The following is a 55,815-nucleotide window of genomic DNA, read 5'->3' on the forward strand; positions in this document are numbered from 1 at the left end:
GGGCGAGCTGGACGGCGAGCCAGCCCACGACGACGTGCACGACGCCGAGCGCGATCAGCCCGGCCGCGGCCAGCCAGTCGAGCGCCTCGCTGTTCTCGGCCCGGCCCGCGGCGTTCTGGGCCTGGTTCTTCGCCTGTCGGCCGGTCTGACTCATGCGAGCTCCCCCAGTGCGGTCTCGATCGCTCGGTGGAACGTCGGGTAGGCAAAGATCATCGTGCGCAGGGTGTCGACCGGTACACCCGCATGGACGGCCACGGCGAGGAAGCCGAGGATCTCGCCGCCGGCCGGCCCGACGACGCTGGCCCCGACCAGGACGCCGCGGTCGGCGTCCTCGACGAGCTTGACGAGGCCGCGGGCGCCCGGTCCGTGGGTGAAGCCGCGCGAGGACTGCTCCAGCGGCGTCGACCCGACCCGGACGGCGAGGCCCGCGTCGCGGGCCTGCTGCTCGGTGAGCCCGACGCCGGCGACCTCGGGATCGGTGAAGGTGACGTGCGGGACCGCGTGGTACGACGCCGGGGCGCCGTCCTGGCCGAGCAGGGCGCGCAGCGCGACCCCGGACTGGTACATCGAGACGTGGGTGAAGGCACCCCGTCCGGTGATGTCGCCGATCGCCCAGAGCCCGGGGACGACGCCGTCGGGGCCGAGGACGTGGAGCCGGTCGTCGACGTCGAGGACCCGGGCGGCCGGGTCGAGCCCGACGCTCTCGAGCCCCAGGTCGTCGAGGTTGGGCGTGCGGCCGGCGGCGACGAGGAGCTTGTCGGCGACGACGTCCTCGCCGTCGACGGTGACGGTGAAGGCGCCGTCGGCGTAGGCGACGGCCGTGGTCTCGGCCGAGGTCAGCACCCGCAGGCCCTCGCCGACGAGCACGTCGGCCAGCAGCTCCGAGGCCTCCGGCTCACCGGCCGGGGCGAGCCGCGGCCCGCGCTGCACGATCGTGACCCGGACGCCGAAGCGCGCGAAGACCTGCGCGAGCTCGCAGCCGATCGGGCCGCCGCCGAGGACGACCAGCGAGCCGGGCAGCCCGGTGGCGCGGACGGCGTCGCGGTTGGTCCAGTACGGCGTGCCCTCGAGCCCCGGGACCGGCGGCGCGGCCGGGCGGGTGCCGGTGTTCACGACGACGTCGGTCGCCGCGACCGCGGTGGTGGACCCGTCGGGGAGCTCGATCTCGACCCGCCCGGGACCGGCCAGGCGGGCCACGCCGTGCAGCACGGTGGCGCCGGCGTCCTGGAGCCGGTCGACGGCGACGGTGTCGTCCCAGCCGGCGGTGGCCTGCTCGCTCACCCGGGTGGCGACCGGCGTCCAGCTGGGGGTCACGGTGACGTCGCCGGCCAGCGTCGCGGCGCGGCCGGCCTCGGCCAGCGTGTCGGCGGCCCGCACCATCATCTTGGTGGGGATGCACCCGTAGTAGGGGCACTCCCCGCCGACCAGGTGCCGGTCGACGGCCACGACGGTGCGGCCGGCGCGGGCCGCTCCGGTGGCGAGGGCCTCGCCCCCGGGGCCGAGTCCGATGACGACGAGGTCGGCTGTGCGATCGGGTTCAGGAGACGTCATGGCCCCAGTCTGTCGGTTCCCCCGGGTTCGCGCTGCCCCGCCCGGTCCCACGACGGGAATGACCCCGTCGCGGAGCCGGCCGTGGCCGCGCGGCGCGTCAGGAGTCGGCGACGACGCCGGAGCGCTGGATCGCGCCGAGGACGCCGTTGACGAACGTCGGCGACTCGTCGGTGGAGAGCTCCTGCACCAGGGCGATCGCCTCGGTGATGGCGACGGTGCCGGGCACGTCGTCGGCGTGCAGCATCTCCCAGAGCCCGATCCGCAGGACGTTGCGGTCCACGGCCGGCATCCGGTCGAGGGTCCAGTCGCGGGAGTAGGAGGAGAGCAGCTCGTCGATCCGGTCGGTCTCGGCGACGACACCACGCACGAGGACGCCGGTGTAGGGGTTGGTCGGCCCCTCGCCGGCCTCGATCGCGCGCTCCAGCGCCTCGACGGCCGACTCCCGGCGCATCTCGGCGGCGTAGAGGATGTCGAGGGCCCGGCGTCGGGCCTTGGAACGGGCCGTCATGACAGCAGGCTCACGACTTGACGCGACCCATGTAGGAGGAGTCGCGGGTGTCGACCTTGACCTTCTCGCCCTGGTTGATGAAGAGCGGGACCTGGATCTCGTGGCCGGTCTCCAGGGTGGCCGGCTTGGTGCGACCGGTGGCCGAGTCGCCGGCGAGGCCGGGCTCGGTGAAGGTGACGACGAGCTCGACCGAGGCCGGCAGCTCGATGAAGAGCACCCGGCCCTCGTTGGTGGCCACCACGGCCTCCTGGTTCTCCAGGAGGAAGTTGGCGGCACCCCCGACGATGGTCGGGTCGATCTCGAGCTGCTCGTAGGACGAGATGTCCATGAAGACGTAGGAGGAGCCGTCGTTGTAGAGGTACTGCATCGTGCGGCGGTCGACGGTCGCGGTCTCGACCTTGGTGCCGGCGTTGAAGGTCTTGTCGACGGTCTTGTTGGACTCGACGTTCTTGAGCTTGGTGCGCACGAACGCGGGGCCCTTGCCCGGCTTGACGTGCTGGAACTCGACGACGGCCCAGAGCTGCCCGTCGATGTTGAGAACCATGCCGTTCTTCAGGTCGTTCGTGGTGGCCATGCGCAGACGACACCTTCACTGTTCGGGTACTGCCGGGAGTGGTCGGACAACAGCGCAGGAGTCTACTGGTCCCCGCGCGGCTCGCCCGATTCGGGCGGTCCGGGTCAGCCGCGCGCGGCGAGCGCGGCGAGGGCGGCCCGGTACCCGGCGACGCCCTGCCCCGCGATCACCTCGACGGCGTGCGGGGTCACCACCGAGGTGTGGCGGAACTCCTCCGGGCGCTGCAGCGGCTCGGAGATGTGCACCTCCACCAGCGGCGCGGTGAGCTGGGCGCAGGCGTCGAAGAGGGCGTAGGAGTAGTGCGTCCACGCCGCGGCGTTGAGGACGACGGGCGTGGCGTCGTCGGCGGCGGTGTTGAGCCAGTCGAGGAGCTCGCCCTCGTGGTTGGTCTGGCGGACCTCGACGTCGAGGCCGAGGTCGGCGCCCCAGCCGACGCACAGGTCGGCCAGCTCGGCGTGGGTGGTGGCGCCGTAGATCTCGGGCTGGCGCCGGCCGAGCCGGCCGAGGTTCGGCCCGTTCAGGACCAGCACCCGGGGCCGGCCGGTGGGCTCGCTCACGCCAGGGCCTCGTAGGCGGCGCGCAGGTGCTCCTCCGACGGGCCGGCCAGCACGCGCGGGCGGGCGACGTCGTCGAGGACGACGAAGCGCAGCACCGAGCCGCGCGCCTTCTTGTCGACGCGCATCGCGGCCACCAGGTCCTCGAACGGTGCGGCGGCGTACGTCGTGGGCAGGCCGACCCGCCCGAAGGCGGTGCGGTGGCGCTCCACGACGTCGGCGGACAGGTCGCCGGCGCGGTGGGCGAGCTCGGCGACGAAGACGCACCCGATCGCGACCGCCTCGCCGTGCCGGATGCCGTAGGACTCGAACCGCTCGATGGCGTGGGCGAGCGTGTGGCCGTAGTTGAGCGCCTCGCGGCCGGGGTGGCCCCCGGAGACCTCCGAGCCGCCGGCCTCCTTGAGGTCGGCGACGACGACGTCGATCTTGACCGCGATGGCGCGCTCGACCAGCTCGCGCAGCACCGGGGAGGAGGCCACCAGGTCGTCGGGGTCGGTGGTCTCGACGAGGCGGAGGATCTCGGGGTCGGCGATGAAGCCGCACTTGACGACCTCCCCGAGGCCGGCGACCAGCTCGGCCCGCGGCAGGCTCTCGAGCAGCGACAGGTCGCACAGCACGCCCGAGGGCTCGTGGAACGCGCCGACGAGGTTCTTGCCGGCGGCGGTGTTGATGCCGGTCTTGCCGCCCACGGCGGCGTCGACCATCGCGAGCAGCGTGGTAGGCACGTGCACCACGCGGACCCCGCGCAGCCAGGACGCCGCCACGAAGCCGCCGAGGTCGGTGGTCGCTCCCCCGCCGAGCGTCACGACGACGTCGGAGCGGGTGAAGCCCTCCTCGCCCAGCGCCTCCCAGCAGTCGTTGGCGACCTCGGCGGTCTTGGCCTCCTCGCCGTCGGGGACGACCAGGACGGTGACCTCGAGCTCCTCGCGCGACTCGACGAGCGGCGTGGCCACCTCCTCGGCGAGGTCCTGCAGCGCCTCGGGACAGATCACCGCGACGCGCCGCGCGTCGCCGACCAGGTCCTCGAGGCGGTCGGCGAGGTGGTGGCCGACCACGACGTCGTACGGCGCGGCGCCGCCGACGTGGAGGACGGTGTCGGGTCCGTGCTCGTGCTCGTCGTGCTCGTCGTGATCGCTCATGGGGTGAGGGCTTCCTGGATGCGCCGGGCGACGTCGTCGGGAGACGTCTCGTCGGTGTCGACGACCACCGTGGCCACCGACTCGTAGATGGGGGCGCGCTCCTCGAGCGTCGCCTTGATCCGGGCCCGGACGTTGCCGAAGAGCAGCGGGCGCCCGGCGCCGAGGCCGACGCGCTTGACCGCCTCGGTGAGCCCGACGCGCAGGAAGACCACCCGGTGGCCGGCCAGCAGGTCGCGGGTCGTCTCGTCGAGCACCGCGCCGCCGCCGAGCGACAGGACGCCGGTGTGCGAGGCCAGCGCGGCCGCGACGGCGTCCCGCTCGAGGGCCCGGAAGTGGGCCTCGCCGGACTCGACGAAGATGTCGGAGATGCTGCGTCCCTCGGCGGCCTCGACGTCGGTGTCGGTGTCGCGCGCCGTCACGTCGTAGGCCTCGGCGAGCAGGGTGGCGACCGTCGTCTTGCCGGCCCCCATCGGGCCGACGAGGACGACGAGCGGCCCGGACGCGGCGCCGGTGCCCGGCGCGTCGCTCACCGGTACCTCAGGGCGTCGAGGTAGCCCCGGTAGTTGCGGCGGGTCTCGCCGACGGAGTCGCCGCCGAACTTCTCGACGACCGCGTCGGCCACCACGAGGGCGACCATCGCCTCGGCGACGATGCCGGCGGCCGGCACGGCGCAGACGTCGGAGCGCTGGTGGTGCGCGGCGGCCTCGGTGCCGGTGGCGACGTCGATGGTGCGCAGCGCCCGCGGGATCGTCGCGATCGGCTTCATCGCCGCCCGGACCCGCAGCACCTCCCCGGTCGTCATCCCGCCCTCGGTGCCGCCGGAGCGTCCGGAGAGCCGGCGGATGCCGTCGTCGGTGGCGACGATCTCGTCGTGGGCCAGCGAGCCGGGGGTGGCCGCGAGCTCGAAGCCGTCACCGACCTCGACGCCCTTGATCGCCTGGATGCCCATCAGGGCGCCGGCGAGGCGCGAGTCGAGGCGGCGGTCCCAGTGCACGTGCGACCCGAGCCCGGGCGGGAGCCCGTGCACGAGCACCTCGACGACGCCGCCGAGCGTGTCGCCGTCCTTGTGGGCCTGGTCGACCCGCGCGACCATCGCGGCGGCCGCCTCGGGGTCGAGGCAGCGCACCGGGTCGGCGTCGAGCCGCGCGACGTCGTCGGGCTCCGGCAGCACCCCGGCCGGGGCGCGGACGCCGCCGAGCTCGATGACGTGCGAGACGATGCGCGCCCCGACGGCCTGCTCGAGGAAGTTCGACGCGACCCGTCCCAGTGCGACCCGCGCCGCGGTCTCGCGGGCGCTGGCGCGCTCGAGGACCGGCCGGGCCTCCTCGAAGTCGTACTTCTGCATCCCGGCCAGGTCGGCGTGGCCCGGCCGCGGCCGGGTCAGCGGCGCGTTGCGCGCCTGCGCGGCCAGCACCTCGGCGTCGACGGGGTCGGCCGACATCACCGTCTCCCACTTGGGCCACTCGGTGTTGCCGATCGTGATCGCCACCGGCCCGCCCTGGGTGCGGCCGTGGCGCACGCCGCCGTTGATCGTCACGGCGTCCTGCTCGAACTTCATCCGCGCCCCCCGCCCGTAGCCGAGACGGCGTCGGGCCAACGAGTCGGCGATGTCGGTCGTCGTCACCTCGACGTGGGCGGGGAGCCCCTCGAGGATCGCGACCAGGGACGGGCCGTGGGACTCACCCGCGGTCAACCAGCGCAGCATGCGCCCAGTCTCCCAGAGCCACCGACCCGGCCGTGTCGGTGGTGGCAGGGCTGGACCGCCGACGACTCCTGCCGGTCGAGGCGGATCCCCCCGTTGGTCGAGCCGGCCAGCGCCAGCGGACACCCCGCTGGTCGAGCCGGCGAGCGCCAGCGAACACCCCGCTGGTCGAGCCGGCGAGCGCCAGCGAGCCGAGTCGAGACCCACCAACCAGCCCCACCAGGTCTCGACTCGCGGTGACTCCGTCCCCGCGGCTCGACCACCGGATGGCCCCCGCTGGTCGAGCCGGCGAGCGCCAGCGGACACCCCGCTGGTCGAGCCGGCGAGCGCCAGCGAGCCGAGTCGAGACCCACAGACCGGCCCCCGAGGTCTCGACTCGCGGTGACTCCGTCCCCGCGGCTCGACCACCGGCAACCGCTGGTCGAGCCGCGAGCGCCAGGGGACACCCCCGCTGGTCGAGCCGGCGAGCGCCAGCGAGCCGAGTCGAGACCCACAGACCGGCCCCCAAGGTCTCGACTCGCGGTGACTCCGTCCCCGCGGCTCGACCACCGGCAACTGCTGGTCGAGCCGGCGAGCGCCAGCGAGCCGAGTCGAGACCACCCGGCACCCCCAGAGGTCTCGACTCGCGGTGACTCCGTCCCCGCGGCTCGACCAACGGAGGCGGCTCGACCAACGGAGGCGGCTCGACCACCGGATGGCCCCCGCTGGTCGAGCCGGCGAGCGCCAGCGAGCCGAGTCGAGACCACCCGGCACCCCCAGAGGTCTCGACTCGCGGTGACTCCGTCCCCGCGGCTCGACCACCGGGGTCGGCTCGACCACCGGAGGCGGCTCGCGCACCGGGCCTAGACGAAGCCGACCAGCACCCGCTCCCCCACGAGGATGCCGATCAGCGCGCCGACGGCCATGAACGGACCGAAGGGGTACTGCGCCCGCAGGTACGACGCCCGCCACCGCACCAGGGCGAGCAGCACGCCGGGGACGGCGAGCACCAGGAAGCCGGCGTACATGCCGACGACGAACTGGGGCCAGCCCAGGTAGCCGAGCACGAGGCCGAGCAGCGCGGCGAGCCGGACGTCGCCGAAGCCCATGCCGGCCGAGTGCACGAACCACAGCAGCCAGTAGAACGAGCGACCGACCACCAGGGCGAGCAGGCCGCGGCCGAGGTCGCTCCACTCCGCGACGAGCCCGGCGTGGACGGCGGCCAGCGCGACCATCACCGCGGTCGCCGGCAGCACGATCCGCGAGGGCAGCAGCCGGGTGCGCAGGTCGATGACGCCGAGCGCGACGACGACGGGAACCAGCGGCACCAGCCCGACCAGCAGCCACGACCAGCCGACGGCCCACCCCACGAGCCCGCCGGCGACCCCGGAGACGACCATCGCGGTCGGGGCGAACCAGGCGTGGTCGGCGAGCACGGCGTACGGCTCCTTGGGCCCCTCGGCCCGCTCGTGCTCGCTGAGCTCGTCGTCGGGACGCGCGTCCGGCTCGGGCAGGGCCCGCACCAGCGCGGGCATGACGAACCCGCCGAGGGCCGCGACCACGGCCGCCACGATGGCGGCCTGGACCTCCGTCATCCGGCGCTCGTGCGCGCGGCGAGCGCCGCGGCGCCGGCCAGCCGCATCACCGGCAGCGGCCCGGGCCACCCGGTGAACGCCTCGACCTGGAGCGCCGCCTGGTGCACGAGGAGGTCGAGCCCGCTCACCAGCACCCTGCCCGCGGCGTGCGCGGCGTCGGCGAGCGGCGTGGGCCACGGGTCGTAGAGCACCTCGAAGACGACGGGGGCCTCGCCGAGCCACCGCCCGACGAGGTCCGGCGCCTGGGCCGCGGCCGGCACCGTCGAGACCAGGACGTCGGCGCCGGTGGCCGCCTCGTCGAGCCCGCCGACGCTCACCTCGGGCCGCGACGCGTGCGCCCGGATCGCCTCGACCGTGTCGACGGCCCGCTCCGGCGACCGGGCCAGCAGCCGGACCTCGCGGGCGCCGAGGTCGCACAGCGCGAGCCCGACCGAGGACGCCGTCGCACCGGCGCCGAGGACGACGGCCGAACCGACCGGGCCGTCGTAGCGCTCCCGGATCGCCGCGGCCGCGCCCGGCAGGTCGGTGTTGTCGAGCGTGGCGCCACCCTCCCCGCCGAGGATGACGGTGTTGGCGGCGTGCGCCAGGTCCACCCGCGCGGAGCGGGTCGCGACCAGGTCGAGCACCTCGCGCTTGAGCGGCATCGTCAGCGACAGCCCGCGCCAGGTCCCCTCGCGGCCGTCACCGTCACCGCTCCCGGGGATCGAGGCGAGGAACGCCGCCAGCCCGCCCGAGGGCACCCGCACCGCGTCGTAGGTCCAGCCGTCGAGCCCGAGCGCGTCGTACGCCGCCCGGTGCAGCACCGGGGAGAGCGAGTGGGCGATCGGGTCCCCGAGGACGGCGCACCTCACCTGCTCGACCCGGCCCTCAGCACCGGTCCGACTGGGTGTCGCAGTACTCGTCGAGCTCGGCACTCAGCTGCAGGAAGTCGGTGTAGGTGACCGCGAACTTCGTCAGACCGGTCTCGAGGTTCACCGTGACGTAGTAGAACCACGGGCCGTCGGCCGGGTCCACCGCGGCGCGCAGGGCGTCCATCGACGGCGTGGCGATCGGGCCGGGCGGCAGGCCGGCGTTGGAGTAGGTGTTGTAGGGGTTGTCGGCGACCGCGTCGATCTCCGGGATGGTGCGCCGCGCGACCTTCTCGCCGTAGATGAAGTCGATCGTCGCGTCGAGCTGCAGCTTGCCGACGGTCTCGCCGGTGGGGTTCTCGAGGCGGTTGTAGATGACCCGGGCGATCTTCGACTTGCCCTTCTCGTCGAGCAGGCTGCCCTCGGCCTGGATCAGGCTCGCGATGGTCATCAGGTCGTGCTCGGAGTACCCGAGCCGCTCCGCCGCGGCGGGGAGGTCGACCTCCTCGGCCGCGCGCTGCTGGCCGGCGACCATCTCGGACAGGATCGAGGTGGCGGTGCTGTCCTCGAAGACGAGGTAGCTGCCGGGGAAGAGGTAACCCTCGGCGTCGTCCTCGGCGCTCTCGGGCAGCCCGAGGGAGGCGGGGACGTCGAGCGCCTTCTCGAACTGCGCGCGCGGGATGTCGGTGTCGCGGGCCAGGAGGCCGACGATCTCCTCGACGGTCTTGCCGGCGACGAAGGTGAACTGCTCGCCGCGCGTGGTGCCGCCGACGATGAGGTCGAGGGCGCTGGCCGCCGACATCTCCTTCCTCAGCCGGTAGAGGCCCTGCTGGATCGAGCCGGAGCGGTCGTCGTCGGCGGCCGCCTCGATGAACGCGTCGGCCGAGGCCACGACGTCGAGGCTCTCCAGGTTCTGCGCCATCGCCGAGATCGAGTCGCCGGCGGAGACCTCGAAGGTCACCGCGCCGCTGCCGGCTCCCTCGAAGTCGTCGGGCTCGGAGCTGAACGGGTTCGCGACGTCGATCGAGCGGACCAGGAAGACCCCGCCCACGACGAGCAGGGTGAGCACGATCAGCATCGGCAGGCAGCCCGAGCGGCGCCGGGCGCGACGGCGTCCGCTGGACCGGGCGCCGTCGGCGGTGGTGCCCGCCGGGGGCGGGCCGTCGTCGTCGGAGGAGAACAGGGGGCTGCCGCCGTCTCCGTGGTCGTGCTCAGACATCCGTCTCCTCGGCCACTGGGTTCTGGACCACTCGATCCTGGGGCGTCGCGACCACCTCGCCCGGCGGGGTGCCGGTGGTGCGCTCGCTGTCGAGGGCGTGCTGCAGGATCAGCACCGCGGCGGCCTGGTCGACCACCGCGCGTCGCTTGCTCCCCTTGGTGCCACGGTCGCGCAGCATAGCCTCCGCCGACACGGTGGTCAGGCGTTCGTCGACGAGGCGCACCGGCACCGGCGCGACCGACGCGGCGAGGCGGTCGGCGAACTCGCGGGTCTTCACCGCCGCCGGACCCTCGCCCCCCGACAGCGAGCGGGGCAGGCCGACGACGACCTCGACGACGCCGCTCGCGGTCTCCTCGGCGATGTCGGCGATGATCCGCCGGAGCCGGCGCAGGTCGCCCCGGCCGCTGGGCACCGTCTCCACCGGCGTCGCGAGGAAGCCGGACGGGTCGCTGCGCGCGACACCGATCCGGGCGTCGCCCGGGTCGATGCCGAGCCGGGTGCCCGGCCTCACGCGAGTCCCACCGCCGGCCGTCAGACCGCGGCCGCGGCGACCGCGGCGACGACGGCGGCGAGCGCGTCGTCGACGCCGGTGGTGTCGGTGCCGCCGCCCTGGGCGACGTCGTCCTTGCCGCCGCCCCGGCCGCCGACGAACGGGCCGACCGTGCGCACGAGGTCGTTGGCGCTGAGGCCGCGCTCGCGGGCCTGGTCGGTGGTGGCCGCGACGACCGCGACCTTGCCGTCCTGGACGCCGACCACCACGACCACGCCCGGGCGGCCCTGCGGCAGCCGGCTGCGGACGTCGAGCGCGAGCGTGCGCACGTCGCCGCCGCCCGCGCCGTCGACCCGGTGGGCGACGACCGAGACGCCGTTGACGTCCTGGGCACCGGCGGCCAGCTCGGCGCCGCCGGCGAGGAGCTGCTGGACGCGGGCCCGCTCGATCTCCTTCTCCGCGGTGCGGAGCCGCTCGACGAGGTCGCTGACCCGGCCGACGAGGTCGTCGGGCTGGGTCTTGAGCAGCCCGGTGAGCTGACCCACGACGTCGCGCTCCCGGGCGAGGTAGGCGAAGCCCTCGACGCCGGTGAAGGCCTCGATGCGGCGGTTGCCGGAGCCGACCGAGGCCTCGCCGGTGACCACGATCGTGCCGATCTGCGAGGAGTGCTCGACGTGCGTGCCGCCGCAGAGCTCGCGCGACCAGGGGCCGCCGATCTCGACGACGCGGACCTGGGTGGCGTCGTAGGTCTCGCCGAACAGCGCGACCGCGCCCCACTCCTTGGCCTCCGGGAGCGTCATGTACTGCCAGCCGACGGGGAGGTCGGCGCGCAGCGCGCGGTTGGAGACCTCCTCGATCTCGCGGACCTGCTCGGGCTGCAGGCCGGTGGTCCAGCCGAAGTCCAGGCGCAGGTAGCCGGGGCGGTTGTAGGAGCCCGACTGCAGGGCGCTCGGCCCGAGCACCTGGCGCAGCGCGGCGTGGACGACGTGCGTGCCGGAGTGCGCCTGCCGGGCGCCGGTGCGCCACTCGGGGTCGACCTGGGCGTGCAGCTGGGCGGTCGACCCGGCGGCGTACTCGCCGTCGACGACGCGCACCTGGTGCACGACGAGCCCGCGCACGGGACGCTGCACGTCGAGCACCTCGAGGCGGCCGCCGTCGAACTCGATGATGCCGGCGTCGGCCACCTGGCCGCCGGACTCGGCGTAGAACGGCGTGCGGTCCAGGACGACCTCGCCGATGTCGCCGTGGCCGAGGAACGTCGCGGGCGCACCGCCGCTGAGCAGGGCCAGCGGGCGCGACTCGGTGTCGAGGGTCTCGTAGGCGAGCCACTCGGTCGGGCCGTGCTCGTCGAGGATGGCGCGGTAGACGCCGGTGTCGGCGTGCTGGCCCTTCTTCGACCGGGCGTCGGCCTTGGCGCGCTCGCGCTGCTCGGCCATCAGGCCGCGGAAGCCGGCCTCGTCGACGCTGAGCCCGGCCTCGGAGGCCATCTCCAGGGTGAGGTCGATCGGGAAGCCGTAGGTGTCGTGCAGCGCGAAGGCCTGCGCTCCGTCGAGCTGGGTGCCGCCGGACTGCTTCACGCCGGTCGCGGCGAGGTCGAAGATGCTGGTGCCGGCCTGGAGCGTCTTGCGGAAGGTCTCCTCCTCGGCGTACGCGACGCGCGAGATCCGCTCCCAGTCGGTGACCAGGTCGGTGTAGGTCTCGGCCATCTTGTCGCGGCTGATCGGCATCAGCTCCGGCAGCGCGGGGTCCTCGTAGCCGAGCAGCCGCATCGAGCGGACCGCGCGGCGCAGCAGCCGGCGCAGCACGTAGCCCCGGGCCTCGTTGCCGGGGGTGACCCCGTCGCCGATGAGCATCATCGAGCTGCGCACGTGGTCGGCGACCACGCGGAGGCGGACGTCGTCCTCGTGGCCCTGGGCACCGCCGGCGCCGTAGGTCTTGCCGGTCAGCTCCATGGCCCGCTCGATGACGGGGAACATGACGTCGATCTCGTACATGTTCTCGACGCCCTGGGTCATGAAGGCGACCCGCTCGAGGCCCATGCCGGTGTCGATGTTCTTGCGGGGCAGCGAGCCGGCGATGTCGAAGTCCTCCTTCGACCGCACGGCGCTGAGCTCGTCCTGCATGAAGACGAGGTTCCAGAACTCCAGGTAGCGGTCCTCGGCGGAGAAGTCGCCGTCGGGGCCGTAGGCCGGGCCGCGGTCGATGAGGATCTCCGAGCACGGACCGCCGGGGCCGGGCACGCCCATCGACCAGTAGTTCTCCTTCGGACCGAGCCGCACGATGCGTTCGTCGGGCAGCCCGGTGACCTTCTTCCACAGCGCGACGGCCTCGTCGTCGCCGTCGAGGACCGACGGGTAGAGCGCCGACTCGGCGAAGCCGAACCCGCCGTCGGACTGCGAGGCCGTGATCAGCTCCCAGGCGAGCTCGATCGCCCGCTCCTTGAAGTAGTCGCCGAAGGAGAAGTTGCCGCACATCTCGAAGAACGTGCCGTGCCGGGTGGTCTTGCCGACGTCCTCGATGTCGGGGGTCCGCACGCACTTCTGCACGCTCGTGGCGCGGTCGTAGGGCGGCGTCTCCTGACCCAGGAAGTACGGCTTGAACGGGACCATGCCGGCGTTGACGAACAACAGGTTCGGGTCGTCGAGCAGCAGCGAGGCCGAGGGGACAGGGGTGTGCCCGGCGCGCTCGAAGTGCGCCACGAACCTCCGTCGGATCTCCGCGGTGTCCATCAGCTGCGTCCTACTTCCTGCTCGGTGGTGCTGTCCCCGCCAGTGATCTGGTCGGGTGTCGTGTCGTCGGTGTCGCCGGCCGGTGCGGCCAGCTCCCGGTGGGGGTGGAGCGCCAGGCCCATCCGCTCGCGCAACCCGGTCTCGGCGTCCGCCTTGCCCTGGGCCACCTCGTCGCGGAACATCCGGACGCCGACGACGGCAGCGCCGACCCGGTCGCGCAGGCCGTCGACGGTGAGGATCTCGGCGGCCCGGCGCACGCGCACGACGGCGTAGGCACCGGCGCCGACGCCCGCCGCGAACCAGATCGAGCGGCCCATCAGGCGGCCTGCCGTCGGGCTCGGCGCAGGTCGGTCCGGCGCTGCTTGCGCGACCGCTTCACCTCGCGCTTCATCGCGTGGCGGATCCGGTGGCGCGACTCCGGGGCCAGCGCGCGGCGCAGGCCGGCGGCCAGGGCCGCCCCCTGGACGGCGCTCTCCCGCAGCACGAGGTCGGCGAAGAGCGGGCCGCCGACCACGGGGGCCGGGGCCTGCTCCGGCTCCGGCTGGTCCTGGCCGAGGCGGGTGATGACGTACTCCTGCTCGTCGCGGGTGGTCCGCTCGTGCTGGTGGGCCTGCGCGGCCAGCCGGGCCTCGATCGCGTCGACCTGCGCCTGCAGCGCGGCCGCGTCGTTGCGCGCGGCCAGCAGGCTGGCCGTCGTCCGGGCCCGGCTGCGCAGCAGCGCGACGACGAGCACGGCGACCAGGAGCACCAGGGCCAGCAGGACCGAGAGCACGGCCCAGCCGGGCACGCTCCAGTCCTGGTCCATGAGGAGCAACCCTACCGGCCCCGGATCAGGCGCCGGACCCGCTCCCAGCGCTCCCGGATCGCGGTCTCGGCGCCGATCTCCTTGGGCTGGTAGTAGCGCGCGTCGGCGACGACGTCGGGGGCGTACTGCTGCTCGGCGATGCCGAAGGGCGCGTCGTGGCTGTAGGTGTAGGACGTGCCGTGCCCGAGCTTCTTCGAGCCGGAGTAGTGGGCGTCGCGCAGGTGCGGCGGCACCGGCCCGACCTTGCCGGCGCGGACGTCGGCGGTCGAGGCGGCCAGCGCGAGGGTGACGGCGTTCGACTTGGGCGCCACGGCCAGCGCGATCACGGCGTGCGCGAGGTTGAAGCTGGCCTCCGGCATCCCGATCAGCTGCACGGCCTGGGCGGCGGCCACCGCGGTGGTCAGCGCGGTCGGGTCGGCCAGGCCGATGTCCTCGCTGGCCAGGATGACCAGCCGCCGCGCGATGAAGCGTGGGTCCTCGCCGGCCTCCATCATCCGGGCGAGGTAGTGCATCGCGGCGTCGGCGTCGGAGCCGCGGATCGACTTGATGAAGGCGCTGGTGACGTCGTAGTGCTGGTCGCCCTGCCGGTCGTAGCGGACCGCCGCCCGGTCGACCGCCGTCTCGGCGGTCTCCAGGTCGATCACCGCGCTCCCCCGCGACGTCGCCGCCCCGGCCGCCGCCTCCAGGTAGGTCAGCGAGCGGCGGGCGTCGCCGCCGGCGAGCCGCACCAGGTGGTCGAGCGCGGCGTCGTCGATCTCGAAGGCGCCGGCCAGGCCGCGCTCCTCGGCCAGCGCGGAGGCCATCACCGACCGGACGTCGTCGTCGGTGAGCGACTCCAGGCGCAGCAGCAGGCTGCGCGAGAGCAGCGGGGAGATCACGGAGAAGAACGGGTTCTCGGTGGTCGCCGCGACCAGCGTCACCCACCGGTTCTCCACCCCGGGCAGCAGCGCGTCCTGCTGGGCCTTGCTGAAGCGGTGGACCTCGTCGACGAAGAGGACCGTCTCCTCCCCGCCGCGCACCAGGTCGGCGCGGGCGGCGTCGATCGCGGCCCGGACCTCCTTGACGCCGGCCGAGACGGCCGAGACCTCGACGAAGCGCCGGCCGGTCTGGTTGGACAGGATCGAGGCGATCGTCGTCTTGCCGGTGCCGGGCGGACCCCACAGCAGCAGCGACATCGACTGGTCGCCCTCGATGAGCTGGCGCAGCGGCGACCCGGGGGCGCGCAGCTGCTCCTGGCCGGCAAGCTCGTCGAGGGTGCGCGGCCGCATCCGCACCGCGAGCGGTGCGTTCGCGTGCGTGGCGCTCGACAGCGACCCGCCGCCACCCCGCCCCGCCGTCACGGCGTGCGCGGGTGGCGGCGGGTCGGCCGCGAAGAGGGCGTCAGGCTCGTCCAAACGTCTTCGTGTCCAGGTCGAACCAGGTGTCGTCGTAGCCGGGCTTGGTGACCAGGTCCGGGCTCGGCGTGGCCCCGGGGTCGGGGTTGCCGGCGTTGTCGACGCCGAGCAGGCGGGCGGTGATCGGCTCGGTCGGGTGCTTGTGCACCTCGCCCGGGAAGTGGCAGGCGACCTTGTGCCGCGAGCCGATCTGCAGCAGCGGCGGCTCGTGCTTGGCGCAGATGTCCTGCGCGATCGGGCAGCGGGTGCGGAAGCGGCAGCCCGACGGCGGGTTGATCGGGCTCGGGACGTCGCCCTCGAGCCGGATCCGCTCGCGGCGACCGCCGATGGTGGCCTGCTTGATGTCGGGCACCGCCGAGAGCAGCGCCTGCGTGTAGGGGTGCCGCGGGTGGGAGTAGATGCTCTCGCGGTCGCCGATCTCGACGATCTTCCCGAGGTACATCACCGCGACCTCGGGGCAGAAGTGCCGCACCACGGCCAGGTCGTGGGCGATGAAGAGGAACGCCACGCCGAAGTCGCGCTGGATGTCCTGGAGCAGGTTGATGACCTGCGCCTGGATGGACACGTCGAGCGCCGAGACGGGCTCGTCGGCGACGAGCAGCTTGGGGCTGAGGGCGAGCGCGCGGGCGATGCCGATGCGCTGACGCTGACCGCCGGAGAACTCGCTCGGGTAGCGGTTGTAGTGCTCGGGGTTGAGACCGACCACCTCGAGCAGCTCCTGGACCCGGCTCAGGACCTGCTTCTTCGGCACGATGTCGTGCACCAGCAGCGGCGTCCCGACGATGGTGCCGACGGTGTGGCGCGGGTTCAGCGAGCTGTAGGGGTCCTGGAAGATCATCTGCACCTCGCGGCGCAGCGGCTTGAGGGCGCTGTTGCTCATCTTCGCGAGGTCGTGGTCGCGGAACATCATCGAGCCCGCGGTCGGGGTGTAGAGCCGGGTGATGAGCCGCCCGGTCGTCGACTTGCCGCAGCCGGACTCCCCGACCAGGCCGAGCGAGCCGCCCTCGGGAACCTCGAAGGAGATGCCGTCGACCGCCTGGACGTCGCCGACCTTGCGTCGCACGATGCCGCCGGAGCGCACCGGGAAGTACATCTTCAGGTCGGAGACCGTGAGCACCGGGGGCGCCGTCGGGTCGAGCACGGCGGCGGTGTGGGTCTGGTTCACGAGCTCGGCGAAGGTCTCGGCCGGCTCGTCGTCGGGGTCGCGGCCCGGCTCGGGCGCGCGCTCGGTGCGGGCGGTCGCCTCGTAGCTGGGGTCGGTGACCGGGTCGGACGTCGCGCCCTTGGCGAAGGTGACCGGGCGCTCACCGCCGTCGGGGGCGTCGGGGTAGTCAGGGTAGTCGGGGTCCTCGGGACGCAGGTGGGACATCAGCTCTCCTCGACGAGCTCGGGGGCGATCTGGGGCAGGACCTCGGCCCGGAAGATCGCGTCGGGGTCGACCAGGTGGCACCGCTTGAGGTGGCTCGTGCCGCGGCCGCCGGGCCGCATCTCGGGCAGCTTCGTGGCGCACAGGTCACCGGGCACCTTGTCGCTGTGGGCGCAGCGCGGCTCGAACGAGCAGCCGGCGGGCTTGTTCAGCAGGCTCGGCGGCGTGCCGGGGATCGGGATCATCCGCGCGTTCGGGTCCGACGTCACGTCGGGCACGCTCGAGAGCAGACCCCACGTGTAGGGCATCTCGGGGTGCGACAGGATCTCGCGGCACGAGCCGTACTCGACGGCGCGCCCGGAGTACATCACCAGGACGTCGTCGGCCATCTCGGCGATGACGCCGAGGTCGTGGGTGATCATCACGATCGCCGAGTTGAACTCGCGCTGGAGGTCCTGGAGCAGGTCGAGGATCTGGGCCTGCACCGTCACGTCGAGGGCGGTGGTCGGCTCGTCGGCGATCAGCAGCGAGGGGTCGTTGATCAGGCCCATCGCGATCATCACGCGCTGGCGCATGCCGCCGGAGAACTGGTGCGGGAAGTCGTCGACCCGGCTCTGCGGGGACGGGATCCCGACCCGGTCGAGCATCTCGATCGAGCGCTGGCGCGCCTGCCGCTTCGACGCCGACGGGTGGTGCACCCGGTAGGCCTCGGCCAGCTGGGCGCCGACCCGGTAGAACGGGTGCAGCGCGGCCAGGGCGTCCTGGAAGATCATCGCCGCGGTGTTGCCGCGCATGCTGCGCATGGCGTCCTCGCTGCGGCCGACGATCTCCTCGCCCCCGACCTTGATCGAGCCGGTGATGCGGGCCGACTTGGCGTCGTGCAGCCCGAGGACGGCCATGCTCGACACCGACTTGCCGGAGCCGGACTCCCCCACGATGCCGAGGGTGCGGCCCAGGGCGACGCTGTAGCTGAGGCCGGACACGGCCTCGACCAGTCCGTCGGCGGTCGGGAACTTCACGGTGAGGTCGGTGACCTCCAGGTAGGGCTCGCCCGAGCCGGGGGTGCCGGACAGCGCCGGGTCCTTGCTCAGGCTCGTCTCGTGTGCGGTGTTGGTCATCCCAACCTCACTCTCGGGTCGAGGAATCCGTAGACGACGTCGACGATCAGGTTCGACAGCACGATGAACAGCGCGCCCACGAGCACGGTCGCGGTGAGCACGGGCAGGTCGAGGGGCGCCTGGAGGGCCTGGAGGCCCCAGCGCCCGATGCCGTCGATGCTGAAGATCGTCTCGGTGAAGATGGTGCCGGCGAGCAGGGCGCCGAAGTCGAGACCGAAGATGGTCACGATCGGCACGATCGCGGCGCGCAGGGCGTGCCGGAACAGCACCGTGCGGCGCGGGAGTCCCTTGGCGGTGGCGGTGCGGATGTAGTCGTCACCGAGGGTCTCGACCATCTGGCCGCGGGTGTAGCGGGCGTAGCTGGGTGAGGTCGCGACGCCCAGGACCAGGCACGGCAGCAGCAGGCCGCCGAAGGTCTTGAGCGGGTCCTCGGTGATCGGGAAGTACCCGGTGTCGGGGAACATGCTGGTCTGCAGCGTCAGGAAGATCCACGCCAGCAGGCACACGAGGTAGTAGGGCACCGAGGAGACGAGCAGGCTGCCGCTCACCAGGAGGCGGTCGCCGGCCGAGCCGCGCCGGGCGGCGGCGGCGATGCCGATGCCGACACCGACGACGAGGAACACGATCGAGCCGCCGACGGCGATCAGCACCGTGGGGACGATGCGTTCCTTGAGCTCGTCGGTCACCGGGGTGCGGGTGCCGAAGGAGATGCCGAAGCAGGGGGCGTCGCAGTCGTACTTGGAGGCACCGAAGTCGATCTCGCGACCCTTGACGATGCCGCCCATGAACTCGCCGTAGGCCGAGACGACGGGCTTGTCGAGGCCCATCTGCTTCTCGATCGCCTCGAGCCGCTCCGGGGTGCAGCGGCCGCCGGCGCCCTCGCAGATCGGCTGGGCCGGGTTGCTGGGGCCGAGGTAGAAGATGGCGAAGACGACGAACGAGGCCAGCCCGATGACCAGCAGCGACGACAGCAGACGTCGCACGATGAAGCCCAGCATGCACGTTCCTCTTCACGGGAGTAGATGTCCGGCGGTGACCCGCCGGCGACACGGATGTGCCGGACACGCCGATGACGGGTCCACGGACCCGCCACCGGCATGGGTGGCGCCGAGCCGTCACACGAGGTGACGGCCCGGCGCCGGCGTTGCTACTGCGTCACTGGGTGACCCAGAGGTTCTTCCAGGTCGGCTGGCCGATCGTGTTGTCGACGAAGTGACCGTTGATCTTCGAGCCGTGCGCCTGCGCGACGCCGCCGTAGCGGGTGACGAAGAGCGGGAAGTACTCGGTCATGACCTCCTCGTCGAGCTCACCCCACGCGTCGGCCTGCTCCTCGACGGGGAGGAGCTGGATGTCCTCGATCCGCTGGTCGATGGCCGGCTCGTTGAAGGCCGCGTAGTTGGAGCCGAGGCCCTCCTTGTCCAGGTTGGTGCTCTGGATGACCGGCGGGAACCAGGAGCTGCCCGAGGGCCAGTCAGCGATCCAGCCGGGGCTGCGCACGTTGATGTCGGCGTCGGGGTCGGCGCGGACCGTCGACAGGTCGGCGACCGTCGAGGGCACGGGGGTGGCCTTGAAGCCGGCCTCCTCGAGCGCCTTGACGATGACGTCCTTCTGCTTGACCAGCTTCGGGTCGTCCTTGGCGTAGAGGAACTTGATCTCGTAACCGACGGCGTCGGCCTCCTCGAGGAGGGCCTTGGCGGCGGCGGGGTCCGTGGTGCCCGGCTCGTGGTCGGGCAGCGGGCTGAACTCCTTGCGGCCCGCGGTGCCCGGGGGCATCAGGGTCTCGCCGGGGATGGCCGTGACGCCCTCGATCAGACCGGCGGAGAGGTAGGCGTCCTTGTAGGGGTAGGCCCAGGCGAGCGCCTGCCGCACCTTGATGTCGGTGATCTTGCGGTAGTCGGGCGCCCAGTAGCTGGTCAGCGGGAAGCCGCCGACGACGAGACGGCCGGAGGCGTCGAAGTCGCGGTAGTTCTCGTTGAGGACGTCGTCGTAGGTGAGCGTGGTCTGGGCGTCGCCGGAGTCGGACAGCAGCAGCTGGTCGATCTGGGCGGACTCGACCTGCAGGTCCATCTCGTAGGAGTCCGGGTACTGGGTGCGGCCCGGGTCGGTGTTGGTGTCCCACTGGTCGTTGCGGACCAGCTGGAGGGTCTTCTCCGGGGTGTACTCACCGAACTTGTAGGGACCGGTCGCCATCGGGTGGCGGGCGTAGGCGGCGGGGTCGGCCGCAGCGGTCTCGTTCATCGGGCTCATCGCCGGGAACGTCAGCCAGTACGGCAGGTCCGGGAACGGCTTGCGGGCCTTGTAGGTGACGGTGTTGCCCTCGACCTCGACGGCGTCGAAGCCGTCCAGCGTCTTGCCGGCGGTGAAGTAACCCTCGTAGGAGTCACCGCTGACGAGGTAGTCGTTCGAGTAGGCCGGGCCCTCGGGGAACTGCGTGCGGTCCATCGAGGCAGCCGTGGAGAAGATGAAGTCCTCGGCCTTGACCTCGGTGCCGTCCTCGTACTTGATGCCGGGCTTCAGCTCGAAGGTCCACTCGGTGAAGTCCTCGTTGGGCGTGCCCAGGTCGGTGGCGAGGTCGGGGATGAGGACCATCGACTTGGTGTCCTCGTCGTAGACGTACTGCGTCATCGCACGCGTCACGAGACCACTGAGGATCGTGGACGTGTTCTGGTAGTACGCCTCGCTGGGGTGCATGGTGTTGAGGCCGGCGACGGAGATGACCTTGATCGTCCCGCCGGGCGTGGCGCCCTCGATCTCCACCGGACCGTCGACGCGCGTGGCGTCCTGCGCGTCGCCGGTGTCGCCACCGGTCTGCGCGTCGGTCTCGCCTTCCTTGTTGCCGTCGCTCGTCCCGCTGCCACCGTCGTCACTACCGCCACAGGCGGCGAGCGCGAAGAGGCCGGCGACGGTCACAGCGATGATCGGCTGCTTCAACCGCATCGTGTACCCACCCTTCTCTTTCTCTGTTGTTTCTCCCGACGCCAGGGGTGTGGTCATCGGCGAGTCTTGGGGTCGAAGGCGTCTCGCACGGAGTCGCCCAGGAGGTTGAGCGCGATCACGAGAACCATGATCGTTCCGACCGGCACCCACAGGTAGAGCGGGTACTTGTCGTAGTAGCCGTCGGCGGCGTTGATGGTCTTGCCGAGCGACGTGCCCTCGCTGAGGCCGATGCCGAGGAACGACAGGCCGGCCTCGGCCGCCACGAAACCGGGCAGCGCCAGCGAGATCGCCACGACGATCGGGGCCACCAGGTTGGGCAGCAGCTCCTTGAAGAGGATCTGCCGGGTCGGCACGCCGATCACGCGGGCGGCCAGCACGAACTCGCGCTCACGCAGCGAGAACACCTGGCCGCGGATCAGCCGCGCCAGCCCCATCCAGCCGAACAGCACCAGCACCCCGACCAGGGTCAGGAACTCGGCACGGCCCAGCGTGGAGCTGTTCGCCCCGAACCGGGTGGTGATGATCGGTGCCAGCGCCAGCGCGCCGAGGATGAAGGGGAAGGAGAGCAGGAAGTCGATGACGAACGACATCACCGCGTCGACCGCGCCGGTGGCGTAGCCCGCGATGAGGCCGAAGGTCACCCCGACGATGGTCGAGATCACCGTGGCCAGCACCGCGATGAACAGCGAGGTGCGCAGGCCGTAGAGGAGCAGCGACAGGTTGTCGAGGCCGGTGCCGGGCTCGATGCCCAGCGGGTGGTCCCAGGTGAAGGGGTGCAGCGGCGGGCCCACGCGGGGCAGTCCGTCGAACTCCAGCAGGTCGGTGAGCGCGGCCTGGCCCGGACCGATCTTGTGGTAGAGACCGAAGGCGTTGCTGATCACCGGCGCCAGCAGGGCCAGCGCGACCATGACGAACAAGATGGTGCCGCAGACGACGGCGACCTTGTCGTGGGCCAGCCGGCCCATCGCGATCCTCGTGGGCGAACGACCCGCGAGCTCCTTGACCGGTTCGGACTTCCCGGGTTCGGGTTCGAACCCTTCTTCCATCACCTCGGTGTTGAGCGACGTCATATCCACCTCGGGGAGCCACCGAGCGTGGCTCCGTCCTCGTGCCAGACCGGCAGTTCGAGCACCGCCGGGCGCGCTGCGCGCCGTCAGGGACTCTAGGCGACCCGATCGCGATCGAGGGGTACGCGGCGGTAACGATCTGGTCTCGACCAGTGGGACGCTCCGCCGACGATCAGCCTCGGGACGGGAGATCCTTCGCCGCGACGGCGTCCACGCCCGCTTCCTTGCGCTGCTGGGGCGTGATGGGCGCAGGCGCCGCGGTGAGCGGGTCGTAGCCGCCGCCGGACTTCGGGAAGGCGATGACGTCGCGGATCGAGTCGGTGCCGGCGAGCAGCGAGACGATGCGGTCCCAGCCGAACGCGATGCCGCCGTGCGGCGGGGCACCGTAGCCGAAGGCGTCGAGCAGGAAGCCGAACTTCTCCTGCGCCTCGGCCTCCTCGATGCCCATGATCGCGAAGACCCGCTTCTGCACGTCCTCGCGGTGGATACGGATCGACCCGCCGCCGATCTCGTTGCCGTTGCAGACGATGTCGTAGGCCCACGCCAGGGCGTTGCCGGGGTCGGAGTCGAAGGAGTCGAGGTCCTGCGGGGAGGTGAAGGCGTGGTGGACCGCGGTCCACGCACCGCTGCCGACCGCGACGTCGCCCGCGGCGGTCGCCTCGTCGGCCGGCTCGAAGAGGGGCGCGTCGACGACCCACAGGAAGCTCCACGCCGACTCGTCGATCAGGCCGCCGCGGCGGCCGATCTCGAGGCGGGCGGCGCCGAGCAGCGCCCGGCTGCTCTTGACGGCTCCCGCGGCGAAGAAGATGCAGTCACCGGGCTGGGCACCCACGTGGGCGGCGATCCCGGCACGCTCGGCGTCGGTGAGGTTCTTCGCGACCGGGCCGGTCAGCTCGCCGTCCTCCTGGACCAGCACGTAGGCCAGGCCGCGGGCCCCGCGCTGCTTGGCCCACTCCTGCCAGGCGTCGAGCTGCTTGCGGGGCTGGCTCGCTCCCCCGGGCATCACCACGGCGCCCACGTAGGGCGCCTGGAAGACGCGGAAGGTGGTGTCGGCGAAGAACTCGGTGCACTCGGTGAGCTCGAGACCCATCCGCAGGTCGGGCTTGTCGGAGCCGAAGCGCGCCATCGCCTCGGCGTAGGTCATCCGCGGCAGCGGGGTCGGCACCTCGTGGCCGACCAGCGCCCACAGCGCGCTGAGGATCTCCTCGGCCACGGCGAGCACGTCGTCCTGCTCGACGAAGCTCATCTCGATGTCGAGCTGGGTGAACTCCGGCTGCCGGTCGGCGCGGAAGTCCTCGTCGCGGTAGCAGCGCGCGATCTGGTAGTACCGCTCCATCCCGGCGACCATCAGCAGCTGCTTGAACAGCTGCGGGCTCTGCGGCAGGGCGTACCAGCTGCCGGGGGCCAGTCGGGCCGGCACCAGGAAGTCGCGGGCGCCCTCGGGCGTGCTGCGGGTCAGCGTCGGCGTCTCGATCTCCACGAAGTCGTGGCGGTCCAGCACGTCGCGCGCGGCCTTGTTGACCTTGCTGCGCAGGCGCAGCGCCTGGTTCGGGCCGGTGCGACGCAGGTCGAGGTAGCGGTGCTTGAGCCGCGCCTCCTCACCGACGTCGACGTGGTCGCTGATCGGGAACGGCAGCGGCGCCGAGGCGCTGAGCACCTCGACGTCGGTGGCGACGACCTCGATCGCGCCCGTGGCCAGGTTGGGGTTCTCGTTGCCCTCCTTGCGGGTCACGACCTCGCCGGTGACCTTGAGGCAGTACTCCGCCCGCAGCGCGTGCGCGACCTGCTCGTCGCGGACGACGACCTGGACGACGCCGCTGGCCTCGCGCAGGTCGATGAAGGCCACCCCGCCGTGGTCGCGGCGGTTGGCGACCCACCCGGCGAGGATGACGGTCTGGCCGGCGTGCTCGGCGCGGAGGGCGCCGGCGTCGTGGGTGCGGATCACTGTGTTGACTCCTTGGAGGTAGAGCTCGAGGAAACCACCTGCGGTCGCAGGTCCTCGGTGGGTGGGGTCCAGGTGGCCGGGTCGGCGTCGACCTGGTCCCCCGATCGGATGTCCTTGACCTGGTGGCGCGGCGCGTCGTCGCCGTCCTGGGTGAACCAGACGTAGGGGATGCCGCGCCGCTCGGCGTTGCGGATCTGCTTGCCGAACTTCTGCGCCGACGCCGCGACCTCGCACGGGACGCCGCGGGCGCGCAGCGCCGTGGCCACCTCGTCGCCGGCGCCCCGCGACGCCTCGTCGGCCAGGGCCACCAGCACCGCGCTGGGCACCTTGCGGTCGGCGGTGAGGCCGGTGCGCGCGAGGAGGGGGACGACGACCCGGCTGACACCGAGAGAGATGCCGACGCCGGGGTAGGTCGAGCGGCCGTCGCTGGCCAGGGCGTCGTAGCGCCCCCCCGAGCAGATCGAGCCGAGCGACTCGTAGCCGTCGAGACGGGTCTCGAAGACCGTGCCGGTGTAGTAGTCGAGGCCGCGCGCGATCGACAGGTCGGCCTCGACCCGGACCCGGTCGGTGACCAGGCCGGCGCACGACCCGACGAGCTCGGCCAGCTCGGCGAGCCCCTCGTCGAGCAGCGGGTGCTCGACGCCCAGCCCGCGCACGGCGTCCACGAAGGAGGTGTCGGTCGAGCGGATGGTCGCCAGGGCCAGCACCCGGTCGGCGGTCGCCGGGTCGATCCCGGCGTCGGCGAGGAGGAGCTCGTGGACCTTCGCGGGGGGCAGCTTGTCGAGCTTGTCGACCAGGCGCATGACCTCGTCGACCTGGTCGCCCGCGGCGATACCCAGCCCGGCGTAGAAGCCCTGGATCAGCTTGCGGTTGTTGACCTGGAGGCGGAAGCCGGGCAGGAAGTCGAGCCGGCTGAGCGCGTCGACCATGACGCGGGTGACCTCGACGTCGTGGTGGAAGGGCAGCACGTCGCGCCCGATGATGTCGATGTCGGCCTGGGCGAACTCGCGGAACCGGCCCTCCTGGGGCCGCTCGCCGCGCCACACCTTCTGGATCTGGTAGCGCCGGAACGGGAAGTCGAGCCGGCCGGCGTTCTCGAGCACGTAGCGCGCGAAGGGCACGGTGAGGTCGAAGTGCAGCCCGAGGCCGGCGTGGCCCTCGGCCGACTCCTCGTGCAGCCGCCGCAGCAGGTAGACCTCCTTGGAGGTGTCGCCCTTGCGGAGCAGCTGGTCGAGCGGCTCCACGGCGCGCGTCTCGATGCCGGCGAAGCCGTGCAGCTCGAAGGTCGCGCGCAGGGTGTCGATGACCTGCTGCTCGACGAAGCGCTGCTCGGGCAGCAGCTCGGGGAACCCGCTGAGCGGGGTGGTCTTGGCCATGTCACAGGTCCTGGAGGAAGGGGTTGGTCGCGCGCTCGCGGCCGATGGAGGTCTGCTCGCCGTGCCCGGGCAGCACCACGACGTCGTCGCGGAGCGGGAGCACCTTCTCGCGCAGGCTCCGCAGCATCGTGGGGTGGTCGCCGCCGGGCAGGTCGGTGCGGCCGATCGAGCCGGCGAAGAGCAGGTCGCCGGAGAACATGACCTCGGAGATGTCGGCCTGCTGCTCGGTGTAGGGCGTGCGGAAGGTGACCGAGCCCTCGGTGTGGCCCGGGGTGTGGTCGACGACGAGACGCAGCCCCGCCAGCTCGAGGGACTGGGCGTCGGCGAGCTCGCGGACGTCGTCCGGCTCGGCGAAGGTGTGGTTGCCGCCGAGCAGCATCGCGGCGGTCTCCGCCGACATGCCCTGCATCGGGTCGGCGAGCAGGTGCCGGTCGTCGGGGTGGATCCAGGCGGTCGCGTCGTAGGTGCCGGCCACGGGCGCCACGCACCACATGTGGTCGACGTGGCCGTGGGTCACGAGCACGGCGACCGGCTTGAGCCGGTGCTCGCGCACGACGTCGGCGACGCCGGGTGCGGCGTCCTTGCCGGGGTCGATGACCACGCACTCGGTGCCGGGTCCGGTGGCCGCGACGTAGCAGTTGGTGCCCCACGGTCCTGCGGGGAAGGCGGCGATGAGCACCGCCTCAGGGTAGCGACGTCGGAGGCGGTCGCCCGCCCCGGTGTCCGACAGGGTGGTGCCCCGTCCCCTAGGGTAGGACTGCGCCAGCCGCACGAAGATGGCCGACGAAGAGGATACGCAGTGACGAGCAGCGAATGGGGCCGCGTCGACGACGACGGCACCGTCTACGTGAAGACCGCCGACGGCGAGCGTTCGGTGGGGTCCTACCCCGCCGGGACACCGCAGGAAGCCCTCCAGTTCTTCACCGAGCGTTTTGACGCTCTCTCCTTCGAGGTCCAGCTGCTCGAGCAGCGGGTCAACGCGGAGAAGCTCACGCCCGAGGAGGCCGCCGAGTCGATCAAGACCGTGCGGGCCCAGGTGACCGACGCCAACGCCGTCGGCGACCTCGCCTCGCTCGGCGCGCGCCTCGACGCCCTGGCCCCGGTCCTGGCCACGCAGCGCGAGGCCCGGCGGGCCGAGCGCGCCGCGAAGGCGGAGGAGTCGAAGGCCGCCAAGGAGCAGATCGTCGCCGAGGCCGAGAAGATCGCGACCGGCACCGACTGGCGCAACGGCGCCAACCGCCTGCGCGACCTGCTCGAGGCCTGGAAGGCGCTCCCCCGCATCGACCGCCCCTCCGACGACGCGCTGTGGAAGCGCTTCTCGGGCGCGCGCACGGCCTACACGAAGGCCCGCAAGCAGCACTTCGCCGAGCAGGACGAGAAGCGCGAGGGTGCCCGCGTCGTCAAGGAGCGCCTGGCCAAGGAGGCCGAGGCGCTCGCGACCTCGACCGAGTGGGGCCCGACCGCCGGCCGCTACCGCGACCTGATGCGCGACTGGAAGGCCGCCGGCCCTGCGCCCAAGGACGTCGACGACGCCCTGTGGAAGAGGTTCCGCGGCGCCCAGGACCAGTTCTTCGGGGCCCGCGACGCCGAGAACGCCGCGCTCGACGCGGAGTTCGCGGCCAACGCCGACGTCAAGGACGCCCTGATCGTCGAGATCGAGGCGCTGCTGCCGGTCCAGGACCTGGAGGCCACCAAGAAGGCCTTCCGCGACCTGGCCGACAAGTGGGAGGCCGCCGGCAAGGTCCCGCGCGACCGGATGCGCGATCTCGAGGGCCGGATGCGCGCCGTCGAGAACGCCCTGCGCAGCGCCGAGGACGACGCCTGGAAGCGCTCGGACCCCGAGAAGTCGGCCCGCGCCAACGACATGGTCACCAAGCTCGAGGACGCCATCGCCAAGGTCGAGTCCGACCTCGAGAAGGCCCGCGCCGCCGGCAACGAGAAGAAGGTCAAGGAGCTCGAGGACAACCTCGAGTCCCGCCGCTCGTTCCTCGACATGGCCCGGCGCGCCTCCGAGGACTTCTCCGGCTAGGAGCGCCGCAGGAGACGAGCGCGGCTCGTCCCCACACCCCGGCTGACCCGGCGCTGCAGGCCCCGCTGTGGTCCGGGTGGGGCCGTGGGCTGCGGCCGGCTCCGGGTCCGGGAGCTCGGGGCGGCGCGTCGCTCGGACGGCCTGGGCGGACGGCGGTCTGGGCAGCCGGCGCCGCGGCCAAGCCCCTTGACGCTTCCCGGACCCGGCCCGTCCTCCGCCCCCGACCCCACCCGGCCCAGCCCGACGAGGGCGCGCGGCAGACGGCTAGGCCGTGACGCGGTAGGCGTCGAAGACGCCCGGCACCGACCGCACGGCCTTGAGCACGTTGTCGAGGTGCTTGGCCTCGGCCATCTCGAAGGTGAACCGCGACTTCGCGACGCGGTCGCGGGTCGTGGAGAGGTTCGCCGACAGGATGTTCACGTGGGCGTCGGAGAGCACCATCGTGATGTCCGACAGCAGCCGGGCGCGGTCGAGGGCCTCGACCTGGATGTTGACCAGGAACATCGACTGCCCGGTGGGGGCCCACTCGACGTCGAGGACCTTCTCGGGCTGGCGCCGCAGCTCGGAGGCGTTGGTGCAGTCGTGCCGGTGCACCGAGACGCCGCCGCCCTTGGTGACGAACCCGAGGATGTCGTCGGGCGGCACGGGGGTGCAGCACTTCGCGAGCTTGACCCAGACGTCGGGTGAGCCCTTGACGATCACGCCCGCGTCGCTGCCGCCGCCGGCGTTGGAGCGGCCGCGGCGACCGGTGATGGTGACGGCCTCGGACAGGTCCTCCTGGGCGCCCTCGTCGCCGCCGTGCAGCTCGATGACGCGGCGGACGACGGCCTGGGCGCCGAGGTTGCCCTCCCCCACGGCGGCGTAGAGCGCGGTGACGTCGCCGAGCTTGAACTGGGTGGCGACCAGGGTGAGCGACTCGTGGGTCAGCAGCCGCTTGAGCGGGAGGCCCTCCTTGCGCATCAGCTTGGCGATGGCGTCCTTGCCGCGCTCGACGGCCTCCTCGCGGCGCTCCTTGGTGAACCACTGCCGGATCTTCGAGCGGGCCCGCGGCGACTTCACGAAGGTCAGCCAGTCGCGCGAGGGACCGGCGGTGGCGGACTTCGAGGTGAAGACCTCCACCACGTCGCCGTTCTCGAGGGTCGACTCGAGCGGCACCAGGCGCCCGTTCACGCGCGCACCGATCGTGCGGTGGCCGACCTCGGTGTGGACGGCGTAGGCGAAGTCGACCGACGTCGAGCCGGCGGGCAGCGCGATGACGTCGCCGCGCGGGGTGAAGACGTAGGTCTCGGCGCGGTTGATCTCGAAGCGCAGCGACTCCAGGAACTCGCCCGGGTCCTCGACCTCGCTCTGCCAGTCGAGCAGCTGGCGCACCCACGACATGTCGCCGTTGGTCTGCGGCGACTCGCCCTTGCGCTCGGTGTCGCGGCCCTCGCGGCCGTCCTCCTTGTACTTCCAGTGCGCGGCGACGCCGTACTCGGCGCGGCGGTGCATGCTGAAGGTGCGGATCTGCATCTCGACCGGCTTGCCCTGCGGCCCGATGACCGAGGTGTGCAGCGACTGGTACATGTTGAACTTCGGCATCGCGACGTAGTCCTTGAACCGGCCGAGCACCGGGTTCCAGCGCGAGTGGAGCACGCCGAGGACCGAGTAGCAGTCGCGGTCCTCGTCGACGAGGATCCGGATGCCGACCAGGTCGTAGATGTCGGTGAACTCGCGGCCGCCGACGATCATCTTCTGGTAGATCGAGTAGTAGTGCTTCGGGCGGCCGGTGACGGTGGCCTTGACCTTCGCCTCGCGCAGGTCCTTCTCCACCTGGCTGATCACCTCGGCGAGGAAGGTGTCGCGCGAGGGCGCCCGCTCGGCGACCATCCGCACGATCTCGTCGTAGATCTTGGGGTGCAGGGTCGCGAACGCGAGGTCCTCCAGCTCCCACTTGATGGTGTTCATGCCGAGCCGGTGGGCCAGCGGGGCGTAGATGTCGAGGGTCTCGCGGGCGGTGCGCTCCTGGCTCTTCAGCGGCACGTAGCGCAGCGTGCGCATGTTGTGGAGCCGGTCGGCCAGCTTGATGACGAGGACCCGGATGTCGCGCGACATCGCGACGATCATCTTGCGGATGGTCTCGGCCTGCGCGGAGTCGCCGTAGACGACCTTGTCGAGCTTGGTGACGCCGTCGACCATCTGCGCGACCTCGTCGCCGAAGTCGGCGCGGCACTGCTCGAGGGTGTAGGGCGTGTCCTCGACGGTGTCGTGGAGCAGGGCGGCGACCAGCGTCGCCTCCGTCATGCCGATGCCGGCCAGGATCGTGGTCACGGCGAGCGGGTGGGTGATGTAGGGGTCACCGCTCTTGCGCATCTGGCTGCCGTGCATGGTCTCGGCGGTGGTGTAGGCCCGCTCGAGCAGCGCGAGGTCGGCCTTGGGGTGGTTGGCCCGGACGGCGCGGAACAGCGGCTCGAGGACCGGGTTGACGCCGGGGCCGCGGGTGCCGATCCGCGCCAGCTTCGCCCGCATGCCGCGCCCCGCCCCCGGAGGGACGGACGACGGGTCGGCGGGCGCCAGCTCGGTGCGCGGCGTCGCGGTCCTGGGGGTGGGCGCCCCTCGCCCGGTGGCTGCGGCCGCGCGCTCCTCCGTCATGGCGCCAGTGTAGGTGCGCGGACCCGCAACGGCTCAGACGGTGGACAGGGCGGTCACGTCGAGCTCCCCGCCGGCGCCGATCGTGGCGCGGCCGGGCAGGAACGAGAGCTCCATCAGCACCGCGACACCGGTGGTCACGGCCCCGCAGGCGGCGACCAGGTCACGGGTGGCGGCGACCGTGCCGCCGGTGGCGAGGACGTCGTCGACGAGCAGCACCCGCTCCCCCGGGGCGATCGCGTGGCAGTGCACCTCGAGCGTGGCCTGGCCGTACTCGAGGTCGTAGGAGACCGCGTGGACGTCGCCCGGCAGCTTGCCGGCCTTGCGCACCGGCACGAAGCCGACGCCGAGGGCCAGCGCGGCCGGGGCGCCGAGGATGAAGCCGCGCGCCTCCATCCCGACCACCTTGTCGACCACCACGGTGCCGTCGGCGTCGCGGCCGGCGTCGGCGAGGGCGGCGACGACCGCCGCGAACCCCTCGGGGTCCGCGAGCAGCGGGGTGATGTCCTTGAAGACGACGCCCGGCTCGGGGAAGTCGGGGACGTCGACGACGAGCCGGTCCAGCGCGTCGGCGGCCGCCGTGGCGGTCGCCGACGCCGGGGTCGTGGGCACGCTACTTCCCGCGCTTGGACCTGGACTGGCGCGAGGGCTGGTTGCGTCCCGCGCTGCCGCTGGGTCCGACCGGACCGCGCGCGGGCGGGACGGTGCGGCCGCGGCCGGTGGCCTCGGGGCGCTTGGTCAGCGTCGGGGTGCTCGGCTCGAGGTCGTCGTCGACGTCGGCGAGGTCGTCGTCGTCGGGACCGTCCTGCTCGGGCATGTCGTCGGTGAACACCGGGACGGCGGCGTAGCGGTCGGCCTGGGCGCGCTCGCGAGCCTTGGACCGACGCTCGGCGAGCTTGACCTCGCTCTCGTTGCTCTTCAGGTGCACCAGGACGCGCGGGGCGAGGATGACCGAGGAGTAGACGCCGACGGCCATGCCGACGAACTGCGAGAGCGCGAGGTCCTGCAGCGAGCTGGCACCGAGCTGGGCGGCGCTGACCCAGAGGATCGCGCCGATCGGGATGAGGGCCACGATGCCGGTGTTGACCGAGCGCACCAGGGTCTGGTTGACGGCGAGGTTGGCGGCCTCGGCGTAGGTCTGGCGGTTCTTGCGCATGTCGCGGGTGTTCTCACGCACCTTGTCGAAGACGACGACGGTGTCGTAGAGCGAGAACCCGAGGATCGCGAGCAGACCCGTGACCGCCGAGGGCGTGACCTGGAAGCCCGACAGGGCATACACGCCGACGGTGATGACGACGTCGTGGATCAGGGCGACGAGCGCGGCGACCGACATCTTCCACTCGCGGAAGTAGGCGCCGATGAACAGCAGCACCAGGACGAGGAAGACCGCGACGCCGAGGACGGCGCGCTGGGCGACCTCCTGGCCCCAGCTGGCCCCGATGTCGGAGTTCGAGACGTCGTCGAAGGCGACGCCGAACGACTCCGCGAGGTCGGTGCGGATCTCGATGGCCTGCTCGTTGGTGAGCTCCTCGACCTGCACCAGGACGGCGTTGCCGGCGGTGTTGGCCGTCGGCGCCTCGGTGCCCTCGATGCCGGTCTCGGCGACGACGTCGGCGGCCTGGTCGGCCTCGACCTGCGAGGCGTTGCTGACCGGCACGCGGAACTCGTTGCCGCCGGTGAACTCGATGCCGAAGTTCAGGCCCCGGAACAGGATGGCGGCGAAGGCCAGCAGCACGATGCCACCGGTGATGGCGTACCAGAGCGGCCGGCGGTGGACGAAGTCGTAGGACTTGCGGCCGGTGTAGAGGTCGTTGCCGACCCGCGAGAACTTGCCCATCAGGCCTTACCTCCTGCGGGGACGACGGCCGCGCGGCCACCGCCCGGACCGTCGATGCCCAGCGTGCCGGCGCTGAGGCCGGACAGCCGGTGACCGCTGTTGAAGAACCGGAACCGGGCCAGCCACGACACCATCGGCTTGGTGAACCAGAACAGGATCGCGAGGTCGACGATCGTGGTGAGGCCGAGGGCGAACCCGAAGCCCTTCACCGCGCCGGTCGCGAAGATGTAGAGCACGAGCGCCGAGAGCAGCGAGACGACCTGGGCCGCGAGCCGGGTGACCTTGGCGCGCTTCCAGCCGGTCTCGACCGCGACCCGCATCGACTTGCCCTCACGCATCTCGTCACGGATGCGCTCGAAGAAGATGATGAAGGAGTCGGCGGTGACACCCACGGCGATGATCAGGCCGGCGATGCCGGGCAGGGTCAGCGTGAAGCCGGCCGTCTCGCTGAGCAGCAGCACCAGCGCGTAGGTGACGGCGGCGGCCGCGAGCAGCGACGCCACGACGACCAGGCCGAGGCCGCGGTAGTACAGCAGGCAGTAGATGAGCACGAGCCCGAGGCCGAACGCACCCGCGAGCAGACCGGCCGAGAGCTGGTCGCCGGCCAGCGACGGGCCGATGTTCTCGCTGTTGGAGTCGAAGGAGATCGGCAGCGAGCCGTACTTGAGGCTGGTGCTGAGGTCCTTGGCCTGGGTCTCGGTGAAGTTGCCCGAGATCTGGGCCGAGCCGTCGGTGATGACGCCGTCGAAGTTGGGGTAGGTGATCACCGTGCCGTCGAGGACGACGGCGAACTGCTCGTTCTTGTCGACCATGTCGCGCGACGCGGCGCTGAAGACGTCGCGCCCCTCGCCCTGCAGGTCGAGGGTGACGACGTAGCGCACGGCGTTCTGCGGGATGCCGTAGCTGGCGTCCTTCAGGTCGGTGCCGGCGATCACGGCCGGCGACATGAGGAACTTGAACGACGGCGTCGCCGGGGTGTCGCCGACGGCGTCCTCGGGCGGCGAGCAGGCCACCAGCGGGGCGAGCGGGTCGTCGAGCGGGATGGCGGGGAGCGCCTCGAACGCGGCCGGGTCCATGCCGGCCGGCGCGGTGTCGACCTTGGAGATCAACGCGTCGCCGCTGCACTGGTAGGCGTTGTAGGCGTTGTAGTCCTCCTGCGAGTAGCCCCCGCGCATGAACGCCAGGCCCTCCTCGAGCGGGATTACGGCGTTCGGGTCGCTGCTGGCCTCGGCGGCACCCTCACCGGGGGCCGGCGACGTCGGCGCGCCGGTGGCGGGGGCGTCCGTGGCCGGGGCGTCGGTGGCCGGGGCGTCGGTGGCCGGGGCGTCCGTGGCCGGGGCGTCGGTGGCCGGCGGCGTGGTGGTGTCCTGGCTGAAGCCGGGCGCGACGCGGTTGCTGCCGGCCGGGGCGCTCTCGCCGCCGGTGGCGGGTCCGGCGGAGGTGGTCGGCACCTCGGCGGGCGGCTCGGTCGCGGCGGGGTCCTCGGCGACCGGCGGGAGCTCGCCGGTGGGCGCGGCGGCGGCGGGCGGGGTGCACCCACCGGTGCCGTCGTAGCAGGCGACGAGGCGGAAGCGCAGCTGCGCCTGCCGCTCGACGACCTCGACGAGCTCCTGGCGGACGTCGCCGGGGATCTCGACGACGACGTTGCGGCCGCCCTGGGTGAGCACCTCGGCCTCGGAGATGCCCGAGCCGTTGACGCGCTGGTCGATGATCGAGCGCGCCTCGTCGAGGCTGTCGGCGCTCGGGTCACCCTGGGCGTTCAGGGTGATCCGGGTACCGCCCTGGAGGTCGAGCCCGAGGGCCGGCTTCCAGGAGCCGGCCAGGGCCACCAGGCCGTAGAGGATCGCCGTGCCCAGGAGGAACACCACGAGGGTGCGTCCCGGGCGGGCCTGCTTCTTCGCCATCTCAGTTGTCTCCAGGACGCGGGTCGTGCGACGCAGGGGCGTCGTCCGTGGTCTTCTCGAGGCGCGGCGGCGCGCCGCCGTCCAGCTCGCCGTCGGGGTCGGCGGCCAGCTCGTCGGCCCCGTCGTCGGGGTCGTCGTAGGACTCCGTGACTCGGTTGGCGATGGCGCCGCGCACGACCGTGACGACGACGTCGGGCGCGATCTCGATGTCGGCCTTGTCCTCGATGAGGTCGGTGACGGTGCCGAAGAAGCCGGAGGTCAGCATCACCTGGTCGCCGACCTCGATCGAGGACTGGAGCCGCATCGTCTCGCGCTGCTTGCGCTGCTGCGGACGGATGATGAGCAACCAGAAGACCAACAGGATCGCGACGATGGGGAGGAACCCCACAAGCCCTTCCACGAGACGCAGACCTCAACAGTTCACTAGGGGGAGCCGCCGGTCGCAGAGCGCGGACCGGCCGACGGGCGAGTGTAGCCGTTGGGTTGTTCCCAGGGACCAATCGCCACCGATGACCCAACGACTCAGGTGTCGAAGAGAGTTCCCGCGCCGTCGGTGTCGTCCCGACCGGTGGGATCGGCGGGCACGGCGAGGCCGAGGTGGTCCCACGCCGCCCGGGTCGCGACCCGGCCGCGGGGGGTGCGGGCCAGGAAGCCCATCCGCACCAGGAACGGCTCGGCGACCTCCTCGACCGTCTCGCGCTCCTCCCCGACGGCGACGGCCAGCGTGGAGACGCCGACCGGTCCCCCGCCGAAGCGCCGGCACAGGACGTCGATGACCGCCTTGTCGAGCCGGTCGAGGCCGAGCTCGTCGACCTCGTACAGCTCGAGGGTGCGGTGGGCGACGTCGAGGCTGACGACGCCGTCGGCGCGGACCTGGGCGTAGTCGCGGACCCGGCGCAGCAGCCGGTTCGCGATGCGGGGCGTGCCGCGCGAGCGCGACGCGATCTCGGCCGCGCCCTCGTCGGTCAGGCGGACGCCGAGCAGCCCGGCCGAGCGGTGCACGATCAGGTCGAGCTCGTGGGGCTCGTAGAACTCCAGGTGGCCGGTGAACCCGAACCGGTCGCGCAGCGGCCCCGGCAGCAGCCCGGCGCGGGTGGTGGCGCCGACGAGGGTGAACGGCGGGATCTCGATGGGGATCGCCGTCGCGCCCGGCCCCTTGCCGATGATCACGTCGACGCGGAAGTCCTCCATCGCGAGGTAGAGCATCTCCTCGGCCGGGCGCGACATCCGGTGGATCTCGTCGATGAAGAGGACGTCGCCCTCGTTGAGCCCGGACAGGATCGCGGCGAGGTCGCCGGCGTGGGTGATCGCGGGACCGCTGGTCAGCCGCAGCGGCGCCGACATCTCGCTGGCGATGATCATCGCCAGCGTGGTCTTGCCGAGCCCGGGCGGTCCGGACAGCAGCACGTGGTCGGGGGCGCGTCCGCGTCGGCGCGCGGCCTCGAGCACCAGCCCGAGCTGCTCGCGCACCCGCGCCTGGCCGACGACCTCGTCGAGGGTGCGCGGACGCAGCGCCGCCTCGATCGCGCGCTCGTCGCCCTCCGCCTCCGCGGCGGTCACCGACACCGGGCCGGCGGGCCCGCCACCGGTCATGGCGGCGAGGTGGCGCTCCTCGGCGGCGCTCAGCTCGTCGTCGTGTCCGCGCGTCACCGGCTCAGGCCTTGCTCAGCGAGCGCAGCGCCGCGCGCAGCAGGGCGCCGACGTCGGGCACCTCGCCCGCCTCGGGGGCGACCGCGTCGACCGCCTTCTCGGCATCGCGCGTCGTCCAGCCGAGGCCGACGAGCCCCTGGTGCACCTGCTCGCGCCACGCCTCCGCCGAGGCGGCCGCGACCGAGCCGGGCCGGACGCCGGTGGGCGCGCCGATCCGGTCCTTGAGCTCGAGGATGATCCGCTGCGCGCCCTTCTGGCCGATGCCGGGCACCTTGGTGAGCGTCTTGACGTCGTCGGAGGCGATCGCGCGGCGCAGGTCGTCGGGGGCCAGGACGGCGGTGATGGCCTGCGCGACCTTCGGGCCCACCCCGGACGCGGTCTGGACGAGCTCGAAGATGCTCTTCTCGTCGTCGTCGACGAAGCCGAAGAGCGTCAGGGAGTCCTCGCGCACGATCATGCTCGTCGGCAGCGTCGCGGTGTGGCCGGCGCGGAGGGTCGCCAGGGTGCCGGGGGTGCACATGACCTCCAGGCCCACTCCCCCGACGTCGACGACGGCGCTGCTGAGGGTGACGGCGGCGACCTGGCCGCGGACGTAGGCGATCATCGGGTTCTCCTGCCGGCCGCGGCGACCGCGGCGTCGATCCGGGACTGGGCGCCGCCGCGCCAGATGTGGGTGATGGCCAGCGCGAGCGCGTCGGCGGCGTCGGCGGGCTTGGGCGGCCGCTCGAGGCGCAGGATGCGGGTGATCATGGCGCCGACCTGCGCCTTGTCGGCGCGACCGTTGCCGGTGACGGCCGCCTTGACCTCGCTCGGCGTGTGCAGCGCCACCGGCAGTCCCCGCCGCGCGGCCACCACCATCGCGATGCCGCTGGCCTGGGCGGTGCCGATGACGGTGCTGATGTCGGAGCGGGCGAAGACGCGCTCGACCGCGACGGCGTCGGGGCGGTGCTCCTCGATCCAGGCCTCCACGCCCTTCTCGATCGTCACCAGCCGCTCGGCGACCGGCAGGTCGGAGGACGTGCGCAGCACGTTGACGTCGACCAGCGTCAGCGGCCGGCCGACGCTGCCCTCGACGACCCCCATGCCGCACCGGGTCAGCCCGGGGTCGATGCCCAGCACCCGCACCTGTCCACCCCTCGCGTCTCGAACGTGTGTTCGGAGCCAACGGTAACCGGCCCCACCGGCCACGCCCCGCTGCGACACACCCCCACCGAGTCGGCGCGGAGGTGAAGTCGGATCGCGCCGAGTCGGCGCGGAGGTGAAGTCGGATCGCGCCGAGTCGGCGCGGAGGTGAAGTCGGATCGCGCCGAGTCGGCGTTGCGGTTGAGCGCGAGCGCCGACTCGGCCCGGGGGTGGTGGTGGTCGGCCTAGGCGTCGAGCTCGGCCATGACGTCGTCGGAGACGTCGTAGTTGGCGTAGATGTTCTGGACGTCGTCGAGGTCCTCGAGGACGTCGAAGAGGCGGAAGAACTTCTCGGCGCCGTCGGCGTCGAGCTCGACCTTGTTGTCGGGGACGAACGACGCCTCGGCGGAGTCGTAGTCGATGCCCGCGGCCTGGAGGGCGGTGCGCACCGAGACCAGGTCGGTGGCCTCGGAGACGATCTCGAAGGCCTCGCCGAGGTCGTTGCACTCGTCGGCGCCGGCCTCCAGCGTGGCCTCGAGGACGTCGTCCTCGGAGACCGTCCTGCCCTCCTGCTCGGCCGGCACGATCACGACGCCCTTGCGGTTGAACAGGAACGACACCGAGCCGGGGTCGGCCAGCGAGCCGCCGTTGCGGCTCATGGCGGTGCGGACCTCCATGGCGGCGCGGTTCTTGTTGTCGGTGAGGCACTCGATGAGCAGCGCGACGCCGGCCGGGCCGTAGCCCTCGTACATGATCGTCTGGTAGTCGGCCCCGCCGGTCTCGGCGCCGGAGCCGCGCTTGACCGCGCGCTCGATGTTGTCCTTGGTGACCGACGACTTCTTCGCCTTCTGGATGGCGTCGAAGAGCGTCGGGTTGCCGGCGGGGTCACCCCCGCCCATGCGGGCGGCGACCTCGATGGTCTTGATCAGCTTGGTGGTCAGCTTGCTGCGCTTGGAGTCGAGCGCGGCCTTCTTGTGCTTGGTGGTCGCCCACTTGGAGTGCCCGGACATGCCTACCTCTCTCAACGGTTTCTGCGTCAGGTGCTGGCGACCAGCTCGACGAACAGTCGGTGCACCCGGCTGTCGTCCCCGACCTCCGGGTGGAAGGAGGTGGCGAGCAGGCGGCCCTGACGGACCGCGACGATCCTATCCGCGGCCGGTCCGTGCTCGACGCGTGCCAGCACCTCCACGTCCGGACCGACCTGCTCGACCCACGGCGCCCGGATGAAGACGGCGTGCACCGGGCCGGCGACGCCGGTGACGTGGAGGTCCTCCTCGAAGGAGTCGACCTGGCGGCCGAAGGCGTTGCGACGCACGGTGATGTCGAGGCCGCCGATGGTCTCCTGGCCGGCCGCGCCGTCCTCGATCCGGTCGGCGAGCAGGATCATGCCCGCGCAGGTGCCGAAGACGGGCAACCCGTCGCCGACGCGCTCGCGCAGGGGCTCGACCAGCTCGAAGATCCGGGCCAGCTTGGCCATCGTGGTCGACTCCCCGCCCGGGACGACGAGCCCGTCGACGGCGTCCAGCTCGGCGCGACGGCGCACCGGCACCGCCCGGACGCCGAGGGAGGTCAGGGTCCGCAGGTGCTCGCGGACGTCGCCCTGCAGGGCGAGCACGCCGATCGTCGTCACCGGGCGATCCTAGGGTCGCCCGTCGTCTCGGCCCGCCCCTCTACCCTCGGCGCATGAAGCCGCAGCTCGGGGTGGCCCGCCTGGTGACCGCCCTCGCCCTCGTCGTGACCCTGGGCGCGGTGGCGCTGCTGACCTACGTCGTCCTCCCCCGCTCCGACGACCCCGCGCCCGACGAGCCCGGCCCGTCCGACGCGGCGTCCGCCCCGACGTCGACGCCGACCGACGAAGCGACCTCCGCCCCGCCGTCGCCGACGGCCGGGGACTGGCCGGCGAGGGTGCAGCCGTTCGTCGACGTCGTCGAGCGCGAGCGCGGGCTGCAGTTCACCGAGACGGTGCCGGTCGTCTTCCTCGCGCCCGACCGGTTCCGCGCCCAGGTGACCCAGGACCAGGGCGACCTGACCCGCGAGGAGCGTGCCGAGGCCCGCAGGGACACCGCGTTCTTCCGGGCACTCGGCCTGATCGGCCGCGACGTCGACCTGTTCGACGAGGTGCAGCGGCTGCGGGGCGTCGGCACGCTCGGCTACTACTCCAGCGACGACCAGCGGATCCGGGTGCGGGGCACCGACCTGACGCCGGCCGTGCGCGCGACGCTGGTGCACGAGCTCACCCACGCCCTCCAGGACCAGCGCTTCGCGATCGGCGAGACCTCCGAGAAGCTCGGCGAGCAGGAGTCCGGCTCCGCCGAGAGCGCCTACGACGCCCTGGTCGAGGGCGACGCCTCCCGCGTCGAGACCGCCTACGTCCAGGGCCTCCCGCAGGAGGAGCAGGACGCCTGGGCCGACGACAAGGCCGCCGAGACCGAGGCGTTCGAGGAGCAGTCGCGCGACATCCCGCCGGTGCTGGACAACCTCGTCGGGGCGCCCTACGTGCAGGGCGAGCAGCTGCTCCAGCTGGCCACCGCGCTGAGCGCCGACGGCGACGCCAACGCCGCCGCCGACGCCCTCTTCGCCGACCCGCCGACCACCGAGGAGCACCTCCTCGACCCGTGGACCCTGCTCGTCGACCAGGACGCCGGCGCGGTGGTCGACACCCCGGCACCCCGACTCGGCGTCGGCGAGGAGGAGCTCGACTCGGGCACCTTCGGTGCGTTCGGCTGGTACCTCGTGCTGGCCCAGCGGCTCGACCCGCGGACGGCGCTCGAGGCCACCGACGGCTGGGGCGGCGACGCCTACGTGTCCTACGAGGACGACGGGCGCAGCTGCGTGCGCGTGGCCTACCGCGGCGACACCCCCGACGACGTCGACCAGCTCGCCGACGCCCTCGCCACCTGGGTCGCCCCGAGCCCCGCGGCCCGGGTCGAGCGCGACGGCGACCGACTGCTGTTCACGGCGTGCGAGCCCGACACCGACGTCCCGGCGCTCGAGGGGCAGGACCTCATCCTCCAGCTGCCGCTGACCCGCACGGCGATCACCACCCAGGTCGTCGAGCAGGGCGGCGAGCCGGACCTCACCCGCTGCTACGTCGAGGGGATCGTCGACCGGCTCACCGTCGAGCAGCTCGTCGACCCCGGGCAGGGCGAGTCGCCGGAGGTGGCGGCCCTCGTGCAGGAGGTCCTCGACGGCTGCGGGGGCTGACTACAGCGCGTTGACGCTGTAGCCCACCGAGCCGTTGGCGACGTTGCCGAAGGCGTCGGTCGACCGCAGCGTCAGGAGGAACTCGGCGGCGAGGAGGCTGGGGTAGGCCGTGGCCGGGCTCCCCGGGACCGTCCAGCTCGTGGTCCCCGTCGTCGCGCGGAAGGTCGGGCACGACGCCTGGGCCACCTGGACCCACGCCGACCCGGACCAGCAGAACCACGTCGACCCGAGGACGCCGGTGAGGGTGCGGAGCAGCGTGTACTCGGTGAGCGCGACGCCCGAGGCGTCCGCCGAGGTGCCGCAGGCGATCCCGGCCGGGACGCACGCGGCCACCTGGCTCCGCATGTTGGCGGCCGACACGTTCGTGGTGCGCGGCTGGGTCAGGGCCAGCACCGGGCCGGTCACCTCGGGGGTGTACACCCGTCGCGTCGACTCCTCGACCCACTGCCCGCCGATCTTCGCCCGCACCGAGTAGTAGACGGTGCCGGCCTGCCTCACGTCGGTGCAGCTCAGCGCGGTCGTGGTGCAGACCGAGGTCCCGGTGCCGCCGGTGGCGGTGGTGTGGCGGAGCACCTCGTAGGCCGTGGCCGTGGTCGCGCCGACCGCGGCGCTCGACCAGGTCAGCGCGACGACGCTCGTCGTCGGTGTCTGGGTGCTCCCGGGGGCCGCGGGGACGGCGAGGTCGGCCGCGCCGAACGACGAGGTGAGCGCCCGGTTGGCGTCGGTGAACGCCGCCAGGGTGCCCTCGACCCCGCCCGCCCCGAGCGAGCCGCCGACCAGCACCAGGGTCACCGCGGCGGCACCGGCTGCGCGCCGGTCACGCCCGGCACCGCGGTGGCGGGCGGGACCGGCGCCGCGGCGCGCCCGCGCCGCGTCGTCCGGGTCGTCCTCGTCCGCGCCGTCCGCGCCGTCCTCGTCGTCCGCGTCGTCCTCGTCGTCCTCGTCGGTGCGCCCGAACGTCATCAGGACCAGCATCAGGCTCAGGCACCCGACGGCGAGCAGCCCGGGCGGCGTGAGGACGTGCGCGACCACGAAGCCGCCGTACGGGGCGGAGGCGACCACGCGCTCGACCGACTCGACGACGTAGACCTCGTCGTCCGGCGTGGTGTTGGCGTCCCCCTGGAGCACCAGGGTCGCCCGGTCGCCGCGCACGGTCGTCGAGACCACCCGGTGCGTGATCCGGTCACCGTTGGCCGCGAGCACGCTGACGACGTCGCCGGGTCGGACGTCGGCCGCGGCCGTCTCCCGCGTGAGCGCGACCCCACCGGTGGGGATGTCCGGTGCCATCGAGCCGGAGCGGAAGACGAGGAGGCTGAAGCCCAGGAAGGCCACGGCCACGCCGGCGAGGACCGCGAGCAGCCCGAGGGCCGCGCCGGCCCACAGGAGGAGCTCGCGAAGTCGGTGCATCCGCTCAGGCACCGACCTGCTTGGAGTCGAAGAGGAACGACGCGGTCCCGCCGAGGGTCTGCAGCGCGTTGGGGGCGTTGCTGTTCAGCCGGGCGATGATGCAGACGGTGTCGCTGGCCCCGACCGCCAGGGCGCGGTTGGTCGCGAAGGTCGAGGGCGCCGTGGTGAGGAGCGTGGTGTTGGCGTCGGTGGGGGTGACGGCGCCACACGTGCCGGTCCGGTTGCCGTTCGCGGCGGAGCCGGTGTTGGCGGCGGTGGCGCCGAACGTGACGGAGTACTGCAGCCCGTTGGTCACCGCCAGGCCGCCCGACCCGGTGCCGGTGAGGGTGTAGGTGAGCGGCACCGTCCCGGCGTTGGCGACCGGGAAGCTCCCGGCCACGCTCTCGCCGGGCACCATGTTGCCCAGCGCCAGGCTGGCGATCGTCGTCGAGCCACCGTTGTTGGCCTGGCCCGCGAGCTGACCGTTCACGGTGATGTCGAGGGTGCCCGAGCTGAACGCGCCGGTCTGGGCGGTCCCGGAGTCGGTCCAGAACGCGAAGGTGCCCTTCACGCTCAGTCCGGTCGCGAGGACCGCGACGGCGCCGAGCGAGATGATCGCCCGGGTGCGGCCGGAACGTCGGCGCCGGCGGGTGCTGGTGCGGGGGGTGCGCATCGTGGATCTCCTGGGGTGGGGCCGTGGGGGGGGCGGACGAGCGGGGTGGGGGTCAGGCGTCCGGTGGGGGGCGGCGCCGGGAGAGCAGGACGAGCAGGGCGCCGCCGAGCACGAGCCCGGCCGCGGCGGGCAGCAGCCAGGGCTCGATCGAGGAGCCCGTGGCCGGGAGGTCAACGCCCGGCAGCGCGAGGTCGGGCGTCCCGTCGCCCGGCGTGCCCCCGCCGTCGTCGCCGTCGGTCGACTCGGTGAGGGTGACGGTGAAGTCGAGGTCGGCACCGAGCACCATGGTGGCGTTCGGCGCCTCGGGCGCGAGCCGCACCCGGACGTCGACGGCGACCTCGGTACCGGCGGCGACGTCCTCGGCGTCGATGAGCTCGTGCGCGCCCGGGGCGGTGGTGCCGACGTAGTCCTGCTGCCCGATCCGGGCCGCGACCTCGAGGTCGTCGGTCCCGAACAGCGCGTCGCGGGGCGCCCGGTCGATGCGGACCGTGAGGTCGCCGAGGCCGGAGGACTGGTTGCGCACCCAGAACCGCGCGGTGCGCTCGTCGCCCGGCACCCAGCGCACCTCCGGGTCGAACAACGGTCGGGTCAGGGCGTCGCCGTAGTGCACGCCGTCCCTGCTCACCCCGAGCTGCCCCTCGGCGGCCGCCGCCGGCGACAGGGACGCCGCCGCCAGCAGCACGACCGGGACGACCACGGCGGTCCTCACGACGGGCTCCGTCGTCGGGACCGGTCGCGGGCGGCTCCGGCGAACATCAGCAGCGCGTACCCGGCGAGCCCGCCGGCCACGACGAAGGTCACCAGCTGGCGCTCGTGACCGGTGACCAGGGTGTTGAGGCCGCCCAGGTGCGGGACGGCGTACCAGAGCTCGCCGCGCACCTGCTCGGGTCGCACCCAGACCTCGTCGGGAGCACCGTTGGCGTCGCCCCGGGTCTGGAGCTCGACCTCGCCGCGGAGGCTGGTGCGCACCGCGACGACCCGGTGCGTGACGACCTCCGGCTCCCCCGAGCGGAGCTGGTAGGTGATCACCGACCCGAGGTGCAGGTCCTCGAAGGCGACCGGACGCACCACCACCAGGGTGCCGGGCGGCAGGTGCGGCCGCATCGACCCCGTGAGGACGGTGTAGGGAGTGGCCCCGCCGAGCCGCGGGACCACGACGGCGACCGCGATCGCCGCGACGCACGCCAGCAGCACCGCCCAGACGAGCACGCGGGCCGCGAGGCGCACGACCGATCCCACCGTGCCGCCGCTCCCGTCCGGACGGACGTCGGCGTCGGCACGGTGGTCCAGGGACACACCGGGAGTCATCAGCGCGGGCTGGGGACGGTCAGGGGTTCGGGTTGTCGGCGCCGAGGTCCTGGGTGAGGGCGACGGTGAGGTTCGCGAGCGACGCCGTGATGTTCTGGGTGTCGTTGGCGTTGATCGTGGTGGCGTTGCCGAACGGGATCGTCACCACGATGCTCGCGGTGAGCGTGTCGCCGTCGTTCTCCTCGGTGATCGTGTCGTCCGCCGCCAGGGGCCCGCCGGGCAGCGCGTACGTCGCGTCGACGGTCGCCGTGAACGACGGCGCCGCCGGCGCCGGCGTGATGACGATCGTGTCGGGGATGGTCGGGCTGGCCTCGAGGTTGTCGCCCTCGGCGCCGATCACGAACTCGCAGTCCTTGGTGATCGCGTCACCGGGCACGAAGTTGACCACGGGCGCGCCGGCGTTGCCACCGTCGGCGTAGACCCAGTCGGCGTCGCACACGCCGTCGTCGAGGGTGAGGAAGCCGGCGTTCACGGAGCCGCCGTTGACGGTGGCGGAGTCGCTCCAGAAGGCGAGCGTGCCGGCGCCGCCGAGCAGGAGGACAGCGGCGGCCGCGGCGCCGATGGCGCCCTTGGTTGACTTGTTCATGTGGAGGTCTTTCGTGGGGGGTGTGGGGGGGGATCCCCCGACCGGGTCGGGGGCGCGACCACTGACGCGACCGGGCACGTCGGAGACCGACACGCCTGTCTAGTCCAGCCGTCGGACCCCTCGTACCCACCCGACCCGGAAACAGGAATTTTACCTTGGTGTGATCCGCGTCACGCCGTTCCAGCCCCGGGACGGAGCACCCCGGGCCCCCCCTCTCCGGGACCCCTACCAGCCGCGCTCGGCGAGCCGGTGCGGCTGCGGGATCTCCTCCACGTTGATGCCGACCATGGCCTCGCCCAGACCCCGCGAGACCTTCGCGACCATGTCGGGGTCGTCGTGGAAGGTGGTGGCCTTGACGATCGCCTCGGCCCGCTGCGCGGGGTTGCCGGACTTGAAGATTCCCGAGCCCACGAAGACGCCCTCGGCGCCCAGCTGCATCATCATCGCGGCGTCCGCCGGGGTGGCGATGCCACCGGCGGTGAACAGCACCACGGGCAGCGTGCCGGTCGCGGCGACCTCCTTGACGAGGTCGTAGGGCGCCTGGAGCTCCTTCGCGGCGACGTAGAGCTCGTCGTCCTGGAGCGAGGCGAGCCGGCGCAGCTCGCCGAGGATGGTGCGCATGTGGGTCACGGCGTTGGAGACGTCGCCGGTGCCGGCCTCACCCTTCGAGCGGATCATCGCGGCGCCCTCGGTGATCCGGCGCAGGGCCTCGCCCAGGTTGGTCGCACCGCACACGAACGGCGCGGTGAAGGTCCACTTGTCGATGTGGTTGGCGTAGTCGGCCGGGGTCAGCACCTCGGACTCGTCGATGTAGTCGACGCCGAGGCTCTGCAGCACCTGCGCCTCGGCGAAGTGACCGATGCGGGCCTTGGCCATCACCGGGATCGAGACCGAGGCGATGATCGAGTCGATCATGTCGGGGTCGCTCATCCGGGACACGCCGCCCTGGGCGCGGATGTCGGCGGGCACCCGCTCGAGGGCCATGACGGCGACCGCGCCGGCGTCCTCGGCGATCTTCGCCTGCTCGGCGGTGACGACGTCCATGATGACGCCGCCCTTGAGCATCTCGGCCATCCCCCGCTTGACGCGGGTGGTGCCGGTTCCAGGGGTGTCGACGGTGTTGTCCATAACCGGCGACTCTAGGCCTGGGGGGTGGGTCCTGCCGATTCGCCGGAGGGGGGTCCGGCCGGGGGTGCGGCGGCCGCGGTGGCCGCGTCGAGGACGAGCGCCTGGCGGCGCACCTTGAGCACGCGGAAGCCGACGGTGTAGGTGTTGGCGACGGCCAGGACCCAGAGCGTGACGTACATCAGGATCGGCAGGTCGAAGATCGCGCCGAGCCCGGTCATCACCAGGATCGAGACCAGGCGGTCGGCGCGCTCGGCGATCCCGCCCCTGGCGTCCATGCCCAGCGACTCCGCGCGGGCCCGGGCGTAGGAGGTCACCGAGCCCATCACCAGGCAGTAGAGCGAGACGCACAGGTAGAGGTAGCTGTCGCCGACGCCGGCGAAGTAGAGCGCCAGCCCGCCGAAGATGGCCCCGTCGCCGAACCGGTCGAGGGTGGAGTCCCAGAACGCGCCGAACTTCGAGCTGCGCCCCAGCTCGCGGGCCATCTTGCCGTCGACCAGGTCGCTGAAGACGAACGCGGTGATGAACAGGACGCCGATGAGCAGCTCGCCGATCGGGAAGAAGATCAGCGCCCCGGCGCAGACGCCGATGGTGCCGACGAGGGTCACGGTGTCGGGGCTGATCCCGAGCTTGATGAAGAGCCTGACGAAGGGCATCAGCACGACGCCCTGCCAGAACCCCTTGAATCTCTCCAACATGTCGCGAGCAGGCTACCGGTCGGCGGGCCTTGCTCGGCACCGACCCTGGACACCCGGCGTACTGTCGCACCACGGGCCCATCCAGGGTCTCCCTCAGAGAGCAGTCCTCATGAGCGACAAGTCGCCACGGCAAGGAATGTCGAAGAAGTCCGGGAAGTCTCTCAAGGAGAAGCGCGCCGACAAGCGGGGCAAGGCCGACGGCGCCACCGCGTCACCGGTGGAGCAGATCAACACCAAGCGGCGCTGAGGAGCAGCCGGCGGCCGGGCGTCAGGCCCAGGCGTCGGCGAACAGCGCGCGGGTGTCGGTGAGCAGCTCGGGCAGCGTCTTGGTGCGCCCGATGATCGGCATGAAGTTCTGGTCGCCCGGCCACCGCGGGACGACGTGCTGGTGCAGGTGGGCCGCGATGCCCGCCCCGGCGACGTGGCCCTGGTTCATGCCGATGTTGAACCCGCCCGCGCCGGAGACCGCGCGGACCGTGCGCATCGCGGCGCGGGTCAGGTCGGCGATCTCGGCCGCCTCGGCGTCGGTGGTCTCGGTGTAGTCGGCGATGTGGCGGTAGGGGCAGACCATCAGGTGCCCGGGCGCGTACGGGTAGAGGTTGAGCACGGCGAAGGCGAGCTCGCCGCGGTGCACGACCAGCCCGGCGGCGTCGTCGAGACCGGGGATCCGGCAGAACGGGCAGGTGCCGGACGTCGCGTCGGAGGGCTTGTTCTCGCCGCGGATGTAGGCCAGCCGGTGCGGCGTCCAGAGCCGGTCGAGCTCGTCGGGCTCGCCGACGCCGTCCTGGTGCACCGGCGGTCCGGTCACGTCGCCGGTCACGGGGTGGCTCCCTCGGTGGCGAACAGCTCGCCGATCGGTCGGTCGGGGTCGAGCTCGAGGCCGATCCGGCGGGCGTGGCCGTCGATGAGGCTCCACACCGACAGGCTGAGCATCCCGACCAGGCGGGCGGCCTCGGGCTCGCGAGGCTCCTGGGCGACCCAGTGCCGCACGGCGCCGAACACCGCGCCGACCAGGACGTGGGCCAGGGGGTCGAGGAGCAGCCGCTCGTCGTCGTCGAGGTCGGCGTCGACCAGCCGCAGCGCCCGTCGGAGGACGTCGACCAGCGCGCCGGCGATCCGGTCGGTGCCCTGCTCGAACGGGCCGCTGATCTCCTGGACGGCGAACGTGTGCGCCGCCGGGTGGGCGGCGACCCACTCGACGTAGGAGCCGACGATGCGCCGGATGATCTGGCGGATCGTGCCGTCGAGGCTGACGGTCGGGATCAGCACCGCGGTGAGGTCGTCGAGCACGTGGGCGCGGATCGCGCGGTCGAGGTCGGCGCGGTCGTCGAAGTGGCGGTAGACGACGGTGCGGTTCAGGCCGGCCCGGACCGCGATCTGCTGGACGTGGAACTCGTCGCCCGGACGACCGGCCTCGATGACGACCAGCGCGGCGTCGAGGATCTGCTGGCGGCGCTGCTGGTTGTGGCTGTCCCAGCGGGCCTGACGGCCGTCTTTCGCCATGCCCGTCCCTCACCCGTGTGTCGGGCGCCCCCTCGCGGAGCGCTCACCGAAGGGTAGCCGCGGCCCGACCCGCGCCCGGTGGGTGGAGGGCCGGTCAGGACGCGATGCCGGCGTGCATCTCCCAGACCAGCACCTCGGCGGCCTCGGTCGCGGTCAGCCGCTGGCCGCCGGTGGCGGTGAGGCGGACGGCGTCCCCGGTGGCCAGAGGTCCGGCCCCCTCGAGGACGACGGCCCCCCGCGGCACGAAGAGGTGCAGGTACGGCGCCTCCGGAAGCTCGACGGACTGTCCGGGCTGGAGCCGGGCGGCGTGCAGCGCGGCGTACTTGTTGCGGATGCGGATCGCCGAGGCGCCGTCGTGCTGCGGCATGCCAGAGGCGACGGGCACCAGCGAGCCGCTCATCAGGTCGGCGTCGATCTCGAGCTGCTCGTAGCCCGGTTCCACACCGCGCTCGTCGGGCACCACCCACATCTGCACGAAGTGCACGGGCTCGTCGTGCGGCCGCTCGCTGTCGGTGGCCAGGCGCCACGAGTCGTTCTTCTCCGAGTGCAGGATGCCGCGCCCGGCGCTCATTCGCTGCGCCAGACCGGGGTAGATCAGGCCGCTGTGGCCGGTGGAGTCCTGGTGCACCAGGGAGCCCTGGAGCACCCAGGTGACGATCTCCATGTCGCGGTGCGGGTGGGTGTCGAAGCCGGTGCCGGCGTCGACGACGTCGTCGTTGTTGACGAGCAGCAGGCCGTGGTGGGTGTTGGCCGGGTCGTGGTGGTGGCCGAAGGAGAAGGAGTGCTTGCTGTCGAGCCAGCCGAACCTGCTGGCGTAGCGGTCGGCGGAGCGGCGGACGTCGATCTGGGGCGTGGGCGTCGAGGTGGTCATGCCGGTCCAAGTTACGTGACACGTCACCTATTCCCGTAGACTCGTGCCGTGGACGACGACGACGGCTGGCTCTCCCCCGCCCAGCAGCGTGCCTGGCGACACTGGGTCGCCCTCGGCACCGCGCTGCCGGCGCGCCTGACCCGCCAGCTGCAGGAGGAGTCCGGGCTCTCCCTGGCCGACTACGACGTGCTGGTCGCGCTCAGCGAGGCCCCCGACGCCCGGCTGCGCGTGGGCGACCTCGCGGCGGCCGCCGGCTGGGAGCGCAGCCGGCTCTCGCACCACCTGCGCCGGATGGGCGGGCGCGACCTGGTCGCCCGCGAGGAGTGCGCGGACGACGGCCGCGGCGCCTGGGCGGTCCTGACGCCGACGGGGCGCGACGCCCTCGACCGCGCCGCCCCGGGGCACGTCCGCTCGGTGCGCGAGCTGGTCTTCGCCGACCTCGACGAGGCCGAGCTGGCCGTGCTCGAGCGGGTGCTGCGCGGCGTCCTGGAGCGGACCCGGGGCTAGTCGGTCGCGAGGCGCGGCGGGAACCCACCGGTCGCGATCGGACCCCACCGGGTGGGGGTGATGCGGAGCAGCGACTTGCCCTGCTCGCGCATCGCCTGCCGGTACTCATCCCAGTCGGGGTGCTCGCCGGAGATGCAGCGGAAGTAGTCGACCAGCGGCTCGACGGAGTCGGGCGGGTCGATCACCTCGCACGTGCCGTCGACCTGCACCCACTCGGCGTCGAACTCGTCGCTCATCACCAGGACGCTGACCTCCGGGGTGCGCCGCGCGTTCACGGCCTTGGCCCGCTCGGGGTAGGTCGAGACGACGATGCGTCCCTCCTGGTCGACTCCCCCGGTCACCGGGCTGACCTGGGGGCTCCCATCGGCGCGTTGGGTGACGAGCACCAGGCGGTGGCGGGTGCGCGCGAAGTCGAGCAGCTCGTCGAGCCCGACCCTGGTCGTGGTGGCGATCTTGCGAGGCATGGGTCCACCTCAGCACAGCCGGGCAAGCCCGCGCCGTACCTGGGTGTCAGCCGGTGACACCTGCGTACGGCGCTGCCGCGGTCACGCAGTCGGGGCACGGGGTCGGCGCCCCGGTCCACCCGCGACGCCGCAGCACGGCGCCGACCCTCAGCGCCGTGTCGCACGACCGGCCGAACACCTGCCCCCACCCCAGGCGGACCGTCGCCCGCCCGGTCACCGCCGCGTCGAGGTCGCGCTCGAGGTCACGGTCGCGCGCCCGCACGCCGTCGTGGAACAGCCGACCGTCGAGCTCGACGTACAGCCGCTGCTCGCGGTACTCGACGTCTCGGTAGAGCGGGCCGCGCCTGGAGTCGGCGACCTGCCGTGTCGACGCCGGCAGCCCGTGCGGGCGCTCCACCCGGTCCAGGTAGCCGTGCTCGAGCACGGAGCAGGTGCCGGCGGCGACGTCGTCGAGCACGGCGGCCAGGAACGCCCGCCGGTGCACCCGACGCCGTTCGTCGAGCGTCGCCCGCAGCCGCGACGCCGTCGTCAGCCGTGCCTGCACGGCGTCCGCGAGCACCGCGATCGCCGCGGGCTGACGTGGCGACAGCGGGCCTGGGCTGCGGTGCTGGCGCTGGAGCCGGCCGCCCTGTGCCACCGGTCCGCGATCCGGGCCCTGGACGGTCCGGGTCGCGTCGAGGCGGACGCCGTTCCGGTGTGGTCGACGTAGACGCCGGGCACCACCGTGACGAGCTCACGACGCCGCAGTCGTCGCCGGACGTCAGTCGCGGCCAGCCCGTGGGCCAGCAGCTGGCCACGCGACACCACGCCCGCCTGCTGCGCCACGAGGTCGTCGAGGGCATCCACGACGGCCATCCTGCGGGCCGGACGCCGACCGAACCACCACGCGCTCGGCGCCTGTGGATCAACGCCGTACGTAGGTGCCAGCCGGCGACACCTGCGTACGGCGCTGACCTCGACCGGGAGCCCTCAGACCTGCTCGCGGGCGTTGACGGCGGTCGCGACCCGGGCGATGGCCTCGTCGATCGGGACGCCGTTGTCCTGGCGCCCGTCGCGGTAGCGGAAGGAGACCGCGCCGGCCTCGATGTCGTCCTTGCCGGCGATCATCATGAACGGCACCTTCTGCAGCTGCGCGTTGCGGATCTTCTTCTGGAACCGGTCGTCGGAGTGGTCGACCTCGACCCGCAGGCCCTGCACCCTCATCCGCCGCGCGACGTCGGCGAGGTAGTCGCCGGCGAACTCCGCGACCGGGATCGCCTGCACCTGCACCGGGGCGAGCCACGGGGGGAACGCGCCGGCGTAGTGCTCGACCAGGACGCCGAGGAACCGCTCGATCGAGCCGAACTTGGCCGAGTGGATCATCACCGGCTGCTTCCGGGTGCCGTCGGCGGCCTGGTACTGGAGGTCGAAGCCCTCGGGCTGGTTGAAGTCGTACTGGATGGTCGACATCTGCCAGGTGCGCCCGATCGCGTCCCTGGCCTGCACCGAGACCTTCGGGCCGTAGAACGCCGCGCCGCCCGGGTCGGGCACGAGCTCCAGCCCGGACTCCTCGCACGCGACCCGCAGCACCTCGGTCGCCTTGTCCCACTGGTCCTGCGAGCCGACGAACTTGTCGGGCTTGGAGTCGTCGCGGGTGGAGAGCTCGAGGTAGAAGTCGTCGAGCCCGAAGTCGCGCAGCAGCCCGAGCACGAAGTCGAGCAGGTGCTTGATCTCGCCGGGCGCCTGCTCCTCGGTGACGTAGGAGTGCGAGTCGTCCTGGGCGAAGCCGCGCACGCGGGTCAGGCCGTGGATGACGCCGGACTTCTCGTAGCGGTAGACGTGCCCGAACTCGAAGAGCCGCAGCGGCAGCTCACGGTAGGACCGACCGCGGGAGCGGTAGATCAGGTTGTGCATCGGGCAGTTCATGGCCTTGAGGTAGTAGTTCGCGCCCTCGAGCTCCATGGGCGGGAACATGCCGTCGGCGTAGTAGGGCAGGTGCCCCGACAGGTGGAAGGTGTGCTCCTTCGAGATGTGCGGGGTCCCGACGTAGTCGAAGCCCTCCTCGATGTGGCGCCGGCGGACGTAGTCCTCCATCTCGCGCTTGATGACGCCGCCCTTGGGGTGGAAGACCGGCAGGCCGGACCCGATCTCGTCGGGGAAGCTGAACAGGTCGAGGTCGCGCCCGAGCTTGCGGTGGTCGCGCTTCTCGGCCTCGGCGATCCGCTCGAGGTGCGCCTCGAGCGCCTCCTTGGACTCCCAGGCGGTGCCGTAGATGCGCTGGAGCTGCTTGTTCTTCTCGTCGCCGCGCCAGTACGCCGCCGCCGAGCGCATCAGCTTGAAGGCCGGGATCCGCTTGGTGGTGGGCAGGTGCGGGCCGCGGCACAGGTCGCTCCAGGCGACCTCGCCCCTGCGGTTGACGTTGTCGTAGATCGTCAGCTCGCCGGCGCCGACCTCGACCGAGGCGCCCTCGGCCGCCTCCGCGCCGCCACCCTTGAGGCCGATCAGCTCGACCTTGTACGGCTCGCCCGCGAGCTCGACCAGGGCGTCGGCGTCGGTGGTGACGCGCCGGGAGAACCGCTGGCCCTCCTTGATGATCTTGCGCATCCGGGTCTCGATCTTGTCGAGGTCCTCGGGCACGAACGGGGTCGCGACGTCGAAGTCGTAGTAGAAGCCGTTCTCGATCGGCGGGCCGATGCCGAGCCTGGCGTCGGGGAACAGCTCCTGGACGGCCTGGGCCATCACGTGCGCGGTGGAGTGGCGCAGGATGTCGTGGCCGTCGGCGGACTCGATGAGCACGCCCTCGACGACGTCGCCCTCGACGAGCTCGTAGGAGAGGTCCTTCAGCTCGTGCTCCGCGCCGTCGCCCGCGCCGAGCACCCGGGCGGCGATGACGTCCGGGTGGTCGGCGAACAGCTCCCACGCCTTGGTGCCCGTCGCCGTGGTCCGCTCCTCGCGCTCGTCGGCGTGGACACGGACGACGTTGATCTCAGACACCATGGGCGGATCGTATCGACCGCCCCCGGTCGCCCGCGCCCCGATATGGCTCAGGCGGTCTCGTCGTCCATGTCGCGGTAGCGCTGGGCCTGGGCGAGCAGCGGCGCCAGCGACTCGTGGGTCGCGGCGTGCGGGTGCGCGAAGTCGCCGTCGTCGACGTAGGCGCCGGTGTAGGCCGTGGTGTCGCGCTGGAAGCGCCAGCCCTCGGCGAGCGGGCCGACGTCGTGGGCGTCGTAGCCGATCGAGTCGAGGAACGCCGTCACGGTCTGCTTGGCGCCGTCGTCGTCACCGGCGATGGCCAGGACACTGCGCTCCGGGTCGCCGGCGGGGCGGGCCAGCGAGCGCAGGTGCTCGAAGTAGATGTTGTTGAAGCCCTTCACGACGTGCGACGTCGGCAGGTGGGCCTGGAGCAGCTCGGACGTCGTGGTCGACTCGTCGTCGAGCTCGGCGATCCGGCCGTCGCGCTCCGGGTAGTAGTTGTTGGTGTCGATGACGACCTTGCCGGCGAGCGGCTCGACCGGCACCTCGCGGTAGGCCTTGAGCGGCACGGTCACCACGACGAGGTCGCCGGCCGCGGCCGCCTCGGCGGCGGTCGCCGCCCGGGCGTGTGGGCCGAGCTCCGCGACGAGGTCGGCGAGCGTCTCCGGCCCGCGGCTGTTGCTGAGCACGACGTCGTGACCGGCGTCGACCGCCAGTCGCGCGACGGTGCTGCCGATGTTGCCTGCTCCGATGAGTCCGATGGTGGTCATGGTCGGTACAGCGCCGGGCCCGGCGGCGTTGTTCCGCGGGGCCGGCCGGTGTGACGTTCCGAACCCGGTGTCAGCAGCCGTCGAGCACCAACCCGGGCTTGAAGCGGGTCCTGACGCCGACGAGGGTCACCTCGTCGCGCCCGCGCAGCGGGCGGTCGGCCACGAACGCCTCCCCGAACAGGAACCCGATCCACCGGCGCTCGGCGCCGGTCCCCCTGCGGACGAAGCGCCCCCACTGCCCGAAGCCGACCTCGATTGGCGCGGACAGCCGCGGGCCGTAGGCCTGCTTGACCTCGCGGTTGGTCGAGCCGACGCCGAGGCCCTGCACGGTGCGCGGGCGGGTGCCGAAGACGGCGATCTCGGCGATCCGGTCCTGCTGGTTCACCAGGACGGCGTACTGGTGGCGCCACACGCCCTTCGGGCGCAGCCGGATCGGGTCACACGGCGGGGCCGGGACGTCGGCGTCGAACTCGCCGGTGGCCAGGGCCTCGGCGACGGTCATCCCGGCGACCGCCTGGCCGACCTGGCCGGGCTTGATCACCCGGCCCGGCGCGGGAGCGGGGGTCTCGGCGGACCTCTCGGCGGGCGTCTCGGCGGACGCCGTCGCCGCGACGAGGGTGGTGGAGCAGACGGTCGCCGCGACGGCGGCGGCCAGGAGCGAGCGCACGGTGTTCATGGGGTTCCTCACGGGAGCTTGTCGATGCGGATCCTGCCGGGCATGACGCCGATCTGCGGCTGACACTCGAGCGCGGGCGGGACGACGGCGTTCGCGCAGCCCCACACCCCGTTCTCGTAGCCGACCGCGGCGCCGGCGAACTTCATGGCGCCGTCCTCACCGCCGGTGATCCCGGTGATGCGGAAGCTGCCGTCGCGCTGCGTGGTGGCGCTCAGCGGCGCCTCGCCGAGGGGCGTGAAGGTGACCTTGACGCCCCGGACGCCGAGCTTGGTCTGCGAGTCGACGACGACGCCCCGCACGAAGGCCGGCACGGCCACGACCGTGCCGAGCGCGGCGCCCCCGGCGTAGGTGTCGGCCCACGTGAGGGCGGTCTGGAACGCCTTCGGGTCCTGGCCGACCCAGCCCCGCTGGTGGGAGCCGGCGACCAGCTCCACGTAGTAGGGGGTGCTCGACGACCCGCCGGGCAGCGAGAACTGGCCCCGCCCGTTGGTGGTCGCCGTGGCGACGACCGGGCCCAGCCCGGTCCGGGCGACGGCCCGAAGGCGGACGGTCGCGCCGGCCACGGCGGCGCCGTCGAAGGAGACGACCCGCCCGGTGACCGCGGCGGCCGCTGACGGACGCGCCGGAGCGGACGCGTCGGCGCGCGGGGTCGGGCCGGCCAGGCCGAGGAGGAGCAGGCCCGCGACGAGCGCGGCGAGGAGCGGGCGCGGGGCGCGCGGGAGGCGCGTCGGGTCCAGGAGCATGCGCCGGAGGCTAGTGGGGCGGCGTTCCGGAACGGTTCGGGAATCCTGTGGGCCGACGCCGGGCGGGGGCGGCAGTGAGAGGATGACCGCCGTGCCGGCCGACCTCACCCCCTCGCCGGGGCTGGTGCTGTACGTGACCGGCCCGTCGCCGCGAGGGACGGTTGCCCTGGCCCGCGCCCTGGAGCACCGCGTCCGGCGCCAGGGCACGCGCGTCGTCACCGGTCTCGACGGCGACGACGTGCGCCACCACCTCTCCCCCGGCCCGGACACCGACGCCGGCCGGGAGCTGCACCTCCGCCGGCTCGGGTGGGTCGCGGCGGAGATCGCGCGGCACGGCGGTGTCGTCGTCCTCGGCCCGGAGGCTCCGCCGGCGGCGACCCGCCAGGTCCGCGAGCTGGTCGAGGGCACGGGCGGCACGTTCGTCCTGCTCGACGTCGACACCACCGGCCGCAGCGTCGACGACGCCCTGGCCGAGGTCGTCGAGGTCCTCGCCGGGGCCGGCCACCTCGACCTGCGCGCGCCCGCGCCCGCCGAGGGGACCGCACCCCGGCCCGAGCCGGGCGCGGAGCCGCGTCCGCTCGAGGTCCTCTTCGTGTGCACCGCCAACATCTGCCGCTCCCCCTACATGGAGCTCGCCGCGCGCCGGATGGCCGGGGACGGGATCCGCTTCACCAGTGCCGGCACCCACGGCTGGGTCGACCACGGGGTGAGCCCCGAGATGGCGCGCCCGCTCACCGCCCGCGGCTTCGACCCGAGCGGCTTCCGCAGCCGCCGGCTGACCCGCCGGATGGTCGAGGACGCCGACCTGGTGCTGACCGCCGAGGCCAGCCACCGCTCCTTCATCCTCGACGACTCCCCCGCGGCGTTCCGCAAGGTCGTCACGCTTGGCCAGGCCGGCCGGGCGATCGGCTCACTTCCCGGCGACCTGAGCCCCGCGCAGGTGCTGGGCGCGCTGGCCGAGCACCGCGGCCCCGCCGACCCTGCGCTCGACGTCGCCGACCCCTACGGGCGCGACGCCGACGTCGCCGACCGGGCGGCTGAGAGGATCGACGCGCTGCTGGGCGTCGTCCTGCCTGCCCTCACGCCCTGACCGACCTCTCAGGCGCGGCGGTGACCACCACGGTCGGCGTCGGCTCGCTTCGCCGGGCGGGCCTTGGCGAGCTTCTTGTCCGCCTGGGGGGCGTAGCTGTAGCCATACCCGTAGCCGTAGCTGTAGGAGCGGTCCGACTTCTTCGACGGCGCCAGGTTGACCACCACGCCGACGGCCTTGGCGTCGACGGCCTCGACCCGCTCCAGGGCGTGGCGCAGCTGGTCCTGGTTGGTCTTGCCGTGGCGGACGACGACGAGCATCCCGTCGGACTGCGCGGCCAGCAGCGCGGCGTCGGTCACCGGCAGCAGCGGCGGCGCGTCGAGCAGGACGACGTCGAAGCGGTCGCGCAGGTCGCTGATGAGGCCCGCCATCGCGTGCGACTGGAGCAGCTCGGACGGGTTGGGCGGCCGCGGGCCGCAGGTGAGCACCTGCAGGCCGGTGTCGGCGTAGCCCTGGAGGGCGTCGTCGAGCTCGATGCGACCGATCAGCACCGACGTCGTGCCGACGGCGTCGTCGAGGCCGAGCCGGTCGGCGATGAGGGGGCGGCGCAGGTCGCACTCGACCAGGGCGACCCGCTGGCCGGCCATCGCCATGGTGATGGCGAGGTTGACCGCGGTCGTCGACTTGCCCTCGGCGGGCAGCGAGCTGGAGACCACGAAGGTGCGGTGGTCGTGGTCGACCTCGACGTACTGCATGTTGGTGCGCAGCACGCGGAACGACTCCGCCCACGGCGAGGCCTCGGACAGGGCCTGCGCGGGCTGCTTCTTGATCGCGACCGTGTCGACGTTGATGTGCCCGAGGATCGGGGTGTCGGTGATCGCGGCGATGTCGTCGCTGGAGGTCAGCGAGGTGTCGAGGAGCTCGCGGAGCACGGCGAGGCCGACCCCGACGAGCAGGCCGAGCACCAGCGCGAGGCCGAGGTTGCGCGGGGTGTTGGGGCTCACCGGCGAGCTCGTCGTGTCGGCGTTGTCGACGATGGAGGCGCGGATCGGGGCCTGCCCACCACCGTCGGGCGTCTCGATGTCGGCGATGAGGTCGATGAGCGCCTCGGCGTAGGCCTGGGCGATGTCGCGCGCGACCACGGCGTCGGCGTCCTGGGCCGTGACGACCAGGGTCACGGTCTCGGGCACGACCTGCGCCGAGACGGCGGCACGCAGCTCGGCCGGCTCGAGGTCGCCGCCGAGGTCGGTGGC

Annotated in this window: 57 protein-coding genes (2 of these 57 only partly in view); 5 read left to right on the forward strand and 52 right to left on the reverse strand. The window is 72.7% G+C overall.

Annotated elements, in window-relative coordinates:
• From FE634_RS11780 to FE634_RS11895, 24 genes are all read right to left on the reverse strand, one after another.
• Positions 1-154: the start of a DUF1206 domain-containing protein gene (locus tag FE634_RS11780; RefSeq protein WP_138875968.1), read on the reverse strand. Its footprint begins 683 nt before the window's first position; only the first 154 of its 837 coding nucleotides appear in the window; it begins with the start codon at positions 152-154; the stop codon falls past the left edge of the window.
• A complete protein-coding gene (locus FE634_RS11785; protein ID WP_138875969.1) occupies positions 151-1,551 on the reverse strand; it encodes a dihydrolipoyl dehydrogenase family protein in 1,401 nt (466 codons plus the stop codon). Before FE634_RS11785 ends, FE634_RS11780 begins: the two co-directional genes overlap by 4 nt.
• Positions 1,552-1,648: 97 nt before the next feature.
• Positions 1,649-2,059, reverse strand: coding sequence for a transcription antitermination factor NusB (gene nusB, locus FE634_RS11790; RefSeq protein ID WP_138875970.1), 411 nt, complete (start codon positions 2,057-2,059; stop codon positions 1,649-1,651).
• Positions 2,060-2,069: 10 nt separating this feature from the next.
• Entirely contained in the window at positions 2,070-2,633 is a 564-nt protein-coding gene (efp, locus tag FE634_RS11795; protein WP_137293469.1) for an elongation factor P, read from the reverse strand.
• A 104-nt stretch (positions 2,634-2,737) separates the two neighbouring features.
• A complete protein-coding gene (locus tag FE634_RS11800) occupies positions 2,738-3,190 on the reverse strand; it encodes a type II 3-dehydroquinate dehydratase (RefSeq protein WP_137293470.1) in 453 nt (150 codons plus the stop codon).
• The gene (aroB, locus tag FE634_RS11805; RefSeq protein ID WP_148240622.1) at positions 3,187-4,326 is read right to left on the reverse strand and encodes a 3-dehydroquinate synthase; all 1,140 of its coding nucleotides are present in this window, start codon (positions 4,324-4,326) and stop codon (positions 3,187-3,189) included. Before aroB ends, FE634_RS11800 begins: the two co-directional genes overlap by 4 nt.
• Complete coding sequence (locus FE634_RS11810) at positions 4,323-4,856, reverse strand: shikimate kinase (protein ID WP_316043813.1); 534 nt, start codon at positions 4,854-4,856, stop codon at positions 4,323-4,325. Before FE634_RS11810 ends, aroB begins: the two co-directional genes overlap by 4 nt.
• Entirely contained in the window at positions 4,853-6,031 is a 1,179-nt protein-coding gene (gene aroC, locus FE634_RS11815) for a chorismate synthase (protein WP_148240623.1), read from the reverse strand. Before aroC ends, FE634_RS11810 begins: the two co-directional genes overlap by 4 nt.
• A gap of 839 nt (positions 6,032-6,870) precedes the next feature.
• Positions 6,871-7,602 carry a prepilin peptidase gene (locus FE634_RS11820; protein WP_148240624.1) on the reverse strand — a complete coding sequence of 244 codons (732 nt, stop codon included), beginning with the start codon at positions 7,600-7,602 and terminating at the stop codon, positions 6,871-6,873.
• Positions 7,599-8,453, reverse strand: coding sequence for a shikimate dehydrogenase (locus FE634_RS11825; RefSeq protein WP_138875972.1), 855 nt, complete (start codon positions 8,451-8,453; stop codon positions 7,599-7,601). Before FE634_RS11825 ends, FE634_RS11820 begins: the two co-directional genes overlap by 4 nt.
• 16 nt (positions 8,454-8,469) lie before the next feature.
• On the reverse strand, positions 8,470-9,669 hold the full coding sequence (mltG, locus tag FE634_RS11830) for an endolytic transglycosylase MltG (protein WP_138875973.1): 1,200 nt from the start codon (positions 9,667-9,669) through the stop codon (positions 8,470-8,472).
• A complete protein-coding gene (ruvX, locus tag FE634_RS11835; protein WP_138875974.1) occupies positions 9,662-10,180 on the reverse strand; it encodes a Holliday junction resolvase RuvX in 519 nt (172 codons plus the stop codon). Before ruvX ends, mltG begins: the two co-directional genes overlap by 8 nt.
• A 20-nt stretch (positions 10,181-10,200) precedes the next feature.
• Positions 10,201-12,888, reverse strand: coding sequence for an alanine--tRNA ligase (gene alaS / locus FE634_RS11840; protein WP_148240625.1), 2,688 nt, complete (start codon positions 12,886-12,888; stop codon positions 10,201-10,203).
• A complete protein-coding gene (locus tag FE634_RS11845) occupies positions 12,888-13,205 on the reverse strand; it encodes a DUF6167 family protein (protein ID WP_137293478.1) in 318 nt (105 codons plus the stop codon). The genes alaS and FE634_RS11845 overlap by 1 nt, the downstream gene beginning before the upstream one ends.
• Positions 13,205-13,693, reverse strand: coding sequence for a hypothetical protein (locus FE634_RS11850; RefSeq protein WP_138875975.1), 489 nt, complete (start codon positions 13,691-13,693; stop codon positions 13,205-13,207). Before FE634_RS11850 ends, FE634_RS11845 begins: the two co-directional genes overlap by 1 nt.
• A gap of 11 nt (positions 13,694-13,704) precedes the next feature.
• Positions 13,705-15,033, reverse strand: coding sequence for a replication-associated recombination protein A (locus FE634_RS11855; RefSeq protein WP_138877144.1), 1,329 nt, complete (start codon positions 15,031-15,033; stop codon positions 13,705-13,707).
• 40 nt (positions 15,034-15,073) lie between these two features.
• Positions 15,074-16,180, reverse strand: coding sequence for an ABC transporter ATP-binding protein (locus FE634_RS11860; protein WP_148240999.1), 1,107 nt, complete (start codon positions 16,178-16,180; stop codon positions 15,074-15,076).
• Positions 16,181-16,455: 275 nt separating this feature from the next.
• The gene (locus FE634_RS11865; protein ID WP_137293481.1) at positions 16,456-17,571 is read right to left on the reverse strand and encodes an ABC transporter ATP-binding protein; all 1,116 of its coding nucleotides are present in this window, start codon (positions 17,569-17,571) and stop codon (positions 16,456-16,458) included.
• Positions 17,568-18,569, reverse strand: coding sequence for an ABC transporter permease (locus FE634_RS11870; protein WP_137293482.1), 1,002 nt, complete (start codon positions 18,567-18,569; stop codon positions 17,568-17,570). Before FE634_RS11870 ends, FE634_RS11865 begins: the two co-directional genes overlap by 4 nt.
• A gap of 157 nt (positions 18,570-18,726) precedes the next feature.
• Positions 18,727-20,508 (reverse strand): ABC transporter substrate-binding protein, encoded by a 1,782-nt coding sequence (locus FE634_RS11875; protein WP_187366683.1) that lies wholly within the window; start codon positions 20,506-20,508, stop codon positions 18,727-18,729.
• A gap of 53 nt (positions 20,509-20,561) precedes the next feature.
• Complete coding sequence (locus tag FE634_RS11880) at positions 20,562-21,473, reverse strand: ABC transporter permease (protein WP_222847574.1); 912 nt, start codon at positions 21,471-21,473, stop codon at positions 20,562-20,564.
• A gap of 274 nt (positions 21,474-21,747) precedes the next feature.
• On the reverse strand, positions 21,748-23,520 hold the full coding sequence (gene aspS / locus FE634_RS11885; RefSeq protein WP_138875976.1) for an aspartate--tRNA ligase: 1,773 nt from the start codon (positions 23,518-23,520) through the stop codon (positions 21,748-21,750).
• On the reverse strand, positions 23,517-24,896 hold the full coding sequence (hisS, locus tag FE634_RS11890) for a histidine--tRNA ligase (protein ID WP_148240626.1): 1,380 nt from the start codon (positions 24,894-24,896) through the stop codon (positions 23,517-23,519). Before hisS ends, aspS begins: the two co-directional genes overlap by 4 nt.
• A 1-nt stretch (position 24,897) precedes the next feature.
• A complete protein-coding gene (locus FE634_RS11895; protein ID WP_137293486.1) occupies positions 24,898-25,575 on the reverse strand; it encodes an MBL fold metallo-hydrolase in 678 nt (225 codons plus the stop codon).
• Positions 25,576-25,695: 120 nt separating this feature from the next.
• Between FE634_RS11895 and FE634_RS11900 the strand changes: the two genes are divergently transcribed.
• Entirely contained in the window at positions 25,696-26,925 is a 1,230-nt protein-coding gene (locus FE634_RS11900; protein ID WP_138875977.1) for a DUF349 domain-containing protein, read from the forward strand.
• A gap of 264 nt (positions 26,926-27,189) precedes the next feature.
• Here FE634_RS11900 and FE634_RS11905 read toward each other — a convergent pair whose 3' ends face one another.
• From FE634_RS11905 to pdxT, 10 genes are all read right to left on the reverse strand, one after another.
• Positions 27,190-29,556 (reverse strand): RelA/SpoT family protein, encoded by a 2,367-nt coding sequence (locus FE634_RS11905; protein ID WP_396954576.1) that lies wholly within the window; start codon positions 29,554-29,556, stop codon positions 27,190-27,192.
• Between the two features lie 33 nt (positions 29,557-29,589).
• Positions 29,590-30,165: an adenine phosphoribosyltransferase gene (locus tag FE634_RS11910; RefSeq protein WP_187366684.1), complete on the reverse strand. Its 576-nt coding sequence runs from the start codon at positions 30,163-30,165 to the stop codon at positions 29,590-29,592.
• Position 30,166: 1 nt separating this feature from the next.
• Entirely contained in the window at positions 30,167-31,390 is a 1,224-nt protein-coding gene (gene secF / locus FE634_RS11915; protein WP_137293493.1) for a protein translocase subunit SecF, read from the reverse strand.
• Positions 31,390-33,294: a protein translocase subunit SecD gene (gene secD, locus FE634_RS11920; protein ID WP_137293494.1), complete on the reverse strand. Its 1,905-nt coding sequence runs from the start codon at positions 33,292-33,294 to the stop codon at positions 31,390-31,392. Before secD ends, secF begins: the two co-directional genes overlap by 1 nt.
• A 1-nt stretch (position 33,295) precedes the next feature.
• Positions 33,296-33,682, reverse strand: coding sequence for a preprotein translocase subunit YajC (yajC, locus tag FE634_RS11925; protein WP_170981535.1), 387 nt, complete (start codon positions 33,680-33,682; stop codon positions 33,296-33,298).
• Between the two features lie 134 nt (positions 33,683-33,816).
• Entirely contained in the window at positions 33,817-34,887 is a 1,071-nt protein-coding gene (gene ruvB, locus FE634_RS11930) for a Holliday junction branch migration DNA helicase RuvB (RefSeq protein WP_137293597.1), read from the reverse strand.
• Between the two features lie 61 nt (positions 34,888-34,948).
• Complete coding sequence (gene ruvA, locus FE634_RS11935) at positions 34,949-35,548, reverse strand: Holliday junction branch migration protein RuvA (protein WP_138875979.1); 600 nt, start codon at positions 35,546-35,548, stop codon at positions 34,949-34,951.
• Positions 35,545-36,060, reverse strand: coding sequence for a crossover junction endodeoxyribonuclease RuvC (gene ruvC / locus FE634_RS11940; protein WP_212721638.1), 516 nt, complete (start codon positions 36,058-36,060; stop codon positions 35,545-35,547). The genes ruvA and ruvC overlap by 4 nt, the downstream gene beginning before the upstream one ends.
• 251 nt (positions 36,061-36,311) lie before the next feature.
• Positions 36,312-37,076: a YebC/PmpR family DNA-binding transcriptional regulator gene (locus FE634_RS11945; protein ID WP_138875980.1), complete on the reverse strand. Its 765-nt coding sequence runs from the start codon at positions 37,074-37,076 to the stop codon at positions 36,312-36,314.
• A gap of 26 nt (positions 37,077-37,102) precedes the next feature.
• The gene (gene pdxT, locus FE634_RS11950; protein WP_137293499.1) at positions 37,103-37,696 is read right to left on the reverse strand and encodes a pyridoxal 5'-phosphate synthase glutaminase subunit PdxT; all 594 of its coding nucleotides are present in this window, start codon (positions 37,694-37,696) and stop codon (positions 37,103-37,105) included.
• 53 nt (positions 37,697-37,749) lie between these two features.
• On the opposite strand from pdxT, the gene FE634_RS11955 reads away from it, so the two are divergent.
• Complete coding sequence (locus FE634_RS11955) at positions 37,750-39,270, forward strand: hypothetical protein (RefSeq protein ID WP_138875981.1); 1,521 nt, start codon at positions 37,750-37,752, stop codon at positions 39,268-39,270.
• Here FE634_RS11955 and FE634_RS11960 read toward each other — a convergent pair whose 3' ends face one another.
• From FE634_RS11960 to pgsA, 7 genes are all read right to left on the reverse strand, one after another.
• Positions 39,271-40,677 (reverse strand): signal peptidase I, encoded by a 1,407-nt coding sequence (locus FE634_RS11960; protein WP_148240627.1) that lies wholly within the window; start codon positions 40,675-40,677, stop codon positions 39,271-39,273.
• A gap of 4 nt (positions 40,678-40,681) precedes the next feature.
• Positions 40,682-41,329: a TasA family protein gene (locus FE634_RS11965; RefSeq protein ID WP_137293502.1), complete on the reverse strand. Its 648-nt coding sequence runs from the start codon at positions 41,327-41,329 to the stop codon at positions 40,682-40,684.
• A 52-nt stretch (positions 41,330-41,381) separates the two neighbouring features.
• Complete coding sequence (locus FE634_RS11970) at positions 41,382-42,038, reverse strand: LPXTG cell wall anchor domain-containing protein (protein WP_137293503.1); 657 nt, start codon at positions 42,036-42,038, stop codon at positions 41,382-41,384.
• Positions 42,035-42,625 (reverse strand): signal peptidase I, encoded by a 591-nt coding sequence (locus FE634_RS11975; protein WP_262347398.1) that lies wholly within the window; start codon positions 42,623-42,625, stop codon positions 42,035-42,037. Before FE634_RS11975 ends, FE634_RS11970 begins: the two co-directional genes overlap by 4 nt.
• Positions 42,626-42,656: 31 nt before the next feature.
• Positions 42,657-43,223: an alternate-type signal peptide domain-containing protein gene (locus FE634_RS11980; protein WP_137293505.1), complete on the reverse strand. Its 567-nt coding sequence runs from the start codon at positions 43,221-43,223 to the stop codon at positions 42,657-42,659.
• A 225-nt stretch (positions 43,224-43,448) separates the two neighbouring features.
• Entirely contained in the window at positions 43,449-44,351 is a 903-nt protein-coding gene (gene pdxS / locus FE634_RS11985; protein ID WP_138875984.1) for a pyridoxal 5'-phosphate synthase lyase subunit PdxS, read from the reverse strand.
• A gap of 11 nt (positions 44,352-44,362) precedes the next feature.
• Entirely contained in the window at positions 44,363-45,046 is a 684-nt protein-coding gene (pgsA, locus tag FE634_RS11990) for a phosphatidylinositol phosphate synthase (protein WP_137293507.1), read from the reverse strand.
• A gap of 109 nt (positions 45,047-45,155) precedes the next feature.
• Between pgsA and FE634_RS21060 the strand changes: the two genes are divergently transcribed.
• On the forward strand, positions 45,156-45,293 hold the full coding sequence (locus FE634_RS21060; protein WP_187366685.1) for a hypothetical protein: 138 nt from the start codon (positions 45,156-45,158) through the stop codon (positions 45,291-45,293).
• 21 nt (positions 45,294-45,314) lie between these two features.
• Here FE634_RS21060 and FE634_RS11995 read toward each other — a convergent pair whose 3' ends face one another.
• The 3 genes from FE634_RS11995 to FE634_RS12005 form a co-directional block, all read right to left on the reverse strand.
• Positions 45,315-45,866: an HIT family protein gene (locus FE634_RS11995; protein ID WP_138875985.1), complete on the reverse strand. Its 552-nt coding sequence runs from the start codon at positions 45,864-45,866 to the stop codon at positions 45,315-45,317.
• Positions 45,863-46,549: a TetR/AcrR family transcriptional regulator gene (locus FE634_RS12000; protein ID WP_138875986.1), complete on the reverse strand. Its 687-nt coding sequence runs from the start codon at positions 46,547-46,549 to the stop codon at positions 45,863-45,865. Before FE634_RS12000 ends, FE634_RS11995 begins: the two co-directional genes overlap by 4 nt.
• A 94-nt stretch (positions 46,550-46,643) precedes the next feature.
• Positions 46,644-47,420, reverse strand: coding sequence for a pirin family protein (locus FE634_RS12005; protein ID WP_137293510.1), 777 nt, complete (start codon positions 47,418-47,420; stop codon positions 46,644-46,646).
• A gap of 48 nt (positions 47,421-47,468) precedes the next feature.
• Between FE634_RS12005 and FE634_RS12010 the strand changes: the two genes are divergently transcribed.
• Positions 47,469-47,927, forward strand: coding sequence for a MarR family winged helix-turn-helix transcriptional regulator (locus FE634_RS12010; protein ID WP_138875987.1), 459 nt, complete (start codon positions 47,469-47,471; stop codon positions 47,925-47,927).
• On the opposite strand, the gene FE634_RS12015 is transcribed toward FE634_RS12010, so the two are convergent.
• From FE634_RS12015 to FE634_RS12040, 7 genes are all read right to left on the reverse strand, one after another.
• A complete protein-coding gene (locus FE634_RS12015; protein ID WP_138875988.1) occupies positions 47,924-48,391 on the reverse strand; it encodes a PPOX class F420-dependent oxidoreductase in 468 nt (155 codons plus the stop codon). The genes FE634_RS12010 and FE634_RS12015 overlap by 4 nt on opposite strands.
• A gap of 46 nt (positions 48,392-48,437) precedes the next feature.
• Positions 48,438-49,028 (reverse strand): hypothetical protein, encoded by a 591-nt coding sequence (locus tag FE634_RS12020; protein WP_222847575.1) that lies wholly within the window; start codon positions 49,026-49,028, stop codon positions 48,438-48,440.
• The gene (locus FE634_RS21865; RefSeq protein WP_396954577.1) at positions 48,920-49,246 is read right to left on the reverse strand and encodes a type IV toxin-antitoxin system AbiEi family antitoxin domain-containing protein; all 327 of its coding nucleotides are present in this window, start codon (positions 49,244-49,246) and stop codon (positions 48,920-48,922) included. The genes FE634_RS12020 and FE634_RS21865 overlap by 109 nt, the downstream gene beginning before the upstream one ends.
• 114 nt (positions 49,247-49,360) lie before the next feature.
• Positions 49,361-51,367, reverse strand: coding sequence for a threonine--tRNA ligase (gene thrS / locus FE634_RS12025; protein ID WP_137293513.1), 2,007 nt, complete (start codon positions 51,365-51,367; stop codon positions 49,361-49,363).
• A 47-nt stretch (positions 51,368-51,414) separates the two neighbouring features.
• Positions 51,415-52,113: an NADPH-dependent F420 reductase gene (locus FE634_RS12030; RefSeq protein ID WP_138875989.1), complete on the reverse strand. Its 699-nt coding sequence runs from the start codon at positions 52,111-52,113 to the stop codon at positions 51,415-51,417.
• A gap of 70 nt (positions 52,114-52,183) precedes the next feature.
• Positions 52,184-52,789, reverse strand: coding sequence for a hypothetical protein (locus FE634_RS12035; protein WP_148240628.1), 606 nt, complete (start codon positions 52,787-52,789; stop codon positions 52,184-52,186).
• A gap of 8 nt (positions 52,790-52,797) precedes the next feature.
• Complete coding sequence (locus tag FE634_RS12040; RefSeq protein WP_138875991.1) at positions 52,798-53,532, reverse strand: carboxypeptidase-like regulatory domain-containing protein; 735 nt, start codon at positions 53,530-53,532, stop codon at positions 52,798-52,800.
• 91 nt (positions 53,533-53,623) lie between these two features.
• Between FE634_RS12040 and FE634_RS12045 the strand changes: the two genes are divergently transcribed.
• The gene (locus FE634_RS12045; RefSeq protein WP_187366686.1) at positions 53,624-54,622 is read left to right on the forward strand and encodes an arsenate reductase/protein-tyrosine-phosphatase family protein; all 999 of its coding nucleotides are present in this window, start codon (positions 53,624-53,626) and stop codon (positions 54,620-54,622) included.
• A gap of 8 nt (positions 54,623-54,630) precedes the next feature.
• Here the strand turns inward: FE634_RS12045 and FE634_RS12050 are convergent, their stop codons facing one another.
• A protein-coding gene (locus tag FE634_RS12050; RefSeq protein ID WP_187366687.1) for a tyrosine-protein kinase domain-containing protein crosses the window boundary here: on the reverse strand, positions 54,631-55,815 show its 3' portion. Its footprint extends 252 nt past the window's final position; 1,185 of the gene's 1,437 nt are visible here — the last part of the coding sequence; its start codon lies off the right edge, out of view; its stop codon occupies positions 54,631-54,633.

This window comes from Nocardioides sp. S-1144 (genome assembly GCF_005954645.2).
Taxonomy (GTDB): Bacteria; Actinomycetota; Actinomycetes; order Propionibacteriales; family Nocardioidaceae; genus Nocardioides; species Nocardioides dongxiaopingii.

Bases quoted from the DNA above. Each gene is read 5' to 3' on its own strand.
- FE634_RS11785 (WP_138875969.1), bottom strand. From the start codon at position 1,551: ATGACGTCTCCTGAACCCGATCGCACAGCCGACCTCGTCGTCATCGGA.
- nusB (WP_138875970.1), bottom strand. From the start codon at position 2,059: ATGACGGCCCGTTCCAAGGCCCGACGCCGGGCCCTCGACATCCTCTAC.
- efp (WP_137293469.1), bottom strand. From the start codon at position 2,633: ATGGCCACCACGAACGACCTGAAGAACGGCATGGTTCTCAACATCGAC.
- aroB (WP_148240622.1), bottom strand. From the start codon at position 4,326: ATGAGCGATCACGACGAGCACGACGAGCACGAGCACGGACCCGACACC.
- aroC (WP_148240623.1), bottom strand. From the start codon at position 6,031: ATGCTGCGCTGGTTGACCGCGGGTGAGTCCCACGGCCCGTCCCTGGTC.
- FE634_RS11820 (WP_148240624.1), bottom strand. From the start codon at position 7,602: ATGACGGAGGTCCAGGCCGCCATCGTGGCGGCCGTGGTCGCGGCCCTC.
- mltG (WP_138875973.1), bottom strand. From the start codon at position 9,669: ATGTCTGAGCACGACCACGGAGACGGCGGCAGCCCCCTGTTCTCCTCC.
- alaS (WP_148240625.1), bottom strand. From the start codon at position 12,888: ATGGACACCGCGGAGATCCGACGGAGGTTCGTGGCGCACTTCGAGCGC.
- FE634_RS11845 (WP_137293478.1), bottom strand. From the start codon at position 13,205: ATGGGCCGCTCGATCTGGTTCGCGGCGGGCGTCGGCGCCGGTGCCTAC.
- FE634_RS11850 (WP_138875975.1), bottom strand. From the start codon at position 13,693: ATGGACCAGGACTGGAGCGTGCCCGGCTGGGCCGTGCTCTCGGTCCTG.
- FE634_RS11860 (WP_148240999.1), bottom strand. From the start codon at position 16,180: ATGTACTTCCCGGTGCGCTCCGGCGGCATCGTGCGACGCAAGGTCGGC.
- FE634_RS11865 (WP_137293481.1), bottom strand. From the start codon at position 17,571: ATGACCAACACCGCACACGAGACGAGCCTGAGCAAGGACCCGGCGCTG.
- FE634_RS11870 (WP_137293482.1), bottom strand. From the start codon at position 18,569: ATGCTGGGCTTCATCGTGCGACGTCTGCTGTCGTCGCTGCTGGTCATC.
- FE634_RS11875 (WP_187366683.1), bottom strand. From the start codon at position 20,508: ATGCGGTTGAAGCAGCCGATCATCGCTGTGACCGTCGCCGGCCTCTTC.
- FE634_RS11880 (WP_222847574.1), bottom strand. From the start codon at position 21,473: ATGGGCCGGCTGGCCCACGACAAGGTCGCCGTCGTCTGCGGCACCATC.
- hisS (WP_148240626.1), bottom strand. From the start codon at position 24,896: ATGGCCAAGACCACCCCGCTCAGCGGGTTCCCCGAGCTGCTGCCCGAG.
- FE634_RS11905 (WP_396954576.1), bottom strand. From the start codon at position 29,556: ATGACGGAGGAGCGCGCGGCCGCAGCCACCGGGCGAGGGGCGCCCACC.
- secF (WP_137293493.1), bottom strand. From the start codon at position 31,390: ATGGGCAAGTTCTCGCGGGTCGGCAACGACCTCTACACCGGCCGCAAG.
- secD (WP_137293494.1), bottom strand. From the start codon at position 33,294: ATGGCGAAGAAGCAGGCCCGCCCGGGACGCACCCTCGTGGTGTTCCTC.
- ruvB (WP_137293597.1), bottom strand. From the start codon at position 34,887: ATGACCGGTGGCGGGCCCGCCGGCCCGGTGTCGGTGACCGCCGCGGAG.
- ruvA (WP_138875979.1), bottom strand. From the start codon at position 35,548: ATGATCGCCTACGTCCGCGGCCAGGTCGCCGCCGTCACCCTCAGCAGC.
- FE634_RS11945 (WP_138875980.1), bottom strand. From the start codon at position 37,076: ATGTCCGGGCACTCCAAGTGGGCGACCACCAAGCACAAGAAGGCCGCG.
- FE634_RS11955 (WP_138875981.1), top strand. From the start codon at position 37,750: ATGAAGCCGCAGCTCGGGGTGGCCCGCCTGGTGACCGCCCTCGCCCTC.
- FE634_RS11960 (WP_148240627.1), bottom strand. From the start codon at position 40,677: ATGCACCGACTTCGCGAGCTCCTCCTGTGGGCCGGCGCGGCCCTCGGG.
- FE634_RS11965 (WP_137293502.1), bottom strand. From the start codon at position 41,329: ATGCGCACCCCCCGCACCAGCACCCGCCGGCGCCGACGTTCCGGCCGC.
- FE634_RS11980 (WP_137293505.1), bottom strand. From the start codon at position 43,223: ATGAACAAGTCAACCAAGGGCGCCATCGGCGCCGCGGCCGCCGCTGTC.
- pdxS (WP_138875984.1), bottom strand. From the start codon at position 44,351: ATGGACAACACCGTCGACACCCCTGGAACCGGCACCACCCGCGTCAAG.
- pgsA (WP_137293507.1), bottom strand. From the start codon at position 45,046: ATGTTGGAGAGATTCAAGGGGTTCTGGCAGGGCGTCGTGCTGATGCCC.
- FE634_RS21060 (WP_187366685.1), top strand. From the start codon at position 45,156: ATGAGCGACAAGTCGCCACGGCAAGGAATGTCGAAGAAGTCCGGGAAG.
- FE634_RS12000 (WP_138875986.1), bottom strand. From the start codon at position 46,549: ATGGCGAAAGACGGCCGTCAGGCCCGCTGGGACAGCCACAACCAGCAG.
- FE634_RS12005 (WP_137293510.1), bottom strand. From the start codon at position 47,420: ATGACCACCTCGACGCCCACGCCCCAGATCGACGTCCGCCGCTCCGCC.
- FE634_RS12015 (WP_138875988.1), bottom strand. From the start codon at position 48,391: ATGCCTCGCAAGATCGCCACCACGACCAGGGTCGGGCTCGACGAGCTG.
- FE634_RS21865 (WP_396954577.1), bottom strand. From the start codon at position 49,246: ATGGCCGTCGTGGATGCCCTCGACGACCTCGTGGCGCAGCAGGCGGGC.
- thrS (WP_137293513.1), bottom strand. From the start codon at position 51,367: ATGGTGTCTGAGATCAACGTCGTCCGTGTCCACGCCGACGAGCGCGAG.
- FE634_RS12030 (WP_138875989.1), bottom strand. From the start codon at position 52,113: ATGACCACCATCGGACTCATCGGAGCAGGCAACATCGGCAGCACCGTC.
- FE634_RS12035 (WP_148240628.1), bottom strand. From the start codon at position 52,789: ATGAACACCGTGCGCTCGCTCCTGGCCGCCGCCGTCGCGGCGACCGTC.
- FE634_RS12040 (WP_138875991.1), bottom strand. From the start codon at position 53,532: ATGCTCCTGGACCCGACGCGCCTCCCGCGCGCCCCGCGCCCGCTCCTC.